The organism is Duganella levis (assembly GCF_009857605.1).
Lineage (GTDB): Bacteria > Pseudomonadota > Gammaproteobacteria > Burkholderiales > Burkholderiaceae_D > Rugamonas > Rugamonas levis.
On the sequence record NZ_WWCT01000007.1, the window covers coordinates 1 to 56,434 of the forward strand.

General features: G+C 60.9%; 58 protein-coding genes, 1 tRNA gene and 1 pseudogene. 34 read left to right on the forward strand and 26 right to left on the reverse strand.

Going from position 1 to position 56,434, the window contains the following annotated elements; genetic code table 11:
• From GTP69_RS10765 to hslU, 3 genes and pseudogenes are all read left to right on the forward strand, one after another.
• Positions 1–677: pseudogene (locus GTP69_RS10765) on the forward strand (STAS domain-containing protein); the annotation flags it as partial.
• Between the two features lie 69 nt (positions 678–746).
• Positions 747–1,289, forward strand: coding sequence for an ATP-dependent protease subunit HslV (gene hslV / locus GTP69_RS10770; protein ID WP_161054905.1), 543 nt, complete (start codon positions 747–749; stop codon positions 1,287–1,289).
• On the forward strand, positions 1,286–2,626 hold the full coding sequence (hslU, locus tag GTP69_RS10775; RefSeq protein ID WP_161054906.1) for an ATP-dependent protease ATPase subunit HslU: 1,341 nt from the start codon (positions 1,286–1,288) through the stop codon (positions 2,624–2,626). Before hslV ends, hslU begins: the two co-directional genes overlap by 4 nt.
• 46 nt (positions 2,627–2,672) lie before the next feature.
• Here the strand turns inward: hslU and GTP69_RS10780 are convergent, their stop codons facing one another.
• The gene (locus GTP69_RS10780; RefSeq protein WP_161054907.1) at positions 2,673–3,239 is read right to left on the reverse strand and encodes an outer membrane beta-barrel protein; all 567 of its coding nucleotides are present in this window, start codon (positions 3,237–3,239) and stop codon (positions 2,673–2,675) included.
• 168 nt (positions 3,240–3,407) lie between these two features.
• Between GTP69_RS10780 and GTP69_RS10785 the strand changes: the two genes are divergently transcribed.
• Positions 3,408–4,154 carry a helix-turn-helix domain-containing protein gene (locus tag GTP69_RS10785; RefSeq protein WP_161054908.1) on the forward strand — a complete coding sequence of 249 codons (747 nt, stop codon included), beginning with the start codon at positions 3,408–3,410 and terminating at the stop codon, positions 4,152–4,154.
• 5 nt (positions 4,155–4,159) lie between these two features.
• Positions 4,160–4,390 (forward strand): hypothetical protein, encoded by a 231-nt coding sequence (locus GTP69_RS10790; protein ID WP_161054909.1) that lies wholly within the window; start codon positions 4,160–4,162, stop codon positions 4,388–4,390.
• A 3-nt stretch (positions 4,391–4,393) separates the two neighbouring features.
• Here GTP69_RS10790 and GTP69_RS10795 read toward each other — a convergent pair whose 3' ends face one another.
• The 17 genes from GTP69_RS10795 to gpmA form a co-directional block, all read right to left on the reverse strand.
• A complete protein-coding gene (locus GTP69_RS10795) occupies positions 4,394–6,637 on the reverse strand; it encodes a patatin-like phospholipase family protein (RefSeq protein ID WP_161054910.1) in 2,244 nt (747 codons plus the stop codon).
• 9 nt (positions 6,638–6,646) lie between these two features.
• On the reverse strand, positions 6,647–7,255 hold the full coding sequence (locus GTP69_RS10800; RefSeq protein ID WP_161054911.1) for a type II secretion system protein N: 609 nt from the start codon (positions 7,253–7,255) through the stop codon (positions 6,647–6,649).
• 25 nt (positions 7,256–7,280) lie between these two features.
• Positions 7,281–8,501, reverse strand: coding sequence for a type II secretion system inner membrane protein GspF (gspF, locus tag GTP69_RS10805; protein WP_161054912.1), 1,221 nt, complete (start codon positions 8,499–8,501; stop codon positions 7,281–7,283).
• Positions 8,502–8,511: 10 nt separating this feature from the next.
• A complete protein-coding gene (gspE, locus tag GTP69_RS10810; protein WP_161054913.1) occupies positions 8,512–9,933 on the reverse strand; it encodes a type II secretion system ATPase GspE in 1,422 nt (473 codons plus the stop codon).
• A 1-nt stretch (position 9,934) separates the two neighbouring features.
• A complete protein-coding gene (gspD, locus tag GTP69_RS10815; RefSeq protein WP_161054914.1) occupies positions 9,935–12,166 on the reverse strand; it encodes a type II secretion system secretin GspD in 2,232 nt (743 codons plus the stop codon).
• 14 nt (positions 12,167–12,180) lie between these two features.
• Positions 12,181–12,954 (reverse strand): type II secretion system protein N, encoded by a 774-nt coding sequence (locus tag GTP69_RS10820; RefSeq protein ID WP_161054915.1) that lies wholly within the window; start codon positions 12,952–12,954, stop codon positions 12,181–12,183.
• Complete coding sequence (locus GTP69_RS10825) at positions 12,951–13,460, reverse strand: type II secretion system protein M (RefSeq protein ID WP_161054916.1); 510 nt, start codon at positions 13,458–13,460, stop codon at positions 12,951–12,953. Before GTP69_RS10825 ends, GTP69_RS10820 begins: the two co-directional genes overlap by 4 nt.
• On the reverse strand, positions 13,457–14,692 hold the full coding sequence (gene gspL, locus GTP69_RS10830) for a type II secretion system protein GspL (protein ID WP_161054917.1): 1,236 nt from the start codon (positions 14,690–14,692) through the stop codon (positions 13,457–13,459). Before gspL ends, GTP69_RS10825 begins: the two co-directional genes overlap by 4 nt.
• Positions 14,693–14,719: 27 nt before the next feature.
• Positions 14,720–15,652, reverse strand: coding sequence for a type II secretion system minor pseudopilin GspK (gene gspK / locus GTP69_RS10835; protein ID WP_161054918.1), 933 nt, complete (start codon positions 15,650–15,652; stop codon positions 14,720–14,722).
• Positions 15,649–16,290, reverse strand: coding sequence for a PulJ/GspJ family protein (locus GTP69_RS10840; RefSeq protein ID WP_161054919.1), 642 nt, complete (start codon positions 16,288–16,290; stop codon positions 15,649–15,651). Before GTP69_RS10840 ends, gspK begins: the two co-directional genes overlap by 4 nt.
• Positions 16,287–16,670, reverse strand: coding sequence for a type II secretion system minor pseudopilin GspI (gene gspI / locus GTP69_RS10845; protein ID WP_169112443.1), 384 nt, complete (start codon positions 16,668–16,670; stop codon positions 16,287–16,289). Before gspI ends, GTP69_RS10840 begins: the two co-directional genes overlap by 4 nt.
• A gap of 1 nt (position 16,671) precedes the next feature.
• Complete coding sequence (gene gspH, locus GTP69_RS10850; RefSeq protein ID WP_161054920.1) at positions 16,672–17,142, reverse strand: type II secretion system minor pseudopilin GspH; 471 nt, start codon at positions 17,140–17,142, stop codon at positions 16,672–16,674.
• Between the two features lie 21 nt (positions 17,143–17,163).
• Positions 17,164–17,619 (reverse strand): type II secretion system major pseudopilin GspG, encoded by a 456-nt coding sequence (gene gspG / locus GTP69_RS10855; RefSeq protein WP_110846254.1) that lies wholly within the window; start codon positions 17,617–17,619, stop codon positions 17,164–17,166.
• Between the two features lie 125 nt (positions 17,620–17,744).
• A complete protein-coding gene (locus GTP69_RS10860) occupies positions 17,745–18,494 on the reverse strand; it encodes a HesA/MoeB/ThiF family protein (protein ID WP_161054921.1) in 750 nt (249 codons plus the stop codon).
• A 30-nt stretch (positions 18,495–18,524) separates the two neighbouring features.
• On the reverse strand, positions 18,525–19,997 hold the full coding sequence (locus GTP69_RS10865; RefSeq protein WP_161054922.1) for a S41 family peptidase: 1,473 nt from the start codon (positions 19,995–19,997) through the stop codon (positions 18,525–18,527).
• A gap of 15 nt (positions 19,998–20,012) precedes the next feature.
• The gene (locus tag GTP69_RS10870) at positions 20,013–21,443 is read right to left on the reverse strand and encodes a murein hydrolase activator EnvC family protein (RefSeq protein WP_161055084.1); all 1,431 of its coding nucleotides are present in this window, start codon (positions 21,441–21,443) and stop codon (positions 20,013–20,015) included.
• A gap of 40 nt (positions 21,444–21,483) precedes the next feature.
• Entirely contained in the window at positions 21,484–22,230 is a 747-nt protein-coding gene (gene gpmA / locus GTP69_RS10875) for a 2,3-diphosphoglycerate-dependent phosphoglycerate mutase (protein WP_161054923.1), read from the reverse strand.
• 100 nt (positions 22,231–22,330) lie between these two features.
• On the opposite strand from gpmA, the gene GTP69_RS10880 reads away from it, so the two are divergent.
• The 5 genes from GTP69_RS10880 to GTP69_RS10900 all read left to right on the forward strand — a co-directional run bounded on the left by GTP69_RS10880 (position 22,331) and on the right by GTP69_RS10900 (position 25,209).
• A complete protein-coding gene (locus tag GTP69_RS10880) occupies positions 22,331–22,732 on the forward strand; it encodes a rhodanese-like domain-containing protein (protein ID WP_161054924.1) in 402 nt (133 codons plus the stop codon).
• A 14-nt stretch (positions 22,733–22,746) separates the two neighbouring features.
• On the forward strand, positions 22,747–23,007 hold the full coding sequence (gene grxC, locus GTP69_RS10885) for a glutaredoxin 3 (protein ID WP_161054925.1): 261 nt from the start codon (positions 22,747–22,749) through the stop codon (positions 23,005–23,007).
• Positions 23,008–23,144: 137 nt separating this feature from the next.
• Complete coding sequence (gene secB / locus GTP69_RS10890; RefSeq protein WP_110846248.1) at positions 23,145–23,618, forward strand: protein-export chaperone SecB; 474 nt, start codon at positions 23,145–23,147, stop codon at positions 23,616–23,618.
• An 81-nt stretch (positions 23,619–23,699) separates the two neighbouring features.
• Entirely contained in the window at positions 23,700–24,143 is a 444-nt protein-coding gene (locus GTP69_RS10895; RefSeq protein ID WP_161054926.1) for an SH3 domain-containing protein, read from the forward strand.
• A 40-nt stretch (positions 24,144–24,183) separates the two neighbouring features.
• On the forward strand, positions 24,184–25,209 hold the full coding sequence (locus tag GTP69_RS10900; RefSeq protein WP_161054927.1) for an NAD(P)H-dependent glycerol-3-phosphate dehydrogenase: 1,026 nt from the start codon (positions 24,184–24,186) through the stop codon (positions 25,207–25,209).
• 64 nt (positions 25,210–25,273) lie between these two features.
• Here the strand turns inward: GTP69_RS10900 and GTP69_RS10905 are convergent, their stop codons facing one another.
• Genes GTP69_RS10905 through mscL form a run of 3 tightly spaced genes read right to left on the reverse strand, consistent with a single transcriptional unit; the run spans position 25,274 to position 27,609 of the window.
• The gene (locus GTP69_RS10905; RefSeq protein WP_161054928.1) at positions 25,274–25,963 is read right to left on the reverse strand and encodes a DUF2461 domain-containing protein; all 690 of its coding nucleotides are present in this window, start codon (positions 25,961–25,963) and stop codon (positions 25,274–25,276) included.
• A gap of 8 nt (positions 25,964–25,971) precedes the next feature.
• Positions 25,972–27,135, reverse strand: coding sequence for a Do family serine endopeptidase (locus tag GTP69_RS10910; protein WP_161054929.1), 1,164 nt, complete (start codon positions 27,133–27,135; stop codon positions 25,972–25,974).
• A 36-nt stretch (positions 27,136–27,171) separates the two neighbouring features.
• On the reverse strand, positions 27,172–27,609 hold the full coding sequence (gene mscL / locus GTP69_RS10915; RefSeq protein ID WP_161054930.1) for a large conductance mechanosensitive channel protein MscL: 438 nt from the start codon (positions 27,607–27,609) through the stop codon (positions 27,172–27,174).
• A 344-nt stretch (positions 27,610–27,953) separates the two neighbouring features.
• On the opposite strand from mscL, the gene petA reads away from it, so the two are divergent.
• The 22 genes from petA to GTP69_RS11025 all read left to right on the forward strand — a co-directional run bounded on the left by petA (position 27,954) and on the right by GTP69_RS11025 (position 46,770).
• Positions 27,954–28,562: a ubiquinol-cytochrome c reductase iron-sulfur subunit gene (petA, locus tag GTP69_RS10920; protein ID WP_161043384.1), complete on the forward strand. Its 609-nt coding sequence runs from the start codon at positions 27,954–27,956 to the stop codon at positions 28,560–28,562.
• A gap of 1 nt (position 28,563) precedes the next feature.
• Positions 28,564–29,973 (forward strand): cytochrome b, encoded by a 1,410-nt coding sequence (locus GTP69_RS10925; RefSeq protein ID WP_161054931.1) that lies wholly within the window; start codon positions 28,564–28,566, stop codon positions 29,971–29,973.
• Between the two features lie 27 nt (positions 29,974–30,000).
• On the forward strand, positions 30,001–30,765 hold the full coding sequence (locus GTP69_RS10930; RefSeq protein ID WP_161054932.1) for a cytochrome c1: 765 nt from the start codon (positions 30,001–30,003) through the stop codon (positions 30,763–30,765).
• 113 nt (positions 30,766–30,878) lie between these two features.
• Positions 30,879–31,490 carry a glutathione S-transferase N-terminal domain-containing protein gene (locus GTP69_RS10935; RefSeq protein WP_072788101.1) on the forward strand — a complete coding sequence of 204 codons (612 nt, stop codon included), beginning with the start codon at positions 30,879–30,881 and terminating at the stop codon, positions 31,488–31,490.
• An 85-nt stretch (positions 31,491–31,575) separates the two neighbouring features.
• Positions 31,576–32,070, forward strand: a complete 495-nt coding sequence (locus GTP69_RS10940; protein ID WP_161054933.1) for a ClpXP protease specificity-enhancing factor — start codon at positions 31,576–31,578, stop codon at positions 32,068–32,070.
• A gap of 26 nt (positions 32,071–32,096) precedes the next feature.
• A tRNA-Thr gene (locus GTP69_RS10945) sits at positions 32,097–32,172 on the forward strand.
• A gap of 180 nt (positions 32,173–32,352) precedes the next feature.
• A complete protein-coding gene (locus tag GTP69_RS10950; protein WP_161054934.1) occupies positions 32,353–32,865 on the forward strand; it encodes a hypothetical protein in 513 nt (170 codons plus the stop codon).
• Between the two features lie 141 nt (positions 32,866–33,006).
• Positions 33,007–34,788, forward strand: a complete 1,782-nt coding sequence (locus GTP69_RS10955; RefSeq protein WP_161054935.1) for a CHASE2 domain-containing protein — start codon at positions 33,007–33,009, stop codon at positions 34,786–34,788.
• Positions 34,781–35,557, forward strand: a complete 777-nt coding sequence (locus GTP69_RS10960; protein ID WP_161054936.1) for a hypothetical protein — start codon at positions 34,781–34,783, stop codon at positions 35,555–35,557. The genes GTP69_RS10955 and GTP69_RS10960 overlap by 8 nt, the downstream gene beginning before the upstream one ends.
• A gap of 67 nt (positions 35,558–35,624) precedes the next feature.
• The gene (locus GTP69_RS10965) at positions 35,625–38,186 is read left to right on the forward strand and encodes a CHAT domain-containing protein (protein WP_161054937.1); all 2,562 of its coding nucleotides are present in this window, start codon (positions 35,625–35,627) and stop codon (positions 38,184–38,186) included.
• A 27-nt stretch (positions 38,187–38,213) separates the two neighbouring features.
• Positions 38,214–38,834, forward strand: coding sequence for a Crp/Fnr family transcriptional regulator (locus GTP69_RS10970; RefSeq protein ID WP_161054938.1), 621 nt, complete (start codon positions 38,214–38,216; stop codon positions 38,832–38,834).
• Positions 38,835–38,923: 89 nt separating this feature from the next.
• Positions 38,924–39,466 carry a hypothetical protein gene (locus GTP69_RS10975; RefSeq protein WP_161054939.1) on the forward strand — a complete coding sequence of 181 codons (543 nt, stop codon included), beginning with the start codon at positions 38,924–38,926 and terminating at the stop codon, positions 39,464–39,466.
• Positions 39,463–40,008: a hypothetical protein gene (locus GTP69_RS10980; protein WP_161054940.1), complete on the forward strand. Its 546-nt coding sequence runs from the start codon at positions 39,463–39,465 to the stop codon at positions 40,006–40,008. Before GTP69_RS10975 ends, GTP69_RS10980 begins: the two co-directional genes overlap by 4 nt.
• Before the next feature lie 100 nt (positions 40,009–40,108).
• Complete coding sequence (locus tag GTP69_RS10985; protein WP_161054941.1) at positions 40,109–41,065, forward strand: M48 family metalloprotease; 957 nt, start codon at positions 40,109–40,111, stop codon at positions 41,063–41,065.
• A 36-nt stretch (positions 41,066–41,101) separates the two neighbouring features.
• Positions 41,102–41,911, forward strand: coding sequence for a hypothetical protein (locus GTP69_RS10990; protein ID WP_161054942.1), 810 nt, complete (start codon positions 41,102–41,104; stop codon positions 41,909–41,911).
• A 62-nt stretch (positions 41,912–41,973) separates the two neighbouring features.
• Positions 41,974–42,537 carry an HAD domain-containing protein gene (locus GTP69_RS10995; RefSeq protein WP_161054943.1) on the forward strand — a complete coding sequence of 188 codons (564 nt, stop codon included), beginning with the start codon at positions 41,974–41,976 and terminating at the stop codon, positions 42,535–42,537.
• Positions 42,538–42,896: 359 nt separating this feature from the next.
• Positions 42,897–43,718: a hypothetical protein gene (locus tag GTP69_RS11000; protein WP_161054944.1), complete on the forward strand. Its 822-nt coding sequence runs from the start codon at positions 42,897–42,899 to the stop codon at positions 43,716–43,718.
• Between the two features lie 12 nt (positions 43,719–43,730).
• Positions 43,731–44,369 carry a hypothetical protein gene (locus GTP69_RS11005; protein ID WP_161054945.1) on the forward strand — a complete coding sequence of 213 codons (639 nt, stop codon included), beginning with the start codon at positions 43,731–43,733 and terminating at the stop codon, positions 44,367–44,369.
• A 23-nt stretch (positions 44,370–44,392) separates the two neighbouring features.
• Complete coding sequence (locus tag GTP69_RS11010; protein WP_161054946.1) at positions 44,393–44,749, forward strand: hypothetical protein; 357 nt, start codon at positions 44,393–44,395, stop codon at positions 44,747–44,749.
• 52 nt (positions 44,750–44,801) lie between these two features.
• Positions 44,802–45,398 carry a tetratricopeptide repeat protein gene (locus tag GTP69_RS11015; protein WP_161054947.1) on the forward strand — a complete coding sequence of 199 codons (597 nt, stop codon included), beginning with the start codon at positions 44,802–44,804 and terminating at the stop codon, positions 45,396–45,398.
• 205 nt (positions 45,399–45,603) lie between these two features.
• On the forward strand, positions 45,604–45,807 hold the full coding sequence (locus GTP69_RS11020; protein WP_161054948.1) for a hypothetical protein: 204 nt from the start codon (positions 45,604–45,606) through the stop codon (positions 45,805–45,807).
• Between the two features lie 78 nt (positions 45,808–45,885).
• A complete protein-coding gene (locus GTP69_RS11025; RefSeq protein WP_161054949.1) occupies positions 45,886–46,770 on the forward strand; it encodes a dienelactone hydrolase family protein in 885 nt (294 codons plus the stop codon).
• A gap of 38 nt (positions 46,771–46,808) precedes the next feature.
• Here the strand turns inward: GTP69_RS11025 and GTP69_RS11030 are convergent, their stop codons facing one another.
• Entirely contained in the window at positions 46,809–47,804 is a 996-nt protein-coding gene (locus GTP69_RS11030; protein ID WP_161054950.1) for an alpha/beta fold hydrolase, read from the reverse strand.
• 254 nt (positions 47,805–48,058) lie between these two features.
• Here GTP69_RS11030 and GTP69_RS11035 point away from each other — a divergent pair, with 254 nt between their 5' ends.
• A complete protein-coding gene (locus tag GTP69_RS11035) occupies positions 48,059–49,018 on the forward strand; it encodes a TniQ family protein (protein ID WP_229260907.1) in 960 nt (319 codons plus the stop codon).
• A 9-nt stretch (positions 49,019–49,027) separates the two neighbouring features.
• Here GTP69_RS11035 and GTP69_RS11040 read toward each other — a convergent pair whose 3' ends face one another.
• The 4 genes from GTP69_RS11040 to GTP69_RS11055 all read right to left on the reverse strand — a co-directional run bounded on the left by GTP69_RS11040 (position 49,028) and on the right by GTP69_RS11055 (position 54,559).
• The gene (locus tag GTP69_RS11040; protein ID WP_161054952.1) at positions 49,028–50,113 is read right to left on the reverse strand and encodes a TniQ family protein; all 1,086 of its coding nucleotides are present in this window, start codon (positions 50,111–50,113) and stop codon (positions 49,028–49,030) included.
• A gap of 107 nt (positions 50,114–50,220) precedes the next feature.
• Positions 50,221–51,465, reverse strand: coding sequence for an ATP-binding protein (locus GTP69_RS11045; protein ID WP_161054953.1), 1,245 nt, complete (start codon positions 51,463–51,465; stop codon positions 50,221–50,223).
• Positions 51,462–53,675, reverse strand: coding sequence for a TnsB C-terminal domain-containing protein (locus tag GTP69_RS11050; RefSeq protein ID WP_161054954.1), 2,214 nt, complete (start codon positions 53,673–53,675; stop codon positions 51,462–51,464). Before GTP69_RS11050 ends, GTP69_RS11045 begins: the two co-directional genes overlap by 4 nt.
• On the reverse strand, positions 53,663–54,559 hold the full coding sequence (locus tag GTP69_RS11055) for a TnsA endonuclease N-terminal domain-containing protein (RefSeq protein ID WP_161054955.1): 897 nt from the start codon (positions 54,557–54,559) through the stop codon (positions 53,663–53,665). Before GTP69_RS11055 ends, GTP69_RS11050 begins: the two co-directional genes overlap by 13 nt.
• A gap of 886 nt (positions 54,560–55,445) precedes the next feature.
• Here GTP69_RS11055 and GTP69_RS11060 point away from each other — a divergent pair.
• Positions 55,446–56,270, forward strand: a complete 825-nt coding sequence (locus tag GTP69_RS11060) for a hypothetical protein (protein WP_161054956.1) — start codon at positions 55,446–55,448, stop codon at positions 56,268–56,270.
• The last annotated feature ends 164 nt before the right edge of the window (positions 56,271–56,434 follow it).

Here is a 56,434-nt window from a genome sequence, read left to right on the forward strand (position 1 = left end):
GCCACAGCGCGCCGCAACTCGAACGCCTGCGCCAGCAGGCCGACGCCAGCCCGGTGCTGCGGCTGGAATTCAGCCGCGTGACGGCGGTGGACGCCGAAGGCTGCACCCTGCTGCTGGCCGCGCTGCGGCAGTTGCAGGCCGGCCAGCGCGAGCTGATCCTGGTGGGGGCGCCGGCACTGGCCGCACTGCTGCGCGGCGGCATCGCGGTCGGCCGCCGCGACGACGGCGAAGCGCCGTGGCTGCTGCTGCTGGAACTGCTGCAACTGCAAAACAGCGAAAAGGAATTTGAGCACACCGCCATGGACTATTGCGTGACGTTCGAGGTGTCGCCGCCCTCCTTCGTGGCGCCGCACAAGGTGGCGATGGCGCCGACGCAACACCTGAGCGCCTCGCCCGACCGTTTTATGTTGCCGCCCGTCATAGAACATCAACTTGGCGCTTTACTGCCGGGTATCAGGCAGTATGCTGAACAGTATCCGGCGCTGGTGTTCGACTGCTCGCGCCTGACGCGCATCGACTACCCCAGCGCCATCCAGCTGCACGGCGTGCTGCAGGCGCTGGCCGACGCCGAGCCGGGCCGCAAGATCGCCTTCCGCGACGTCAATCACCTGGCCACTGCGCTGTTGCGCTTGCTGGGTTATGCATCCCTGGCAAGAATCTATCCCCACAAGTATTAACTTGCATTTCGCGTTCCCGGCCCCACTTTTTGGTCTTGAAGCAGTCTGCATCATTACTTTGAGGTAACTATGGAACAATTTCACGGCACCACCATCCTGTGCGTGCGCCGCGGCAAGGAAGTCGCGCTGGGCGGCGACGGCCAGGTTACGCTGGGCAATATCGTCATGAAGGGCACGGCCCGCAAAGTGCGCAAGATCTACCAGGGCAAAGTCCTGGTCGGCTTCGCCGGCGGCACCGCCGACGCCTTCACCCTGCTCGACCGTTTTGAAGGCAAGCTGGAAAAACACCAGGGCAACCTGCTGCGCGCCTCGGTCGAACTGGCCAAGGACTGGCGCACCGACCGCGTCCTGCGCCGCCTGGAAGCCATGCTGCTGGTGGCCGACAGCGAATCGACGCTGGTGATCACCGGTAACGGCGACGTGCTGGAACCGGAAGACGGCGTCGGCGCCATCGGCTCCGGCGGCACCTACGCCCAATCGGCCGCCAAGGCGCTGGTGGAGAACACGGAACTGTCGCCGGCGGAAGTCGTCAAAAAGTCACTGACCATCGCCGGTGAGCTGTGCATCTACACCAATCTGAACCACATCATCGAAACACTGGATCCAGCATGAACATGACTCCACAGGAAATCGTCGGCGAACTCGACAAGCACGTGGTTGGCCAGGGCAAGGCCAAGAAGGCAGTCGCCATCGCCTTGCGCAACCGCTGGCGCCGTCAGCAGGTGGAAGAACCGCTGCGCCATGAGATCACGCCGAAAAACATCCTGATGATCGGCCCGACCGGCGTCGGCAAGACCGAGATCGCGCGCCGCCTGGCCAAGCTGGCCGATGCGCCGTTCATCAAGATCGAAGCCACCAAGTTCACCGAAGTGGGCTACGTCGGCCGCGACGTCGACACCATCATCCGCGACCTGATCGACATCGGCGTCAAGCAGACCCGCCAGGCCGAGATGGCCAAGGTGCGCGCGCGCGCCGAAGACGCCGCCGAAGACCGCGTGCTGGACATCCTGCTGCCGCCGGCGCGCGATTTCGGCTTTACGCCGCCGAACGCCACCGCCGAAACGCCGAAGGACGACAGCACCCGCCAGACTTTCCGCAAACGTCTGCGCGAAGGCGAACTGGACGACAAAGAAATCGAGATCGAACTGGCCGAGGCCGGCCCGCAGATGGAAATCATGGCGCCGCCGGGCATGGAAGAAATGACCGAGCAGATCAAGTCGATGTTCTCCGGCATCGGCGCGCAGCGCAAGAAAGCGCGCAAGGTCAAGATCAAGGAAGCGATGAAGTTCCTGGTCGACGAGGAAGCCGCCAAGCTGATCAACGAAGACGAGATGAAGCAGAAGGCCATCCAGAACGTCGAGCAGAACGGCATCGTGTTCCTCGATGAGATCGACAAGATCGCCTCGCGCTCGGAAGTGGGCGGCGCCGACGTCTCGCGCGCCGGCGTGCAGCGCGACCTGCTGCCGCTGGTGGAAGGCACCACCGTCAACACCAAGTACGGCATGATCAAGACAGATCACATCCTGTTTATTGCCTCGGGCGCCTTCCATCTGGCCAAGCCGTCGGATCTGATTCCCGAGCTGCAAGGCCGCTTCCCGATCCGGGTAGAACTGGAGTCGCTGTCGATCGCCGACTTCGAACGCATCCTGACCAGCACCGACGCCTGCCTGACCAAGCAGTACGAAGCGCTGCTGGCGACCGAAGACGTCAAGCTGGAGTTTGCACAGGAAGGCATCACCCGCCTGGCGGAGATTGCCTACTCGGTCAACGAGCGCACCGAAAACATCGGCGCCCGCCGCCTGTACACGGTGATGGAAAAACTGCTGGAAGAACTGTCCTTCACGGCCAGCGGCGACAGCGGCAAAACCATCGTGGTCGATGCCGCTTATGTGAACGAGCGTCTGGATGCGCTGGCGGTCAACGAAGACCTGTCGCGCTACGTGTTGTAACAACCCTTAGCGGGCGCCGGTCGTGGCGCCCGCTCTCAGGTTATCCTCAGAAGCCGACCGAGACGCCGGTCGACAGCATCGCGTGATCGGTGGTCTCCTTGTAGCCGATCTTGACCTGTGTGTATCCCACATCCGCCCGCAGCCTGATGTTGTCGCTCAGCGCATAGGACGCGCCGAGGCTGGCCAGCGGCGCTACCTTGGTATAAGTGCTCGCATACGCGCTACCCGGCACGCGCACATTGGCATGGTTGTACGCTACGCCCAGCCGTCCCGCGATCGCGACCTGGTCGCTCACGTTCAGCGTCGGCGCCCAAGCCAGGGCGCTGCCATCCACCCGCACTTCGCGCGGGGTGACGTAGCCGGACCAGCTCGTGTCTGCACGGAAGTGCAGCTTGTAGAGCTGGGCCTCGGCCGCGTTGACCAGCTCCATGCCGAACACCTGCGCGCTCCCCAGCTGATAGCCGAGATAGACGCGGCCATTGCCGCCGTCCTGCTTGTAATTGCCGCCCAGGCCGGCATCGGCGCCGATGTAATACGGCGAAGCTTCCTGGGCGCCGGCGCTGAAGGCGGCCAGCAACATCAAGCCACATGAGAGTTTCAATGTAGAAGACATGTTTTCCCTTACTTTGAGGTGAGTCCTGAGGTCGCCCCTTCTACGAGGGGCGACGCATTGCAGTGTGCTTCACGATGGTGCAATGTACTAATGGATTATTCCAAGCGCTGGTTTTCACACCGGCGAGTATCGTGTTACGATACCTTGTTATCTTTGCAAGGCGAAAATATGAGTTCACCTGAATTGCTGTTGCAAGTGCTGCGCACGCAGATGCGGGCGGCGGGCGTCACCTACAAAGTGCTGGCGGAACGGATCTCGATGAGCGAGTCCAGCGTCAAGCGCATGTTCGGCCAGCAGGACATGTCGCTGTCGCGGCTGGCGCAGATCTGCAAGGCCGCCAGCATCCCGATGGAAGACGTGTTGCGTGGCGCCGCCGACGCCACGCCGCAATCGGACAGCCTGACGCTGCCGCAGGAAAAGTCGATGCTGGCCAATCCCCATCTGTTGCTGATGGCGATCTGCTGCCTCGGTCACTGGACGCTGGAACAGGTGCTGGAAACCTACGATCTGACCGAACCCGAATGCATCATGCTGCTGGCCGAGCTGGACCGCCTGGGCCTGATCGAACTCAAGCCGCTGAACCGCTACCGCCTGCGCGTGTCGAACGCCTTCCGCTGGCTGCCGGACGGCCCGGTGCAGCAGTTCTTCCGCGAGCACGCGGTGGACGACTACTTCAGCGGCAGCTTCAACGGCGCCGGCGAAACGCTGCTGTGCCTGCCGGCGCGGCTGTCGCAGCCGAGCGCGCTGGAACTGGTCGGCCGCATCCAGCAACTGGCCGGTGAACTGGCGCGCCTGCATCAGGGCGACCGCCGCCTGGCGCCAACCGAACGCGATGGTTTTACATTGCTGGTAGGATTCCGTTCCTGGGAATTCGCAGCGTTCACCGCGCTGCGCCGTACAGCACCATCCAAATAGACCGCATGAAAATCGCAACCATCATCAGCCTGGCCGGCACCGTCACCTGTTCCGGCGTCTTCACCGCACAAAAACAATGGATGATGGCGGCCGCCTTCATCTGCATGACCATCTACACCTTGCTGGACCGCGTGATCCACCTCGGCTTCATTCCGCCGCTGGTGGTCACCGCCTTTCCGGTGGTGGCGCTGGTGCTGGTGCTGTACGAAGTGCTGCGCAAGGTCGTGGCCAAATAACCGCTACCAGATAGGGCCGAGGAACAGATAGGCGCTGCTGTTGCCGCCCTTGGTGGTGCCGGCGCCAAAGTACAGCGGCCCGAAACGCGTGTCGACGGCGATAAAGCCGCTGGCAGCATTCTTCAGCTTACCCCAGTGCAGCGGGTCGGTCGGGCTATACGCGCCGCCGGCTTCCAGCGAGAAGCCGAGCCGCACATCACCACCCAGCGCGGCCGGCATGGCGCCGATGCTGCGCGCCATCACCACCCGTCCCAGCACCGTGCGGCTGCCCACCACCGACTCCGGCGTGGTGCCGGACAAGCGCAGGAAACCACCCAGATTATTCTCCGCCGCGCCGCCCTGGCTGCGCGCCCATTCGGCATACACATGGCCCGCCCAGCGGCCGACGTGGAAGGCTTCCAGGCCTTTCACCTGCTGTTGCGCCGGCACCGCCGCCGCCGCGTCGTTGGCATGCAAGGCGCGCTGCCAATCCAGGCTGAACAAGGTGCCGCGCGTGGGGAAGGCGATCGTATCCAGCGTATCGACGTTGAAGCTCAGCGTCTGCACTGTCTGCGACACATACTGCTTGGTCAAATCCTCGGGGATCGTGTAGTGGGCATTGCTGTTGGTGCGCGCCACCGTGTAACGCAGGTCGCCCCAGCGGCCCAGCTGCCGTCCCAGCGCGATCTGGCCCGAGGTGTAGTCATAGGCGTAGCGCGCCTGCCGCAAGCCGTTGTTGTTGAAGATGTCGGTGGCGCCGGACGCAAACTCCAGCGTCGGCGCCGCATACCACTGCGATCCCGCGCCCAGCGGTTGCCAGAACTGGGTGCTCAGCACACGCGCCGTGCCCACGCGCGCCGTGGTGCGCAGCTCCGCGCCCCAGTCGTTCAGCGACGACAGCACATGCAGCGCCTTGATCTCGAAGGCGTTGTTCTCGCTGAAGTCACTATTCAGCTCCAGGCCCACGCGCAGGCGGCTGTGCGCCCATTCGGCTTCGGTGGGCTTGATGAGCACACTGCGGCCGCTCTCGTCGTCGCGCACCTCGGTTTCCACGCGCGCCAGGTCGCCGCGTCCAAACAGCTGGTTGCCGGCGGCCGTCGCCTGCTCGCCGGTGACCATCTGACCGATCTTCAGGCCCGATTGCACCTCCAGCTCCTTTGGATTGATGCGGCCACTCGGTGCCACTTCCAGCTTGGTCAGCAGCACCGGCTGGTCGATCGCCACCGGCGCCGACAGGCGCTTCACCTCATACGCCGCATACTGCGCTTCCGGCAAGGCCAGCTTGACCAGCTTCTCGCTCATCGCCCGTACCGCCGCCTCGCCCTCTTTCATGGCGCGGTCGTAGCGGCCAAAATCGAGGAAGCCGATGCCGCCCAGGTTCGGCTGCACCAGGATATCGTTGGGGCGCAGCTCCTTCAGCGAACGCTGAACGTTTTGCTCGGTGAGGATTTGCAGCATCTGCTGCGCCACGCTGACCGCGCTGACCAGTTCCTTCTCCGGCGCCAGCGGCGTGCCGACGTTGACGGCGATGATGATGTCCGCGCCCATTTCGCGCGCCACGTCCACCGGCAGGTTGCGCACCAGGCCACCGTCCACCAGCAGGCGCTGATTGACGCGCACCGGCGCAAACACGCCCGGCACCGCCAGCGAGGCGCGCATCGCCAGGAACAGCGGCGCGTCGCTCAGTTCCACCAGTTCGCCCGTCACCAGGTCGGAGGCGACCGAGCGGAAAGGCAGTTGCAGCAGGTTGGCCGGCTTGTCGCGCGTGCCGGATGGCAGGATGCTGGTCAGCGCCAGTTCCAGCGCCTCGTTGCCGGCGGCGGCCGGCGGCAGCGAGACGCCGTCTTCATGCACGCCGAATTCAATCCGCGATGGCAGCAGCAGGTCTTCCTCGCGGCGGCGATAAATCAGTTCATCGCGCGGCGGACGGTCGGCCACCACCGCGTTCCAGTCGGTGCGGCGCACCAGCAGCTCCAGCTGCTCGACCGAGCTGCCGGCCGCATAGGCGCCACCGACCACGCTGCCCATGCTGGTGCCGACCACGAAGTCCACCGGAATGCGCAGCTCCTGCAAGGCGCGCAGCACGCCGATATGCGCAAAGCCGCGCGCGCCACCGCCGGAAAGCACCAGTGCGATTTTCGGGCGCGGCTTGATGCTGGCGTCCGGCGCGATGGAGGTCGCGTTGGGTTGCTGCGGCGCCGGTGCAGCTGCGGCAGACAAGAAAAAGCCGCAGCATAAAGCTGCGGCCAGAGTACGGATAAAAGCCATGGGCTTGTCCTACTGACGATCGTTGGATGGAATGGGTGGAATCCCCATCGGCGCGATGGGCCGCTGTGCGCCGTTCTGCGGTTGCGCCGGCACCTGGGGCTGCGCCTGCACTGCCGGTTGCGGCATCTGCGGGATTTGCGTCGATGTCGGCTGGATCGGCTGCACGCCCGGCTGGGCGATCTGGCCCGGCATGCCCGGCATGACTGCCGGTCCGCTGGACACGCCGATATCGCTCGGCAGGTCGACCCGTTTATTCACGCCGCCCTCGGACAGGATCACATGCTTGGCGTGTACTTCCTTGACCGTCACGCCCGGCACCACTTCCTTGCCGATGGCGACCGACATCGCCGGCTTGCCGTCCACCGCGATGATGGCCGCGCTGTCTTCACCGCGCGCCGCCACCACGCCTTTCAGCTGGTAGTTGCTGACCGCAGCCACCATCACCTGGCCGCCAAACAGCCCCTTGGCCGCATCGACGTTGACGCCCATCGGTGGCGGTGGCGGCGGCGCGGCGATCGCGCGCTGCTGCGGTTTGAACAACTGCAGTCCCCAATAGGCCAGCGATGCGGACAGCAGCACCACGGCGAGAACAGTAACGATTAAGGGCAAACGCTTCATGGTGTCCTTGTTGTATTCCTGACGATCAGCGTACCAGCTGATTGATTTCGATAATAGGCATCAGCACCGCCAGCACGATCAGCAGCACCACCACGCCCATGGCGAGGATCAGCACCGGTTCCAGCAGGCCCGCAATCGTCAGGGTGCGGCGTTCCAGATCGGCTTCCTGCGCGGCGGCGGCGCGGTCCAGCATGGCCGGCAGCTCGCCCGTGATTTCGCCGGCGCGGATCATGTGGATCAGCATCGGCGGGAAGTGCTTCTGCGCCGACAGCGCGCGCGCCAGGCTCACGCCTTCGCGCACGCCGTCGCTGGCCTCTTCCACCAGTTCCTGCATGGCGAGGTTGTTGAGCGTATCGCGGCTGGTTTCCAGCGCGCGCAGGATCGGCACGCCGGAGCCGGTGGTAATCGCCAGCGTGCTGGCGAAGCGCGCGGTATTCAGGCTGCGTTCAAATTTGCCGTACAGCGGCGCGGTCAGCAACCAGGTATGCCAGCGCCGCTTCAGCACCGGATTCTGCAAGGCGCGCCGCCAGCCGAACCAGGCGCCGATCAGCGCGATGGCGACGATGATGCCGTAGTGCCGCACGAAGTCCGACACCGCCAGCATGACGATGGTCAGGAACGGCAGCTTCTGCTTGGTATTGGCGAACACCGAGACGATCTGCGGCACCACATAGGTCAGCAGGAAGATCACGATGGAAAACGCCACCACCGTGACGATGGCCGGATAGGTGAACGCCAGCTTCACCTTCGACATCAGCGCATTGCGGCGCTCGATGTAGTCGGCAAGGCGCGACAGCACGCGCGACAGCTGGCCGATCTGCTCACCCGACGCCACCAGTGCGCGGTAGATTTCGGCGAAGTCGCGCGGATGGCGTCCCAGCACGGCGGACAGCGAATCGCCGCCGATCACTTCCGAGCGCACCGAGGCGATCAGATCGCGCAGGTACGGGCGCTCGGCCTGTTCCAGCAAAGCGGTAAATGCCTGCTCCAGCGGCAGGCCGGCTTCCAGCAAACTGGCCAGCTGGCGCGTGAACAGCGCCAGCTCGTTCGAGGTCAGGCGCTCACCGAAGCCGCGGCTTTTGGCGGCGCCGGAAGAATCGACCTGCGCGGCGATGGCGTCGACCTTGAGCGGCACCAGTCCCTGCACGCGCAACTCGGCGCGCGCCGACCGGGCACTGTCCGAGTTGAGCACACCTTTTTTGGTGGCGCCGCCGGCATCGACGGCTTCATAACGAAATGCTGGCATGGTTGTTCGCCTAGTCCTTGGTCACGCGCATCAACTCGGCCTGCGTGGTGACGCCTGCGGCCAGCCAACGTTCGCCATCATCGCGCATGGTCTGCATGCCGTCGCCGACAGCGACCGCCTTGATGTCGGCTTCCGATGCGCGGTTGTGGATTTGCGCGCGGATCTGCTCCGTGGTCTCCAAAAATTCGTACACGCCCACCCGGCCTTGATAGCCGGTATGGCCGCAATGTTCGCAGCCGACAGCGTGCCACAGCGTGCCGTCGAAGGTTTTGCAGCTCGGGCACAGCTTGCGCACCAGGCGCTGCGCCAGCACGCCGAGCAGCGTGGACGACAGCAGGAACGGCTCGATGCCCATGTCCAGCAGCCGGGTGACGGCGGCGGCGGCGTCGTTGGTGTGCAGGGTGGCCAATACCAGGTGGCCGGTCAGCGAAGCCTGCACCGCGATCTGCGCGGTTTCCAGGTCGCGGATCTCGCCGATCATGATCACGTCCGGGTCCTGGCGCAGGATCGCGCGCAGAGCCTTGGCGAAGGTCATGTCGATACGCGTGTTGACCTGCGTCTGGCCGACGCCGGCGAGGTCGTACTCGATCGGGTCTTCCACCGTCATGATGTTGGTGGTGGAGGCATTCAGCAGCGCCAGCGCGGCGTACAGCGTGGTGGTTTTACCGGAGCCGGTCGGACCGGTCACCAGCACAATGCCGTGCGGCTGGTTGATGATGGCGTCGAACTTCGGCAGCATGGTGTCGCTCATGCCGAGGTGGTTCAGGTCGAGGCGATTGGCTTCCTTGTCCAGCAGACGCAATACCGCGCGTTCGCCGTGGCCGGTCGGCAGCGTCGAGACGCGCACGTCCACTGGCTTGCCGCCGATGCGCAGCGTGATGCGGCCATCCTGCGGCAGGCGTTTTTCTGCGATGTCCAGCTGCGCCATGATCTTGATACGCGAGATCAGCGAACCATGGATCGCCTTGCGCGGACGGACGATGTCGCGCAGCGTGCCGTCGACACGGAAGCGCACCACCGAGGTCTGCTCGAACGGCTCGATGTGGATATCGGATGCGCCATCGCGCAGCGCCTGCGTCAGCAGCGCGTTGATCATGCGGATCACCGGCGCGTCGTCGGACGATTCAAGCAGGTCTTCAATCGCTGGCACATCTTGCAGCAGCTTGGTCAGATCGAGGTCGGCGTCGAATTCCTCGGCCACCATCGAGGCGTTGCCGCCGGAGCTGGCGTAGGCTGCGGCGATGGCGGTTTCCAGGTCGGCGCGCGTCATGTTCTTCAGCTGGATGCGGCCGAAACGGCGCGACACCTCGGCGATGGCGGCCGGCGCGGTGGCGCCGCATACCAGCACATCGACGGTGCTTTCGGCATCCTCGCTGTGCTGGGCCAGCACCACGAAATCGCGGGCGAAGGCGTAAGGAAGAAGATTGCTCATATTACTGCTGCACTGGCTGAGGTACTGGCTGGATCGCCGCGCCGCCCGGCAAACGGGCAGGCAGTGGCGCTGGCGGCACCGGCGCCGCAATCCCGCCGCCGCCGGCTGGTGCGCCGTTCTTCAGCTCCGGCAGCACCGGCTGGCCCAGGTCCTTGACCAGCACACCCTCTGGCGGGGCGATGTTCTGCTGCTGGTCGCGCATGTAATCGTAACGGTCGGTGGCCAGGCTGATGCTCTGCTCTTTGCTGCGGATCACCACGGGACGCAGGAACACCATCAAATTGGTCTTGGTGCGGCTGCGGCTCTGGTACTTGAACAGATTGCCGATAATCGGCAGGCTGCCCAGGCCCGGCACCTTGTCGTTGCCGTCGCCAACGGTATCGGAAATCAGGCCGCCCAGCACGATGATCTGGCCATCGTCGGCGATCACGTTATTCTCGATCACGCGGTTGTTCAGCGTGATGCCGGAAGCGGCGGTCAGCGTCGACTTATCCACGCTGGACGTCTCGTGGTAGATCGCCAGCTTGATGGTGCCGCCTTCGGAAATCTGCGGACGCACTTTCAGCGTCAGGCCCACGTCCTTGCGGTCGATGGTCTGGAACGGATTGCTGTTGGTGCCCGAGGTGGTGGTGAACTGGCCGGTCAGGATCGGCACGTTCTGGCCGACGCGGATGGTGGCCAGTTCGTTATCCAGCGTAATCATGTTCGGCGTCGACAGGATGTTGGCGTTGGCGTCCGACTCCAGCGCGTGCGCCAGGAAGCCCAGGCCGGTCTTGTTGAACAGGCCAAACGAGAAGCCGTTGCTCGGCAGGACAGTGCCCTTGCCGGCGTAGATCGAGGTCAGGTTGTTGGTGGTGCCGCCGGTGGTGAACGATTGCAGCACGCCGACCCGCGTCCCGCTGTCGGAGTTGCCGCTGGCGCCGGCCCACTGCACGCCGAATTCGGCTGCCTTGTCGGATGTGACTTCGACGATCAGCGATTCGATGTAGACCTGCGCGCGGCGCACGTCCAGCTGGTCGATCACGGCGCGCAGGTTGCGGTACACCGATTCCGGCGCAGTGATGATCAGCGTGTTGGTGGTGGCGTCGGCCTGGATGTAGCCGGCGCTGCCGCCACTGCCACCTTGCTGCTGCTGGTTGTTGTTACCGGTCAGCAGCGGGTTGCTCGGACCGGAGCTACCGGTGCCGGAACCGCTGGTGCTGGAGCTGCTGCTCGAACTGTTATTGTTGAAGCTATTGCTGCCGCTGCTGTTCTGCGAATTGGTGCCACTGCCGCTGTTGTTGGTCTGCGCGGTATCGCCGGAGACCACGGAGCGCAGCGTCTGCGCCAGCTTGGTGGCTTCCGCGTTCTTCAGGTAGACCACGTGCACATTGCCCAGTTCCTGGGTCGGCTGATCCAGCTTGGCGATCAGCGACTTGGCCAGGTTGGCACGCGCCTGCGATGGCGCGCGCAGGATCAGCGAATTGGTGCGCGGATCGGCCAGCACGCTGACCTTGCCGGAATCGCCGCCACTGGCGCCGCCGCCGCTGCTGCCGTCCAGCAGTTTGTTCATCATCACCGCCAGGTCGGTGGCGATGGCGTAGCGCACCGGGATCACATCCAGGTCGGTGACCGCCGGCGCATCCAGCGCGGCGACGATCTTCGCCAGGCGCTTGACGTTGTCGGCGTAGTCGGTGACCACCACGCTGTTGTTGCCCGGGTTGGCGTTGACGGTGTTGTTCGGCGAGATCAGGGGACGCAGCACCGTCACCACATTGGCTGCAGACTCATAATTCAGGTGGAAGATCTGGCTGATAATCTGGTCGCCCTTGGCGGCAGGCTGCATGCCGATCTGGGTGGGACTGGCTTGCAGCTTGGCTTCCGCTTCCGGCACCACCTTGGCGAAGCCGTCGCCGCTGACCACTGCAAAGCCGTTCAGGCGCAGCGCGGACGTCAGCAGCGCAAACGCCTGCGACTTGGTCACCGGTTTTTCCGAGACCACCGTCAGCGTACCTTTGACGCGCGGATCGATGACGAAGGTGATGTTGGTGTAGTGGCCCACCGCCTTGATGACCGACTCGATATCGGCGCCGACAAAATTCAGTGCCGCGTCATCTGCGGCGGCTTGCGCCTGCAATGGCAACAGCAGCATGGCGACGGTAGGCGCGGCGCTGATCGCACAGCACAGCATCGCACCTACGCTCAGGCGGCGCAGCGCAGGAAGACGGGATTTGCTCATGGACTGATTTTTCATAGTCGGACTTTAATTTAGTGGAACTCTAATGCGATGACGTTACGATCACTACCTGGCTTGCGCTGGCCCAGCAAATTCAATAGATTGGCCAGCGTCTCTTCGTATCCCTGTGCTGCCTCGGCCTGCCCGGAAAACTGCAGGCGGCCGTTGTTCAAATTGCCCCGGCCACTGAGCAGCAGCGGTCCTTTGACGGAATCCAGCAGCAACTGCGCCTGCTGGCCGTGCCAGTCCAGCGCCAGCGTGTAGCTGCCCAGCGGCCGGATCGACGACAGGCGCGAGGCCATGTCGGTCATCTCCAGCGTGGTGCGGCCGTTGATGCTGGCCTGTCGGTTCTCCAGGGCCAGCTCCAGCCCACTCCACGACAGCCGCATGGCGCCGCTCGGCGCCAGCGTATTCAATGGCGCGCCCAGGCCGGACAAGCCTTCCGCCGGCAGCAGCAACGCCGACGGGCTCAATTGCCAGTGCGACCAGCTGCCGCGGAACGTCACCGGCTGCGCCAGCGCTTCCGGATTCTCCAGCTGCAGCTCGACCATGCCGATCAGCGACAGCGGCGAAATCTTCCAGCTGAAGCGCCCCGGCAGCAGCGGCGTGACCGGGCTGTTATTGCCCGCCGCGCCGCCGATGAAGGCCGAACCGCGCCACAGCGTACCTTGCGCATCCCCCAGCGTCAAACGGCCGCCGGTGCGCGATTCGACGATGGAACCCAGCCACGCAGCCGGAAAGAATACCAGCAGCGTGATGGCCATCGTCAGCGCAATGGTCAGCAACCATAGCATGGCGCGCTTCATCGGGCTCCCTGGCGCAGCGTCAGCGTGCCGTTCACCACGCCCGCCGTGTCCTGCGCGGCAAAGCTGGCGTCCACCACGCTGATGCGGCTCTCGGTGCGGATCGCGTCCAGCCACGCCACAATACCGGCATACTGCGCGCCGTTGAATTGCAGCTTGGCGTATTCACCGGTGACGTTGAGCGACTGCGGCGTGAGGCCGCGCGCGGTCAGGCCGGCGGTCAGCGTCTCGCGCGTCATCGGCGTCGGCGCAATGGTGTTCTGGCCTTGCAGCGCCTGCGCTTCACGCGCCATCCCCTGCATCTCGGCGGCTTGCTGGTGCAGCTGCGGCAGTTGCTTGTGCAGCTGGTCAGTGCCGCTGACGGCCGGATCGACGGCGATGCTGTAGAACAGCGCCAGGCCGATGACGATGCCGCCGATGCGCAGCAGCTTGCGTTCCTGCTCGGTGCGCACCTGCCAGAAGGCGTCGGCGCGCGCGCGCAGCGTGTTCAATGGATTCGGCTTGCTCATGATTTTCCTCCAGCGGTGAGCGGCTGGATCTTCCAAGCACCCGGCACCGGCTCCTGCATATCCAGCTTGCGGCCGGCCAGGGCGGCGCGCAGCTGCTGCACGGCCGTCCCGTCCACGGTATTCGGTTTGACCTTGATCAGCAATGCATGGTCCTTGTATTCCAGCGAGGCGATGATGTCCTTGCGCGGCAGGACGTTCATGGCTTCGCCAAAAGCCGCGCTCAGGGTGACGAATTCGTCGCCGCCCGCTTCGCCGCTGCTGGCTTTCGCCAGGCGGATATTGCGCTGCATCTGTTCCAGCGGCGCCGCCACCAGCGGTTCTTTCGGATAGACCGACTTGAAGGTCTGCGTCATCGACTGGCTGACAGCCTTGGCTTCGCCCTTGAGGCGCATCCATTCGATATTGACGCCGACCACATTGATCAGCACCGCCAGCACGGCGATGCGCACCGGCCAGCGCCAGCGCTGCCACGCGCGCGCCGAGGCGCCGTTGTTGCCCAGCGCCGGCGCCAGGTCCAGCCCCGCGCTGCGCGCGCCGGCCACCCAGTGCGCCCAATGGTCCTCTTCCAGCGTCAGATGCGGAATCTCGGCAGCCAGCGGCGCCAGTTGCGCTCTCTGCGCGGCCGACACGTACAGCGTAACCGGCTGCTCGCCAGCCAATACGCGCAGCGTTTGCAGCGCGGCTTGCGGCTGCGCCGGCAGCGTCATGCCCAGGCCTTCAAACTGCGACTGGCGCATCACCAGGTCGAAACCGGCGTCGCCCGGCACCAGCGCGGCCGACACAGCGCCCGGCTGGAACGGCAGGCACAATTGCGACGGCATCACCGACACCGCCTGCGCGCCCTGCGCCAGCAGCGCCTTGACCAGCACTTCCAGCCACGCGCGCTGCACCACGGCGATGGTGCGCATGCCTTCATCGTCGGCGGCGGTGGCAGCCAACACGCAATCGGCCGGATCGCCCAGCACCTGTTCTTCCACCAGCGCCGGCAAGGCCGCCTTCAGCTTGGCGCCCGACAGCGGCGGTGTTTTCATGCGCAGCAGCGCGGTGTCCGATGCCGCCAGCAGCAGCGTCACGCGGCGTGCCGCCGCCACCATGTCGCCCAGGTTGCCCAGCGGCGCGGCGCCTTGCTGCAGCAGGTTGCCACCGTCGCCCACCAGCGCGAACGCGCAGGTCTGGGCCGCGCCGCTGTCGACGCTGGCCTTGGCCGGATAGCGGATGATTAGTGTAGTCAAAGGATCTCGCTTTCGTTCATCGCTGTTCTAGTATTCCCGTATCCATTCCACCCTGGTGGTCGGCGTTTTATTCGGCCGCACCAGCAGCGACTGCGTTTCCAGCGTCGCCCGGTCCAGTTTCACCCGGCTGTAGGCCAGGAAGTAATCGCTGCGCACATCCCAAAATACCAGGCTCGCCTTGCCGGACATCTGCGCCGTGCCCGTGAAATCCGCTTTCTGGCGGTAGTACACGGTCTTGCGCGTATTGACCATGGCCGCCGCATCCGACAACGACAAACCCGGCACCAGCGCCGCCACCACTTCGGCCGGCGCGGTGTTGACATTGACCGCCGTGCCGCTGGCCGGTAGCACGATCACATAATCGCGCAGCTGATCGATGGCGGTTGGCGTGAAGCCGCTCACCGCCAGCAAATCTTCCGCCCGCACCAGCTCCATCGGTTCAGTGCTGCTGCTCTGCTGCGCGCCGCCCAGCGTCTGCGACTGCGCCACCAGGTCGGCCACGCCCTGCGCCAGGCCGGGATCGAGCCGCAAATTGCTCAGCAGCCGCTGGAACACCGCCAACTGCTCCTTGCTCACCACTTTGCTCACTGCCAGATTGCCAAGATTGTAGCGCGACAGCGCGTCCGTCATGCGGCCGGACAGCGTGGCGTCAAAATTTTCCCCTTGCAGGCGCTCCCGCTCGACGTAATCGTCGAGCCGCGTTTCTTCCAGCGGCGTGGCCCACACGCCGTTCTGCTGCGTGATATTGGGCGAATCCATCAAGTCCTGGTTGAGGATCAAACGGCTCAGGTCCAGCGCGCCGCGCAAAATCCAGCGCGTCTGCAACTGCAAGCGCTGGTTTTCCATCGAGCGCACCTGCACCTGCTGCTGCCAAAACAGACTGGTGACGATGGTGATCGCCAGGGTCGTCAGCAGCAGCGCCGTGATGATGGCGACCCCGCGTTGCCGTTTCAGCTTCACAGTGCCCCCAGCAGGAAGGACTTCACCATCGGGATCTGCTGCCCGCGCAGCATCAGCGACACTTCCAGCCCATTCGGCAGGCTGGTGACGCCGGCGCTGGTGACGCCGGCCGCCGCCACCCAGCCGCCGGCATTGGCGGCGGTGGGCACCAGGCTCGGACCGGGCACCCACAAGCGCATGCTCATGCCCTGCACATTCGATTGCAGCGACACCGCGCCACCCGGATCGGTATCGCTGAGCGCCGCCTGCCACAGGTTGTCCAGCTGCGCCAGGTCGCGGGTGGAGGTCGACTCGCGCCGCGTCAGCACGCCGTCGGCGTTGACGCGGTAGGACACCACCTGCAAGCGCGTGGCCTGGTTATCTGCCATCACCATGCGCACCAGCGTGATGCGGCTGTCCTCGGCCTGGATGAAGGCGCGGCGGTGCAGCAGCGCGCTGGTGGCCAGGTTTTCGCAATCGCTCTGCATCTGCGCGAACGCCAGTTGCAGGCCACGGGTCTGCTCCATGTCGGCGGTCAGCATCACGCGCGAACGGATGATGCTGTCCAGCCCACGCCAGCCCAGCACCGCGATCACGGCCAGGATGGAGATGGCCAGCAGCAGTTCGACCAGCGTAAAGCCGCGCGCCCGAGGCTTCATGAATTCAGCACCAATTGAACCAGCTTGATGATGCGGCGCTCCGGATGGCTGGCCTCATACACGCTGACCTCGACCCGGCGGAAGCGCGGATTGGGGCTGGCGATGACGTCTTCCTCGCACATCAGCTGCAAATCGCCCTGCGGGCATTCGTAGGTGGTCTTGCCGATCGGCGGGAACACGCGCGACAGGCGCATTTGCACCAGCCGGTTCTCGGCCGACCAGGTGGCCATCATATTGGCGCGCAGGCCGTCGCTGTTGCCGGTCAGGCTGCCGACCGCGCGCAGCGACGCGATCAGCGCGGTGGCGACGATCATCAGCGCGACCAGCACTTCCAGCATGGTGAATCCGTGGGAGGAGAAGAAGGAACGGGAGCGGCGCATGTCAGTCCACCGTGAAATGGCCGATGCCGTCGGCGCGGATGACGACACTGCTGCCGTCGTTGGCGGCCATGGTCAGCACAAAAGGTTTATCCACCGGCTCGCGGCCGAAGACAATGCGCAGCGTGGCTTCCGGCAGCGCCGGCGCCGGGTCCAGCATCAGCGTGACCGGGCTATTCTTGAATTCGCGCTCGCGCAGCAGGTCGTCCTGCACTACCTGCTCCCATTGCTTGTTATCGTTGCGGATCATGAAGCGGTAGCTGTCGCTGCCCGCCTCGAAGGCGATCTGGCGGTTGCGCACGATGGCCTCATCGCGCGCCAATTGCAGCAGCAGCGCGATGCGCTTGGCGTCCTGCTGCATGGACTGCTTCTGGCCCGGCATCGCGCTGAGCGTCACCAGTCCCAGCGTGATGCCCAGGATGACCATCACCACCAGCAGTTCGATCAGCGTGAAGCCACGCTGGCCGGTGCGCATGATACTGTGTCCCGTCAGTGATCAGTTGTCCCAGGAGCCGATGTCGGCATCGTTGCCGGTGCCGCCCGGCTGGCCGTCGGCGCCGTAGGAGAACACGTCGACTTCGCCCTTGATGCCAGGCGACAGGTACTGGTACGGATTGCCCCACGGGTCTTTCGGCATCTTCTCGACATAGCCGCCGGACTTCCAGCCGTTGGCGGCCGGGCCGCTGGCCGGCTTCTCGATCAGCGCCTGCAGGCCTTGTTCGGTGGTCGGGTAGCGCTGGTTATCCAGCTTGTACAGTTTGAGTGCTTGCATCAGGGTCGCGATGTCGACCTTGGCGGCGGACACCTTGGAGTCGCCGGCGCGGTTCAACAGCTTCGGCACCACCATGGCCGCCAGCACGCCCATGATCACCACGACAACCATGATTTCAATCAGCGTAAAGCCACGCTGGATGCGTCGTGCGGCAGAGCTGCGAAGTGAGAGCTTTTTCATAATCTGATAACAAATTTAAAGAGTGCAGAGTATAAGGCGGAATTAAGGCCATGGCGATATCCGGCCCCAATTTATCCGCTTTAGTGCTTAAATCGATCTTAATATGACAGTTTCTTTACAAGGTCTTACTTTGCCGCGCACACCGGACACGCGCCGTTGCGGGCGACGCCGATGCTGGTCCACTCCATGTGCAGCCCATCCAGCATCAGCAGGCGGCCGGCCAGCGAGGCGCCGACGCCCATCAGCAGCTTGAGCGCCTCGGCCGCCTGCATGGCGCCGACCACACCCACCAGCGGCGCAAACACGCCCATGGTGGAACAGGCCACGTCTTCAAACTTCTGGTCCTGCGGAAACAGGCAGGAATAGCACGGCTGCGCGCCGCTGCGCGGATCGAATACGCTGATCTGGCCATCGAAGCGGATCACGGCGCCCGACACCAGCGGCTTGCCGGCCGCCACGCAGGCACGGTTGACGGCGTGGCGGGTGGCGAAGTTGTCGGTGCAGTCCAGTACCACGTCGGCCTGCGCCACCAGCTGCGCCAGGCGGGCGTCGTCCACCCGCTCGTTCAGCGCGGTGACGGTGATGCCGGGATTGATCTGCTGCAGCGTCAGCCGCGCCGATTCCGCCTTGGGCTGGCCGACGCGCTGCGTGGTGTGGGCAATCTGGCGTTGCAGGTTGGTCAGGTCGACGGTGTCGTTATCGACCAGCGTGATGTGGCCGACGCCAGCCGAAGCCAGGTACATGGCGGCCGGCGAACCGAGGCCGCCGGCGCCGATGACCAGCGCATGCGCATCAAGCAGCGCCTGCTGGCCTTCGATGCCGATTTCGTCCAGCAGGATGTGGCGCGAGTAGCGCAGCAGTTGTGAGTCGTCCATCGTCTCTATGCGGCGTTGGCGCGCATGCGGTTATTTGGCTTTGGTGTCGGGCTTGAGTGGCGTCGGCGTGGTTGGCGTATCCGGCTTGGTCTCGCCGACATCATTGGCCGGTTTGGCGTCCGCCTTCGACACCTGGACCGGCAAGCCCTTGAAATGGTTCAGCGCCTGCGCCAGCTGGAAGTCGTCCTTGGAGCCGAATTCCACCGGTTTCCATTTCTTCGACAGCGCCGACAGGCGTTGTTCGTCTTCCACCACATCGCGCTTGTTGGCCTGTTCCGGTTCCTTGTCGTTGCCGAGGTGTTTTTGCAGGTCGGCTTCGCGCACGCGCAGGCCGTTGAGGCCATCGCCTTCCGCCGTTTCGTCCACCAGCAGATCGGGCGTGATGCCGCGCGCCTGGATGGCGCGGTTCTTCGGCGTGTAGTAGCGGGCGGTGGTCAGCTTGACGGCGGTATCGGCGGTCAGCTGGCGCAGCGTCTGCACCGAGCCTTTGCCGAAGGTCTGCTGGCCGATCACGGTGGCGCGCTTGTAGTCCTGCAGCGCGCCGGCGACGATTTCCGACGCCGAAGCGGACCCGGCGTTCACCAGCACCACCATCGGCACGTCTTTCAGGCCGGCCGGCAGCTTGGACAGCGGGTCGTTCTTGGCGCGCGGCGCGTAGAACTCCTGGCGGCCGTAGAAGGTCTCCTTGGAGGTCGCCAGCTGGCCGTTGGTCGAAACGATGACCGAATCTTTCGGCAGGAAGGCAGCCGAGACGCCGATTGCGCCCGGCACCACGCCGCCCGGATCGTTGCGCAGGTCCAGCACCAGGCCCTTGAGGTGCGGGTCTTGCTGGTACAGGGCGGTGATCTTCTTCGCCATGTCGTCCACGGTCGGTTCCTGGAACTGCGAAATGCGCACCCACGCATAACCGGGCTCGATGATCTTTGCCTTGACGCTCTGCACGCGGATTTCCTCGCGCGTGATGTTGAACACCAGCGGCTTGTCCTCGTCCTTGCGGCTGATGGTGACGCTGACCTTGGAATGCACCTCGCCGCGCATCTTCTTGACCGACTCGTCCAGCGACATGCCCTTGATCAGGGTGCCGTCGATGCGGGTAATCAGGTCGCCGGCCTTGATGCCGGCCTTGAACGCGGGCGTGTCTTCAATCGGCGAGACCACCTTGATGTAGCCATCTTCCAGGCCGACTTCGACGCCGATGCCGACGAATTTGCCGGCCACCGTCTCGCGCATTTCGCGGAAGGCTTTTTTGTCGAGGTAGACCGAATGCGGGTCGAGCGAGGCCACCATGCCGGAAATCGCTTCGGTCAGCAGCTTCTTGTCGTCGACGGTTTCGACGTAATCGGTCTTGATCAGGCCAAACACATCCGACAGCTGGCGCAGTTCTTCCAGCGGCAGCGGGGTGCCGGTGACTTTTTGCGCGATGGCGGAAAACTGGAACGAGGCGGCAACACCAGCCACCATACCGAGGCCGATCAGGCCGATGTTCTTGACTTTGTTGCCCATATTTTTCCGCAAACCTTAAAACTTGACCCAGCCAGCCGGATCGAATGCCGCGCCCTGATGGCGAAGCTCAAAGTATAGCCCCGATTCCTCGTTGCTGCCGGTATTGCCGGCGTTGGCAATCTCGTCGCCGGCCTTGACGACGTCGCCCACCCGCTTCAGCAAGGTCTCGTTATTGCCGTAGACACTCCAGTAGGTGCCGCCGTGGTCGACGATGATCATGTTGCCGTAACCACGCCAATATTCGGCAAACACCACGCGGCCGGCCGCCACCGCATGCACGTCGGCGCCCTCGGCGGCGCGGATGAACACGCCTTTCCAGGTCGGCCCGTCGCCGCGCCGCAAACCGAACTTGGCGGTGACCTTGCCGTTCACCGGCGCGCGCAGCTGGCCTTTCAGGCTGGCAAAGGCGCCGGCCGGCATCACTGGCGCCAGCGCGATATCGGCCGGCTTGGCGGCCGGCGCCTCCTTCACGGCAGGCTGCGGCTTGACCTCCGCCACCTTCGGCGGCTCGTCGGCATCGATGGCGTCGGCCGGATTCGGCTTGGCCGGCTTAATGGTGCCGGACTTGGTGTTATTGGCCTTGGCCAGACGCTGGCGTTCCGCTTCGGCGGCCCTGGCTTTGGCCAGCGCGCGCGCATCGGCCTCGGCTTTTGCCTTGGCGGCGGCGCGCGCGGCGGCCACTTGTTCCTGACGTTTCTTCTCGGCGGCAGCAGCAGCGGCCTGTTCGGCGATCAGCTTGCTCAGCTTGTCGACCAGGCTGCTCATGCGCTGCTCGTCGCGCTCCAGGTTGCCCGCTTCCTTGCGCTGGGCCACCAGCTTGCTCGACAAACTGGACAGCAAGGCCGCGCGGCGGCCCTTTTCCTGCTCCAGCTTGGCTTTCTGTTGCAACTGCTCCTGGGCGATTTCTTCCAGCTCGTCCTTGGCGTTCTGCGCCTGCTCCTGGTTGACCTCGACGGCCTTGAGGTTGCCGCGCAGCGACTCCAGCAGCCGCGCCTGCGCCTGCGACACATACGACAGCATTTGCAGGTCGCGGTTGATGCGGTTGGGATTGTCGCCGGACAGCAGCAGCTTGATGCGGTCTTCGTTGCCCGCCACGTACTGGTCGCGCAGCAGCTTGGCCAGCTGCTGCTTTTGCTGGGCGACCGTGGCCGCCAGCCGCTCGTGCTCGGACGACAGCTGCTGCAGCTTGACGTTGGTGTCGCCCTGCTCCTGCTGCAGGTCGCGCAGCGCGCGGTTGGCGTCGGAAATCGCCTGTTCCGACGCGGCCAGCGTATCGGCCGCGTCGTCCTTGGCGCTCTCGGTCTTGCTGATGTCCTTTTTCAGGCTCGACAGCTTTTGCTGCACGCCGGCGCGCTCGGCCTCGGCCACCGCTTTCTGCTTGCTGCGTTCGGTCGGTCTGGCGAACGGCGCGGCGGCGGTGAGTCCGGCCGCGCCGAGCGACAACATCAGCAGCAAGGCTGCGGTGTGGCGGTACGAAGAAGACAAATTACTTGGCCTTACCCTGGTTGGCCACGGCGGCCTGGGCCGCAGCGATGGCGTCGGCGTCACCCAGGTAGTAGTGACGGATCGGTTTCAGGTTCTCGTCCAGCTCGTACACCAGCGGGGTGCCGTTCGGGATGTTGAGGCCGACGATATCGTTGTCGCTGATGCCGTCCAGCATCTTGATCAGCGCGCGCAGGCTGTTGCCGTGGGCCGAGATGATGATCTTTTTGCCGGCGCGGATGGCCGGGGCCAGTTCCTCATCCCACACCGGCACCACACGGGCGACCGTGTCCTTCAGGCACTCGGTCAGCGGAATTTGCTCTTTCGACAAGCCGGCATAGCGCGGATCGTTGAACGAAGCGCGGTCGTCGCTGGCTTCCAGCGCCGGCGGCGGCGTGTCGTAGCTGCGGCGCCAGACCAGCACCTGCTCGTCGCCGTACTTGGCGGCGGTCTCGCCCTTGTCCAGGCCTTGCAGGGCGCCGTAGTGACGCTCGTTGAGGCGCCAGTCGTTCTTGATCGGCAGATACATCATGTCCATCTCGTCCAGCGCCAGCCACAGCGTGCGCACGGCGCGCTTCAGCACCGAGGTGTAGGCCAGGTCGAAGGTATAGCCGCCCTCTTTCAGCAGCTTGCCGGCGTTTTTGGCTTCGTTGATGCCTTTTTCGGTCAGGTCAACGTCGGTCCAGCCGGTAAAGCGGTTCGACAGGTTCCAGGTGGATTCGCCATGGCGCATGAAAACGATTTTGTACATGTGGACTATCTTTTCAAGAAAAGGTGGAAAACCGGTGCTTTGAGAACTTCAACAGCTTCTATTTTATAATGCGCAGATTAAGTTCAACCATTGGATTCCTGTGAAATTCTTCATTGACAATATTTTCTTCATCGCCATCGTACTGATTTCCGGCGGTGCGCTGCTGTGGCCCGCGTTAACCGTGCGCGGCAAGCGCGGCACGCCGCAAGACATTACCATGTTGATTAATCGCGGCAAGACCACCATCTTGGACGTGCGCGATGCCAAGGACTATGCCGATGGCCACTTGCCGGACGCCAAGAATATCCCGCTGGCGGACCTGGACAAGCGCCTGTCGGAGCTGGACAAGTTCAAGAGCCGCAGCCTGATCGTGGTCGGCAAGAGCGACGCGCGCGCTTCGACCGCCGCCGCCAAACTGAGCAAAGCCGGCTTTGCCGATGTCGTTAATCTGGAAGGTGGCGTTGCTGCATGGCAAAAAGCCGGCCTGCCACTGGCCAAATAACAGGAGAAACTCTCATGACTGCCGAAGTGATCATGTACACCACCGCCGTGTGCCCGTACTGTGTGCGCGCCGAACGCCTGCTGGAATCCAAGGGTGTGACCGGCCTGAAAAAGATCCGGGTCGACCTCGATCCCGAGCAACGCATGACGATGATGCAAAAGACCGGCCGCCGCACCGTGCCGCAAATTTACATCGGCGACACCCATGTCGGCGGTTTCGACGACTTGTATGCGCTGGATCAAGCGGGCGGATTGTCCCCCTTGTTAAATGGCTAATGCACCTCATAATACAACGCGGGGCGCGAAACCCTTTAAAACCATAATGGTTTTGATACAATTGCCCTCGCGTTTGATTTGAGCTGTCTTCTTGCCATGCCAAGCAAACATCATTGAAACTACAACGAAAGCGTTCCATGTCTGAAGAAAATCTGCAACCAGTATTCCAAATCCAACGCGTCTACCTGAAAGACCTGTCGCTGGAACAACCGAACTCGCCAGGCATCTTCCTGGAACAAGAAGCGCCGACCATCGAAGTCGCGCTGGACGTGGGCGCCGAGCCACTGGCTGACGGCATCTTCGAATCGACCGTGACCATCACCGTCACCGCCAAAGTCAAAGACAAAGTCGCTTTCCTGGTAGAAGGCAAGCAAGCCGGTATCTTTGAAGCCCGCAACATTCCAGCCGAACAGCTGGATCCACTGCTGGGCATCGGTTGCCCGAACATCGTGTACCCGTACCTGCGCGCCAACATCGCCGATACCATCACCCGCGCCGGCTTCCCACCAGTGCACCTGGCTGAGATCAACTTCGAAGTGTTCTACCAGCAGCGTCAACAAGCCATCGCTGAAGCTGCCGCCCAGGCGCCAGCCGCTGACGCGACCCACTAAGCTGTTCGCAACACTCCGCAGCATCTGCATCACCGCCGCCGGACACGCGTCCGGCGGTCGTTTCATCTCTCAAGGTAAGCCATGACATTTCCCCGTTGGATCGCTGCTCTGTCCATGACGCTGGCCGCAGCCAGCAGCCAGGCATACGACTTCAAGACGGTGGGCGCCAATCCCGTTATCCTGTACGACGCCCCCTCGACCAAGGGCGGCAAGCTGTTCGTGGTGCCGCGCGGCGCCCCGCTGGAAGTGGTGCTGGCCTATGGCGAATGGCTCAAAGTGCGCGACGTCAATGGCGAACTGGCCTGGACCGAAGCCAAGGGCCTGAGCGCCAAGCGCAACGTCATCGTGCGCACCGCCAACCTGAAAATACGCGCCACGCCGGATGATGCCGCCGCAGCGGTGTTCACCGCCGACAAGGGCGTGCTGCTGGAACTGTCGGAAACGGCGGCCGGCGGCTGGATCAAGGTGCGTCATCGTGACGGCCTGATCGGATACGTCAAACAATCGGAAGTCTGGGGCATATAATTGCCGTAGCGGCGCTGTCCCATGCGCCGAATGAGATCCCATGCAAGAAAAGACTAGCAAACATGCGGGTGCCGCCCGCAAGGTGAGCGTGCTCGGCGCAGGCGCCTGGGGCACGGCCGTAGCCATGGCGCTGGCCCAGCGTCACGACGTATTGCTGTGGGGCCGCAATGCGGCCGCGCTGCAAACGATGGCGGCCGCGCGCGAAAACAGCTACCTGCCCGGCTACGCCTTCCCGGAACGGCTGCACGTAGCGGCCGATTTCGACGCCGCGCTGGCCCATGTGGCCGAGCCCGGCAGCTTGCTGATCGCCGCCTGCCCGGTGGCCGGCCTGCGGCCGCTGTTGCAGTCGCTCAAGGGGCGCGCCATCCCCAACGTGGTGTGGCTGTGCAAGGGCTTTGAATACGACACCGGCCTGCTGCCGCACCAGATCGTCCGCGAAGTGCTGGGCGATGCGGTGGCGGGCGGCGCGTTGTCCGGCCCATCGTTTGCGCAGGAAGTGGCCAAGGGCCTGCCGTGTGCGCTCACGATCGCGTCCGAATCGGCCGAACTGCGCGCCTGCGTGGTGGATACCGCGCACGGCGGCAATATGCGGGTCTACTCCAGCGACGACCTGGTCGGCGTGGAAGTAGGCGGCGCAGTCAAGAACGTACTGGCGATCGCCACCGGCGCCGCCGATGGCCTGGGCCTGGGCCTGAATGCGCGCGCGGCGCTGATCACGCGCGGGCTGGCGGAAATTACCCGCTTGGGCGTCGCGCTAGGCGGCAAGAATGAGACCTTCATGGGCCTGACCGGCATGGGCGACTTGATCCTGACCTGCACCGGCGACCTGTCGCGCAACCGCCGCGTCGGCCTGGGGCTGGCGCAAGGCAAGGCGCTGGATGTGATCGTACAGGAACTGGGCCATGTGGCCGAAGGCGTGCCATGCGCCAAGGCGGTACGCGAACTGGCGGCCAAGCTGGGCGTCGAAATGCCGATCACCAACGCGGTGGCCGGCGTGCTGTTCGACGGCGACCAGCCGCAAGCCATGGTGGCCCGCCTGCTGTCGCGCGACCCGCGCGGCGAGTAAATTCCGGGGTCAGGTCCGGCACTTGGACATGAGTTCGTGTCCAAGTGCCGGACCTGACCCCGGATTATTCTTCGACCGGCTCTTCCTTCGCCTCCCGCATCCACTGCACCAGCGGGTAGGCGTCTTTCAGGCCGGCGGCCAGGATGGGGACCAGCTTTTCCGGCTGGTTCAGCGGCAACTCGATCTCGGTCCAGATGAAGAAACTCTTCAGCTTGATGTACTCGATGTGTTCATGCTCCGGATCGAAACCCTTCGGCGGGCGCATCAGCTTGCCCTCGTTCTGGATGTCGCCAAACGTCGCCACCAGCTTCTTGTTCTTCAGCACCTTGCGGAAGCCGGCCGCGTCCTCCACCATGTGCTGGCGCAGCGCCTTCAGCCGGTGCGGCGGCGGCATGTATTCGCCGGCGCCGAACAACATCTTGCCGTCACCTTCGATATGCATGTAGTAGGTCGGCCCGCCCGCCTTGCTCGGACGGCGCATGTCGTTCGGCGCCACTGCCGCCGAAAAGCGCGTCTTGTACGGCCGCTTGTCATGCGCAAAGCGGACGTCGCGGTTGATGCGGAACATCGCCTTCTTCGGATTGCTGAACTTGACCTGCGGATCAAACTTGCCCAGTTCGGCAATCATCTGCGTCACCACTTCCAGGAATTCTTCGCGCAGGATGTCGTAGCGCGGCTTGTTCATGATGAACCACGGACGGTTGTTGTTGTCTGCCAGCTCGCGCAGGTATTGGGTCAGGTCACGCAGATGCATTACAGTCCTTATTTCGTATTGGGCGGCCGCTTGCCGACCGTGATGTCGAGCGTGGTTTCTTTACTCTTCCGCAGGACCGTCATTTTAGCTTTTCCGCCCGGCGCCAGCTGAGCGATGAGATTCAGCATGCTGTTGGTGTCGGCCACCGGCTTGCCGTCCACCGACAGCAGGATGTCGCCGGGGCGGATGCCGCCCTTGTCGGCCGGGCCGTTGCGCACCACGCCGGCGATGATGGCGCCGCTCTGGCGCTGCAGGCCGAAGCTGGCGGCCAGCTCGGGCGTGATCTCCTGGCTTTCCACGCCGATCCAGCCGCGCACCACGTGGCCGGTCTTGATGATGGCTTCCATCACGTTCTTGGCGGTCGACACCGGTATCGCGAAGCCGATCCCCACCGAGCCGCCGGTCTGCGAATAAATCGCCGAATTGATGCCCAGCAGATTGCCGCCGGCATCCACCAGCGCACCACCGGAGTTGCCGAAGTTAATCGCCGCATCGGTCTGGATGAAGTTCTCGAAATGGTTGATGTGCAGGTTGTTGCGGCCCAGCGCAGAAATAATCCCCATGGTCACCGTCTGGCCGACGCCGAACGGGTTGCCGATGGCCAGCACTACATCGCCGACCTGGGCCTGCTCGGCCTGCCCCAGCACGATCACCGGCAGCTTGTCGAGGCTGATCTTGATGACGGCCAGGTCGGTCTCCGGATCGGTGCCGACCAACTTGGCGGCGGCCTTGCGGCCGTCCGCCAGCACCACTTCGATTTCGTCGGCGCCCTCGACCACGTGGTTGTTGGTGAGGATGTAGCCCTGCGCCGACACGATCACGCCCGAGCCCAGGCTGGACTCCTCGTCGTCGTCATCACGGTCGCGGTTGTCGAAGAATTTCTTGAAGAAGGGATCGCGCAGTAGCGGATGCTTGCCGCGCTTGGGCGCCTTGCTGGTGATGATGTTGACCACCGCCGGCATGGCGCGCGCCGCCGCCGCCCGGTACGAACCGCCGGCCGACACCGGCGGCTTGGACGGCCCGGCCTCCAGCATCGCCGCCGGATGGTCGGTATTGCCCATTTGCTGCACGCGCACCGGCGCCGTGCGCTCGCGGCCCACCGCCGTGTAAACGAAATACAGTGCCAATACGACGGTCACCGTTTGCGCAAACAATAACCAGAGTCGTCGCATCGTAGTCCAGCCTGCCGCTCGGGAGGCGGCTTTCAATTATTTTTTCAGGGAATCGCGAATTTCGCGCAGCAGCACGATATCTTCCGACGGTGGCGGTGGCGGCACGGCCGCCGCAGCCGCCTCGTCACGCTTGATGCCCAGGTTGCGCGCCTTGTTCATGATGCGCACCATCTGGAAGATCACAAACGCCAGGATGATAAAGTTCAACAGGATAGTAGCAAAATTCCCGTAGGCGAACACGGCGCCCAGTTTCTTCGCTTCCGCCAGGCTCAGAGTGGCGGCCTGGCCGTTCAGCGGAATATAGTAGTTGGCGAAGTCCAGCCCGCCGAACAGTTTGCCGATCGGCGGCATGATGATGTCGGCCACCAGCGAGTCGACGATCTTGCCGAACGCGCCGCCGATGATCACACCGACCGCCAGATCCACCACATTGCCCTTCATCGCGAATTCTTTGAATTCCTGCATCATTGCCATTTTTTTATCCTCGCTGTGTGGTCATTTGTGAACAAAACTGCGCTTGGATCATACTATTTTTTCAATTGGATTCCAAACACGCTTGTCGTTTACGCATTTGCAAGCCGAATTACGCTATAAATTGACCTACATCAATTTCGGCTCACACCCCCAGCCTCTATCATCGCATCGGGAACGGCGTTTAATCTGGCTAAACTTGGGATTCGAGCAACGTTGGTGTAAAGAGTTGCATCACGCATACCTTCTCAGGTAAGGTTGCGGGATTTCGTGCTATCCAGTTTTCAGCTTCAGGTTTGTACACAGTTCTCGAGATTTTGTTCGCACTTTGACTGATTGGGGTTTGTATGAGTAACGAAAAGCAGGTCGATTCAGGCCGTCGCGGATTGCTGGTTGCGACCGGCGCGGCAGGCGGTGTCGTAGGTCTGGCCACCGCCGGAGCATTGGTAAGCACCTTCCAGCCGTCGGAGCGCGCGAAAGCCGCCGGCGCACCGGTCGAAGTGGATATTTCCACCCTCAACGCCGGCGAAATGAAAACCGTCGAATGGCGCGGCAAGCCGGTCTGGATCATCAAGCGCACGCCGGAAATGATCGCGTCGCTGAAGAAGACCGACGGCAAGGTCGCCGACGCCGACTCCAAGCGCAACCCCGACGAATTCACCCCCGAATACGCCCGCAACGAATGGCGCTCGCGCAAGCCCGAGCTCATGGTGGCGGTCGGCATCTGTACCCATCTGGGCTGTTCGCCCTCGTCCAAGTTCACGCCCGGCCCGCAGCCCTCGCTGCCGGACGACTGGGAAGGCGGCTTCCTCTGCCCTTGCCATGGCTCGACTTTCGACATGGCTGGCCGTGTATTTAAGAACAAACCGGCGCCGGACAATCTGCAAGTTCCGCGCTATATGTTTTTGAGCGACACCAAGCTGGTCATCGGTAAAGACGAGAAAGGCGAGGCATAAGATGGCATTCAAGGAGACAAAATTCCCGGCCGACGCGCCGGCAGCGCAAAAAGCGCTGGGCTGGGTCGATGACCGCTTTCCGCTGACCAAGCTGTGGAATGATCAATGGGGCAAATACTACGCGCCGAAAAACTTCAATTTCTGGTACATCTTCGGCTCGCTGGCGATGCTGGTGCTGGTGCTGCAAATCGTCACCGGCATCTTCCTGACCATGCACTACAAGCCGGACGCCAACCTGGCCTTCGGCTCGGTCGAATACATCATGCGCGAAGTGCCGTGGGGCTGGCTGGTGCGCTATATGCACTCGACCGGCGCCTCGTCGTTCTTCATCATCATCTACCTGCACATGACGCGCGGCCTGCTGTACGGCTCGTACCGCAAGCCCCGTGAGCTGATCTGGCTGTTCGGCTTCGCCATCTTCCTGTGCCTGATGGCCGAAGCGTTCTTCGGCTACCTGCTGCCATGGGGCCAGATGTCGTACTGGGGCGCGCAGGTGATCGTCAACCTGTTCGGCGCGATTCCGTTCATCGGCCCGGACTTGTCGCTGTGGATCCGCGGCGACTACGTGGTGTCCGACGCCACCCTGAACCGCTTCTTCGCCTTCCATGTGATCGCCATCCCGCTGGTGCTGCTGGGCCTGGTGGCGGCGCACTTGATCGCGCTGCACGAAATCGGTTCCAGCAACCCGGACGGCATCGAAGTCAAAGAGAACCTGGGCCCGGACGGCCACCCGGTCGACTCGATCCCGTCGCACCCGTACTACACGGTGCACGACCTGTTCGGCGTCTCGGTGTTCCTGCTGATCTTCAGCGCAGTGGTGTTCTTCGCGCCGGAAATGGGCGGCTACTTCCTGGAATACAACAACTTCCTGCCGGGTGACTCGCTGAAGACCCCGCTGCACATCGCGCCGACCTGGTACTTCACCGCGTTCTACTCGGTGCTGCGCGCCACCACCGCCGACTTCATGTGGGTGCTGATGTTCTTCGTGGCCGCCTACGTGGTGTTCGTCTGGCTCAAGTCGCGCCTGGCCAGCCTCACCAAGATCGTCATCGCCGTGATCGCGCTGCTGGCCATCATCGGCATGCTGCCGCAGGTACTGGACGCGAAGTTCTGGGGCGTGGTGTTCTTCGGCGGCTCGGTGGTGATCCTGGCCTTCCTGCCGTGGCTGGACAAATCGCCGGTCAAGTCGATCCGCTACCGCCCGAGCTGGCACAAGTATGTGTACGCCGTGTTCTTCCTGTCGTTCCTGACCCTGGGCTACCTCGGCACGCTGCCGCCGACCGACGCCCGCACCATCGTTTCGCAAGTGTGCACCCTGCTGTACTTTAGCTTCTTCCTGTTCATGCCATGGTGGAGCGCCATGGGCACGTTCAAGAAGGTTCCGGACCGCGTGGTCTTCCACGCCCACTGACCGCCAAAGTACTCAAAAGGACAACACATGAACTTCCCGAAACGATTGCTTGCCATTTTGGCACTCTTGCCCGGCCTGGCGCTGGCCAATGAAGGCGGCGTGGCGCTCGACAAGGCGCCGGACCGCTCAAATAACATGGCGGCGCTGCAGAACGGCGCCAAACTGTTCGTCAATTACTGCTTAAACTGTCATAATGCGTCCTCGATGCGCTACAACCGCCTGAAAGACCTGGGCTTGAGCGACGAGCAAATCAAGGCCAATCTGCTGTTTACCGGCGACAAGGTGGGGGAAATGATGACCACCACCATGAAGCCGGCCGACGCCAAAGCCTGGTTTGGCGTGGTGCCGCCGGATTTATCGGTGATCCAGCGCGCCAAGGCATCGGGCGCCGGCAGTGGCAGCGACTATCTGTACACCTATTTGCGCACCTTCTACCAGGACGACACCCGCCCGACCGGCTGGAACAACCTGGTGGTCAACAATGTGGCGATGCCGCATGTGTTATGGGAATTGCAAGGCGTGCAGAAAGTGGTCATGAAAGAAGTACCCGATCCGCACGAACACGGCAAAATGATTCATCAGTTTGCTGGATTTGAGCAGGTCACTCCGGGTAAACTGCAAAAGCTGGAATTTGACACCGCCGTGGCCGACCTGGTCGGCTACATGGAGTGGATGGCGGAGCCTGCTGCGCAGACCCGCAAAAAATTAGGTGCCGTGGTGGTATTGTTTATGGCCCTGTTCGCCTTCCTGGCATGGCGCTTGAATGCGTCGTTCTGGAAAGAGGTGAAATAGACGAGAGCGCCGGCTGGCCGGCGCTTGTTTTGCGAAGCCCGCATATTGACGGGCCGATATGGGGTGATCCGTTCGCGGCCCACCCCCTTTTGTTCTTCTAAGGAACGATAAACATGATGGTTCTCTACTCGGGCACGACCTGCCCATTCTCGCAACGCTGCCGCCTGGTCCTGTTTGAAAAAGGCATGGACTTTGAAGTGCGCGATGTCGACCTGTTCAACAAACCAGAAGACATCTCGACCATGAACCCGTATGGTCAGGTGCCGATTCTGGTCGAGCGCGAACTGATCCTGTACGAATCGAACATCATCAACGAGTACATCGACGAGCGCTTCCCGCACCCGCAGCTGATGCCGGCCGATCCGCTGATGCGCGCGCGTGCCCGCCTGATGCTGTTCAACTTCGAAAAAGAACTGTTCGTCCACGTGCACACGCTGGAAAGCGAACGCGCCAAGGGCAACGACAAGAGCCACGACAAGGCGCGCGCCGAAATCCGCGACCGCCTGACCACGCTGGCGCCGCTGTTCCTGAAGAACAAGTACATGCTGGGCGATGAGTTCTCGATGCTGGACGTGGCCGTAGCGCCACTGCTGTGGCGTCTGGATCACTACGGCATCGAACTGTCGAAGACCGCCGCGCCGCTGATGAAATACGCCGAGCGCATCTTCTCGCGTCCGGCCTACATCGAAGCGCTGACGCCGTCGGAAAAGGTCATGCGCCGCTAAGCGGCCGACCGCTTTTGTCTGAAGTACTGCGGCGCGCCGGCCGGTTCTGGCTGGCGCGCCGTGTCTTACCGCAGTCTGGAATCCCATGTCTGAAATCTCAACCAAGCCCTACCTGCTGCGCGCCATCTATGAATGGTGCACGGACAGCGGCTACACCCCCTACCTCGCGGTCAAAGTCGACGCCGGCACCACGGTGCCGATGGAATACGTGAAGAAGGGCGAAATCGTACTCAACATCAGCTTCGGCGCCACCTCGGGCCTGAAGATGGACAATGACAGCATCCGCTTCCACGCCCGCTTCGGCGGCGTCTCGCGCGAAATCTATGTCCCGGTCAACAACGTGATGGCGATTTACGCCAACGAAAACGGCCAGGGCATGGCGTTCGAACCGCAGCTGGGCCAGTCTTCGGCGCCGGACACGGACGCGGTGGAAGAGGCGCCGGCAGCGCCGGTCGCGCCGGTGTTATCGGCCGTGCCAAGCGCCTCGGCCGACGTCAAAACCGAGCCGCCAGCCCCGCCCGGCGACGATACCGATCCGCCCAAAAAGGGCGGCCGCCCCACCCTTACGCGTATTAAATAGCGTATAATTCGCACCGTAAAAGTCACGCCGACTTAGCTCATTTGGTAGAGCAGTTGATTTGTAATCATCAGGTGGCCAGTTCGAAACCGGCAGTCGGCACCAGCACTATCAGCATTTAGCCCAGCCCTCACCGGCTGGGCTTTTTGTTATCCGCTATGCAGAGCTGGCGGAGAATATGCTCGATTGGGTTGTCGATTTTTCGACAGTATTGGAAATGCGCCTGCGGCATCATGGAGCCATTGCAGAAAGCGCTCCCCTACCTGTTGAAAGGACATCCATACCATGCCAATTCCGACCACCCTCTACCGCGCCGTAAAACTCCTGGCCGTTCCATTCATCCTGCTGTGCGTGCTGTTTCCCCTGGTCGACCGCAACGATCATGACTTGCTCTACGGCGGCATCGCGCTGATCTCCATGTTCCGCTTCAAAATGCGCGAATACCATACCGACCAGACCTGGCTGGAGATCGAGCTGAGCTACCTGCGATTCGCCTGGACCATGACCTGGGGAACGCTCATCCTGATTCCCATTTTCCTGCTCATCAGCTACGAAAATCATGGTTGGCACGGTGTGCTTCAACATCTGGGGCAACCAAGTTTCTATCTGCTGTCCTGCTTCCCTGGCTACTTCGTGACGCTGATGCTCGGCCAGTCCGGTAACAGCAACGCCGCCTACGACGACAGCGACACCGACCAGCATGCGTCTGCTCCCACCATCAATCCCGCGAACGGCCTGCCCATGCTCGGCGATGTCTACGATATCCATGGCAACGTGTACGGCCAAAACGATCATTGACCGACTGGCCGCACCACTGGCGCGGCCATAGTTATTCCTCTAGGCAACTTTATTGCTATTCAGATACAATGCCTGAATGGCTATTTTCTTTACCGTAAAAATCGACCGAACGGCGCGCTGGTAATGGTCTGGCGGCCGGGCGTGAAACATTGCTTGCAGGCGTTGGCGATCGCGCTGGCCTGTCATGCGCTGAGCCTGAGCGCGCCGGCGATCAAGGCCGAGCAAGCATGCACCGATCTGGCTTTTCGCTGGCTGCGCGTACTCGCCCCGGCACCGGCCACCGATCCGCAAACCGTGGCCATCGTCGGACTGGACGAGGCTTCGATCCATGCCAGCGGCAAACCGCTGGCGTTGATGCTGGACGAATTTGCAGACTTGCTGGATGGCCTCGGCAGCGGCCAGGCGCGGGCAGTCGGCATCGACTTGGTGTTCCCGCAGCAATCCTATGAGCTGTTGCAGCCCGGGGCCAGCCGGCGCCTGGCGCTGGCCATCGCGCGCCTGCACAGCCAGATGCCTTTGGCGCTAGGTGTGGCCGGCATGCAAACGGCCGTGGCCGGCGATGCTGCCAGCCTGTACGCCGCAGTCGCTGGCGACGACGGCCTGGCCTCGCTTCAGGTGCCGCTCGACAGCGATGGCCGTCTGCGCCGCATCGCCGCCCCCCCCGCCATGACGGCCGCCGGGCTCGCGCCGCTCTCGCTTCATCTGGCGCGGCAACTAGGGCTGCCGCCGCGCCCCGGCATAGTCGACTACTCCATCGGCAAGCCCTACACCTATGTGCCGCTGCACCGGGTCACGGCCCTTGCCCGGGCCAATGCCAGCGCCGAACTACAACGCCTGTTCGCCGGCAAAGTCGTACTGGTGGGCGCGGTGCTGCCGGATGTCGACCGCCAATACCTGCCGCTCAATCTGGCGCAATGGGAATACGGCGGCAGCAGCGCCGGCGTGGTGTTCCAGGCACAGGCCGTGCGCAGCCTGCTGGCGCGGCGCATGATCACGCCGCTGCCCTGGCTGGCCGCTGCAGCGGCGCTGGCGGCGTCGCTGCTATGCTGGTCCCTGCGTCGGCAACCGATACTGCTGACGGCAACCGCCGCCGCCGTTGCCCTGATGGCCGGCGTCGCCAGCATCGTCTTGCTGGCGCAGGGATGGCAGGTGGCGCCGCTTTCGGTGTGGCTGGTGGCGGCAATATGCACGACCGCCGCGTGGTGGCGCGCGTTTCGCCATCACCGCAACGAGCAACAGCGCGTCAAATCCATCTTTGCCGGCTACGTCAGCCCGGCCATTCTCGACACCATCCTCAGCGGCGCGCTGAGCAACGGACCGCAAAGCCAGCGCGCGCCGCTGGCGTTCCTGTTCGCCGACATCCGCGGCTTTACCGCTTTCTGCGCTGAGCGCACGCCGGAACAGGTGATTGCCTTCCTCAACCGTTACTACGCGGCGGTCACCGTACCGCTACACCAACATGGCGGCACTATCGACAAGTTTAGCGGCGACGGCGTCATGGTGTTCTTCGGCGCGCCGCTGCCAAGCGCCAATCCGTGTCGCGATGCGCTGCGGGCCGCCATCGGCATGCTGGACGCGCTGGCGCAGCTGAACCGCGAACTGGCGGCGGAAGGCATGGCGCCGGTCCGCGTCGGCATCGGCATCGCCCACGGCGATGCCGTGCTGGGCAATGTCGGCTCGGCGCAGCGCCACGACTACACCGCCACCGGCGCCGCCACCACGCTGGCCGCGCATATCCAGCAGCACAGCAAGGAGGTCGCGCAGGACTTGCTGGTCGAGCGCGGCAGCTTTGAACAGGCCGGCCTGGCGCCGCAGCTGGCAACCCGATTTTCCTTCATCCCCGTCACCCTGAAAAAACATGGACACCTTGAATTGGCGGCATACTCTTCGCCGGCTGGGCTGGTTATGCCTGAGCATGCATAGCGCACACGCATTGGCTGCGGCGGATGTACTGGTGACGTCGCTGCGCGGCGACGCCCGCGTCGGCAACGCCGCTGTCAAACAGCTCGATCAGCTGCCGTATCAACAGCGTATCGAGCTGGCCGATGGCGCGCAGCTGGTGCTGGTCGACCTGCGCAGCGCGCAGCAGTATGTGGTGCGCGGGCCGGGCCAGTATGTGCTTGAACCCGACGGTGTGCAGCCGCGCGCCGGCGCCGCCGTGCAACGCAAGCAGTTGCCGGCCGCCTATCGCGGCATCGGTCTGGATGAGGGCAAGACCACCCATGCCGGTGCGACCTTGCGCGCCGCCGACCCGGCCGACAGCAGCGACTGGCCGGCCTTCGCCGCCGACCAGCAGGAAGAACGCATCGCCACCCGCAACGCCAGGCTGCGCTGGCCGGCACAGCCGCACAAAGGCGGGTGGCAGTTGCGCATCAACGAACTGGATGGCACGCCGGTGTACCAGACGACCGTCACGCCAAATCAGGCGCTATTGCCGGACACGGTCGCGCTGGCGCCCGAACACGACTATCGGCGCGTGCTGGAGTGGCGCGCTCCTGGCGGCATGGTGCAATCGAGTTCGGTGGTGCTGCGGACCTTGTCCGACGCGCAGACCCGGCAACTCGACGCGCTGGCGCCGGTCGCCGACACGTCGCCGCCAGAGCGCCTGCTGTATGCATTGTGGCTACGCTCGCTGGGCGTGCGCAGTCTGGCGCAAGACCATGCCTGCCTGCTCCATGAAGAAAACTGCTGACCCCGATATGACACGAATTCACCGCCCCCTCCCGCATGTCGCGGCCTGCGCCATGCTAACGCTAGGCATGCTGGCATCTGCACCGGCTCACGCCCAGCTCGAATGGATGCAAAAAGCCGCCGGCAAGGCTGCCGGCGCTTTTAATCCCCGCGTTACTAAGCTTGAAGAGTACGCGAAACTGATGTCGATGCACGATTATCCCGGCGCGGCAGCGATCGCCGAAGCGCTGGTGAAAGACGACCTGACGGCGCGCGACTCGCTGCTGAATGTCCTGAACCGCAACAACAGCAATCTGCAGCAATCGGCCGGGATGGCGGCACAGGCGCAGGCTGGCGCCAAAAACTATGCGCGCGCGATCGAGCTACTGCAGATCCAGTTGGACGCCGTGCCGGAACTCGCCCGACGCGTTGCGCCGGCCGGCCTGCTGCAGCCCAAACTGGAGCTGGCGCGCCTGTATGGCCTGATCCAGCAACCGGAACCCGCCAGCGCCATTTACCGGGAGCTACTGGCTTCGCCGTCGATGATCGCCGGCATCGAGAATGACATCCACAGCCGCTATGGCCAACTCGCGCTGGAGCAGCGCGACTGGGCCACCGCCGAACAGCAGCTGTTGCTGGCGATCGACGGCGGAACGGCGGCTGGCACGGGACCGCAGGGAATGCTGGCGGGGCTGGCGGGCGTGTTCGGAGCGACGCGGGAGATGGCGGTTGCGCTGAACGATACGCTCAGCATCAGCGACGCCAGCGGCCAGGTGGTGATGGACACCAGCGAGCCGGTGATCGCCAAAGAGATGCTGGAGCAGCACGATCCATTGCTCGGCCTGGCCGAACTCTATTGGCGTACCGGCCGCAGCAAGGATGTGGCCGACCTCTATCAGCGCCGCTTCCGCAAGCATGTGGAAGCGGCGCTGACGCGCATACCCGCTGCGCTGCGCCAGGCCGGCAGTGCCAACCGCAAGCTGGAACTGGAATATGCGCGGATGGCAACCTTGCTGGCGGCCAGCGGACGCGATGACCTGGCGACCGAGGCACTCAATCAAGCCCTGCAACTGAATGCCGATCGGTTGCAAGCCATGCAGAAAAACACGATGCCGGAAGCGCTGGGCGCCAGCATGCGCGTCCGCCGCGAATTGCTCGCTCTTGCGCTGTCGCTGCAGCTGAGGCAGCCGCTCCCTGCCGGCAAAGACATGGCCGAGGTGATCGGCTTGCTCCTGCAAAGCAAATCCCTGCACAGCGAACTACTGGCTGAACGCGTGCAGGCGGTCGCGCTGTCGCCAGACGCCGACGTACACCGTTTGTGGGAGCGCTTGAATGAGCTGCAGGACCACCAGCCCGGAGCGGTCAAGGAGCGTGGCGAACTCAGTGTAAAGCTGCTGGCACGGATCGGGCCACAGCTGCGCATCGCCGAGCTGGGACAGGGCGCCGATTTCATCACGGCACTGAGGCGGCAGTTGCAAACAGCCGGCCTATGGTCGGTGTCGGCCTATACGCCATTCGACTTTACCCGCCAGGAATTTTCCTCGCCCCGCTACCTCGGGGTGCTAATCGGCGCCAAAGACCTCAAGTTCGCCGACCTGGGCGAGGTGACCGAGATCGACCGCCAGGTCACCGTGCTGCGCGCCGACCTGAGCGCCCCGCCGACGCCCGGCGCGCGTCCACCCATCCCGGCCGCCGCGCGCCAGCTGTACCAGCAACTGCTGCAACCGCTGTTCGGCAAGCAGCTGCCGGCGGGCGCGTATCTGGCCGTCCTCGATGGCGCGCTGGGCCTGCTGCCGGTGGAAGCCCTGGCGGACGCCAATGGACACTACCTGATCGACAGCACCGAATGGCGCTACCTGAGCTCGGCCCGCGTGCTGCTGCGCGAGCGTGCCGCTGGCAGCCACGATGGCCGCGCGTTGGTCATGGCCAGTCCCGGCTTCGACACCGCGCTGCCAGCGGCCGGCGCCGCGCGCACCGCGCTGGCGCCGGCCCTGCGCTCGATGCGTTTTGCCGCCTTGCCGGAAACGCTGGACGAGGGCCGCGCGGTAGCCACTGCGCTGAGCCGCAACGGTACTGTGGTCGAACTGCTCAGCGGCGAACAGGCCACCGCCGAGCGGCTGCAGGCCAGCCACGGCCCGCGCTATCTGCATATCGCCAGCCACGGCTTTTTCCTGGAAGAGGCCGGGACAGAACTGGTCAATGGCAAGGGGCGCGATGGCCAGGCCTATACCCAGGCCACCTTCAACAGCGGCACCAGCAGCGGTATTGCGCTGGCGGGCGCCAATCGGGGCGTCGGCGGCGACGGCCACGGCGAAGGATTGCTGCTGACCGCGCAGCTGCGCCAACTGGATCTGCACGGCACCGAGCTGGCGGTGTTGTCGGCCTGCGAAACCGGCGTCGGCTCGCCGCGCATCGGCGAGAGCATCGAAAGCCTGCGCCAGGCGCTGGAAGTGGCCGGCGCACAGAGCACCGTCACCTCGTTGTGGCGTGTGGCCAGCGTCGAGACGCGCGATACCATGGCCGCCTTTTACGACAATCTGGGCAAGGGGCGCGGCAAGGCGGCAGCGTTGCGCCAGGCCAAGCTGAGCATCAAGAACAAACAGGCGCATCCCTTTTACTGGGCGCCCTTTATTATCACCGGCGCGGACTGAGGCCCGCCATTTTTTAGGGACAGAACCATGACGGACACCATCTCGGACGCGCTGCGTGCCTTGGCTGACGGCGGCGTGCGGCGCCACTACGCGCGGCGCACGCGCTTCATCAGCGAGGGCGACGACGGCAACGCCATCTACATCATCCTATCGGGCCAGGTAAAGGTATTCACGTCGGACCTGGATGGCAAGGAATTCCTGTTCGGCAGCTACGGCCCCGGCACCATTCTCGGTGAGATGGCACTGGACGGCCAGCCTCGCAGCGCTTCGGTCACGGCGCTGACCGCAGTGCAATGCGCGGTGGTGCCGGTCGAGGTGCTGCGCCAGCGCGTGACCGAGGATCCGGCCTTCGCGCTGGAGCTGATCCGCACGCTGATCCAGCGCAGCCGCAATACCACCACCTACACGCGCCGACTGGCGCTGGACAGCGCCTACCAGCGCCTGGTGGCGTTGTTAAACGAACTGGCGGTACCGCATGACGGCGTGCGGGTGATTCCCGAGCCGCTGAGCCAGCAGGCCATCGGCGAGCGCATCGGCACCTCCCGCGACATGGTGTCCAAGCTGTTCAAGGAACTCGTCAAAGGTGAATACCTGCGCCATGAGAACAAGCAGATTACCTTGCTGAGGACGCTACCGGCCAAGTGGTGACCATGCACGGTTTTCCTGTCGAGTTTTCGACCACATGATGGCGCGCCATGCGGCACCATAACGAAACTCAGCAACCACCAAGGAACGCCGTGATACTCCCCAACTACTTCCCCGCCCAACGGGCCGCAGCCCTGAGCAAGGTTGCCGCCGTTGACGCCATGACGCAAGCCGTCACCCACTTCCGCGAGGCGGCCTTCGAGGCCGTCTGCGGCGACATCCTGGCCGCGTTTGCCGGCTTGCCGGCACTCACGGAAGTCAGGGTGCGCTATGGCGCCGTCACCCTCGAAGCGTTTGGACTGAACGAGGAGCCGGCGGGCGAGCCCGAGGAGCGTGGCGACATCTCGCTGAAGATCACGCTGGCGCCCAGTCTCGCCATGACCGGCGCCAGCGTGGCGGAATGGGACGCCAGCCCGGCGGCCTTCTTCGCGCGCTATTTCCCGCTGCGCAAAATGGGACTCGGGACATGGCACATCCGCCGCGACGACGCCGAGGTGCGTGACTTCCTGGCATGGTGCGAACGCGACGATACTGACTACCCGGCCTACCGTCACTGCCTGCTGCCGCTGATGCTGAAGGCGCAACTGAGCTTTGGCTACTTCTTCCTGCATCACGACTGCCAGGTACAGGGATGATGCCCTACCCGCTGCTGTGGGACGTCCGGGTGAACACCTATCGGCAATTCATGCAGGAGCTCGAAGGCAAGCCTGAGGCCGCCCGACTGCAGCTGCGGGAAACCGCGTTTGAACTGCCATGCCGATTGATGCTGGACGGCTTTTGCCAGCAAGCGCATCTTCAGCGCATCCGGCTGTCGCTGGCCGTCACCGGCATCGACCTGGATGCCGGCGAACACGGCTCAGGACGCGACCTGGTCGTCCAACTGCGCCATCGCGTCAGTGTGGCCATCAGCGGCATGGCCGAGCCAGACTGGCTCAACGACCTGCGCACGCTGCTGCAGCGCCATCTGCCGCTGCCGCTGCTGGGCGCGGGCAGTTATACGCTGGATCGCGACCATCCGGCCATCCGCCAGGTACTGGCGGAGCGCAGGACCGAGACCCTCGACGCGGCGGTGTACGAAAGGACTATCGGCCGTCTCGCGCAAGAAGCCAATGACCGTTTTGGGGTACTGCACAAGCACATCGGCACCAGCGCCGACCTGGCCCCTGTCGAAAATTAGACAAGGGCGGCGTCGAAAGCTCGCGTGTCTCCAGCGGCGGATTTTTTCACAATAGAGCCCATGAGTTGACGCACTCCGCGTCATCGAAAAGGAGCCCGAAATGATGATCCGCCGCCTCGCCATCGCCCTGCTGACCCTTGCCATTCTGAGCGGCTGCGCCAGCTCCGGCGGCCTGAACCGCCAAGCCGTCGTTTCCGAAGTCAAACTGAACCAGGCGCGCGCCATGGTCAACAGTCAGCGCCAATACAACCAGCTGGTGTACCAGCTGTCGGCCGGCGCCTGCGCCGACGGCGATCCGCAATACCGCGCGCCGTTCTCGCTGCTGTTCAATAACAAGGCGATCAAGGACCAGGAACTGCGCGGGGCACTGTACGCAGTGCTGGGGGCGGAAGACCAGCCGGTGCTGCAGGCGCACACCGCCGCCATGCGCCCGTACGACGGCGCGCAAGTGGTCTCCATCAACGGCAAGCAGATCACCGAGCAGTTCCAGGCCCTGCGCGCCGAAGTGGCGGCGGTCAACGACAACACGCCCATCCATCTGGTGCTGGCCGACGGCCGCGCGGTCGACACCCTGCCGCTCAACGCCTGCCGCAGCATCATCTTGAGCGACAGCACCAGCACTATCAAAGAGGCCATGTTCACCAGCAGCCCGATCGAGCTGACGCCGATCTCGTGGAGCCAGCTGGCCGCCAACCAAGACGAACAAGCCTTCATCCTGGCGCGCTCGGTGTACTTCACCAGCGGCGAAGGCAGCGGCAAACTGCATACCGCGCTCTTCGCCGGCGCCGCCGTCAACGGCGTCCTGAAAGGCCTGACGTTCGGCCTGAGCGGCATTATCGGCGACGCCAAGGTGGGCGCCGTGCGTGCCCGCCGCAACGCCAACCAGAGCGAGGCCGACATCTTCGCCGTGCGCCTGATGAAAGACGCCGGCTACAACCCGCATGCCGCCATCGACTTCGCCCGCCGTTCGCAAAGTGAAGGCGACGCCTGGCCGGCCGACTGCAACGAACTCAAATTCGACGCCGCCCGCATCAGCAAGCTGCAACAAGTGCTGTAACACATCACCGCCTACCGACACTGAAAGGAATCCCCCATGCCATCGACCCGCACCCGCCTGATCCACATCACCCTGCTGCCCCTGTCCATCGCCACGCTCTCGCTGAGCGGCTGCGGCGGCGCGCTCGACAAGCTCGCCGGCGAGCCATCGCTGCCGGCCTCCGCCGACGCCACCCAATACAAACCACTCATGGAATACTGCGGCATCGATGCGCCGACGCCGGGCATCGACTGGAGCTGGAGCCATCCATACCACAGCACCAACGGCAATCTCAGCTACAACAGCAACGCCCTCATCTCCGCCGATGGCAACACCAACGTCGCCAACGGCAGCATCGACCTGAGCGTCACGCTCACCGACTATCGCGGCGCCAGCGGTCAGTATGTCAACAGCGGCAGCGCCGATCCCGCCATGAACATGGGCGTGCGGCTGCTGCCGCTGTTCGGCCGCCAGTCGGTGGCCTGCGTCTCACCGGTATCCCGCTTCCAGGCCAAGCCGCCGGTCTACACCGGCGTGCCGGTCGACCCACGCACCCAGCTCCCCGACCTGGTGTGGAGCAGCTACTGGAACCACAACAGCGTGCCGGTGGCGCAAGCCGGCGGTTACGCAGTGGATGCCTTTGAGCTGACCGCCAACTTCACGCCCAATAGCGCCAGCGTGTTCTTCACCCTGCCGAAAAGCCGGTTTAGCAGCGTGCAGAACATGCCGGTCTGCTACCTGGCGCCGCGCGGCACGCAGTGGAATTGCAACCCGCCGACCATCACCGATAGCGGCGCGTACTGGACGCTGTCGCTCAACGATGCGCGGCCGGGCGTCTACATGCTGCAATCGTTCATCAACAACTGATGGCCCGGCATCGATGGCGGACTGAAACACCACGTCACGCTACGCACAACAAGGAGAACAATGTGTCGAACCAACGCAACCATATGGCAGTCCCGCTGGTATTCCTCGAACTGGAGCAGGTACTGGTCACGGAACAGATCAATTTCCTGCACTGGATACCGTCGCTGTACCGGCTGCGCATCGGCGTGCATGGCGGTCCGATGCGCGAACTGTGGGCCACGCTGGCGCCGGCGGCCATGCGCAACAGCTTGCGCCGGCTGCACGATGAGGTGGAGCCGCGCTACGTCATCACCAGCCGCCTCGCAAGCCGCCTGACCAAGGACCAGATGATGGACCTTCTGCACCGCGCCGGACTGCCTTTTGTCGCCAACAACCTGCACACCATGTGGCGCACGGACGGCGGACGCCTGACTCATCGGGGACGGGAAATCGCCGACTGGTTCGGCAAGCCACGCAGTACCGCTGCAGCGTTTGTGATACTCGACAACACTGCCGCAGCGGAGGCGCTGGGCGAGTCACGGTTTGCCCTGCACACCGTCCTCTGCGGTGATGGCCAGGGACTCACTGCAGCCGCCACGGCGCGGGCGCTGGAGATCCTGCGCTGGCAGCAGCGCGCGGCAGCCTGAGTAGCACAACCAACTGCCGCCGCCAGGCGGCCATCGCGACGCTCACACTATCGCGCCATCGGGTGCGATGCAAGATAGGTTCGCGTAGGCAGAAAGCAAATTAAATTTCTCAAATGCAATCATTTATTGTAATATTGAAAAATAGCAACTTGGTAGCTTTCCTGACACTGAATGATTTTCAGCCTGCCGTACCCGCTCGACTTTGCCGGCGCATTCCGCGACGACCTCCGCTGGCACCCTCCAGCGTTGTCGAATATTCGACATCCCGCTGTCTCGCTTTCCGCTGCCAGCGCCCGCGCTGATTCTTTACCATACGTCTTGTTCCATCTCTGATTCTTTCCTACGAAAGCATAATAACCATGCATCCATACCCACGTCGCCGCATCCTGCGGCAAATCTCTTCATTGTTGTTGTGCCTGGCGGCAGGTGCCGCCGGTGGCGCCCACGCCTCGATACTCAGTACCGATGTCGAGAAAACGCCGGTCGACGCCGCGCCGCTGACGATTATCGTGCCCGGCGATCCGGGCATCGTAAGGAGCACTGCTCACGGCTTGATCCGTGACCTCGGTGTGCAGGATCGTTGGACACGCGCGACGCGCAATGGCTTCGAGATGTCCTATTCGATCTTGAACGAACAAAACAACGGGCGTGACTTCGTGGTCCATGCTCGCGTCAGCAATGGCACTACCGGTTCTGGCGTGAAATATACGGTGCGTTACCAGCTGACCGACAGCAAGGACGGCGGCTATTCGGTGCAATTAACGCCACTGGACCGCGGCACGTATCAGCAAGGCCTGATCGGCAAATACGCGGTGCCAGATTTCACCGACGCCGATCTGCGCAATCACCTGCTCGACAATGGTTTGGCTTACAAGTTCGAAGTCAACTCCAGCTACCCGACCGAGTCGGTCAACGGTAACTTTATGCGTTTGGCCAGTCCAGTCAATATGCGCGCCGGTGAAGCCGATGAGGTGTCGGGCAAGATCTTCAAGAATCGTTTTGCCATTCCATTCGGCGATAAAAAGATCTATTTCACCATTGAGATTTTCCCTTACCGCAATGGTTCAAAAATCGTGGCCTATGCCCGGGTACCGGCGCTGGAGACATCGCCAGGCGTCGCTGATTACACCATCCTGCTGGCAAACGCCAAACGTCAATTGGAAGCCATCGCACAAGACTGACGGAACATAAAAATGAAAAAGATTCTAGAAAATGTTAATACTCCGCTTTACGCAGGCATTCTCGCTCCAGTTCTACTGGCTTTGGGAACGTGGGAGCCCCTTGTAAAATCGTCTCTTGGGGAAGCGTATGGCGTAGCCGGTGGCTCTAGTACCGCCATTTATATTTACGCCATCACCATAGCACTTTTAGTTGCCAACATATTCTCCGATAAAATACGGAAGGATATCGCAAACCGCTTGCAGATTGTTGCAATGATCGTTGTAACGGGATGTCTTATATTTGGCCTTCAGGTAACAATCGAAGGTATGCAATGGTTCAATGTACAGACTGCTTTCAATGTTCCTGGAATAGAGGGGGCAAATTTGGACGCATTTTGGGCTACGCTTTCCAACTTCGGCGTGGGAGAAACGTCCATGGGCAGTTTGCGCAGTCTCTATGAAACCTGGGGGCCTATGGTGGCGCAAAATGATATTCCGGTTTACCAAAATACAATCAATAGCCTGAATCCAGCGCAGTTAAAAAGCCTGCTCGCCGCCGGCGAAATCAGCTATTTTGTTATTCCGGCAGGAATTTTATTTTATCTAGCCAGTTTCATTTCGCAAATTTTTGTATTACTCTCCATATCAAAAAATAAAAATAAATTTTCTTAACTATATCAATCAAAGTTTAAAATATGAAAAAATTATACGCTGCCATTTTATGTTTCATCGTGCTGGCTGGATGCAACAAACAGGAAGCCTCCAAATCAGTCAATCCACCGTTGACAGAAATCATGCTGACGACGCTTCCGGAAGTAGCGGGCTATCACACGGAGAAGACGTTTGGAATTGTCTGTGCCTGGAATGATTATGACGGTAATGGTGCGTTCTCAATCGAAGGAATGTTTCAATTACTTAGAGACAGTGCAAAAAAATCAGGAGCCAATGCCGTAGTGAATATTCATATTACGGGCAACAGCTATGATGCTCAAGGAAGTAAATGGGTAATCGCCCACACGATGACTTGTGGTGATTCAGTTGTTGTGAAATAGTTATTTCATCAGTACCTAAAAATTTTCTAACCCGACGCTGCGTGGAATAGCAATGAAACGAATACTAGGTATCGCAATGGCTGCATGGTTGAGCACTGGCACCGTTTGGGCCGATCCAGTTGAGGAAGGTAATGCTGCCTTTCTTCGCGGCGACTACGATAAGGGCATAGCCTTGGTTTTACCACTTGCCACTAAGGGTGATGCCAGCGCGCAATCCTATTTGGGCTGGATGTATCGAAGCCTGCCGGGTAACCGGCGGGACGAAATGCAAGCATACAAGTGGCTCCGTCTGGCCGCCGCGCAGGGAGATGCTCCAGCCCAATTCAACCTCGGGGTGATGTACTACTTCGGGTATGGCGTGACGCAGGATTATGCGCAGGCAGTCAGGTTGTTTACTTTGTCGGCGGAACAGGGCTATGCAGACCCCCAATTCAATCTAGGCATGGCTTACTTGAATGGCCAAGGGGTGAAGCAGGATGATGTAACCGCCCATATGTGGTTCAATCTTGCTGCTGCAATGGGTATCGAACGGGCAAGAAATAATCGCGATCTCTTAAGCAAACGAATGACCGCAGATCAGATTGCGGAAGCACAAAAGATGGCGCATGAGTGTCAAGAGAGGCATTTTAAAGAATGTCGGCGTTCTTAAGCGCAGCATCAGCTCCGGCCAAGCCAGTGTGGCTGGAGCAGCTTAGCTATCACAGGTGCGTTTCCAATTGACAGTATCCATCAGCGCCTGTCATAAAATTGATATACTTACATCTCTTCATTGGTCACTGCGCCTCAATATCGCGCAGCTGGCCTGCCGTCAAGTTCTCACCTAACCCCGTGAGCAATTCCTCAAGGTGAGAACTATGCAATCTCGTACCAATCAACGGTTTTCCGAGGCTGTCGAGCAGGCGGTCGTCATCGATGCGCTGAGTGGCGCGGCTACGGCCTGGGCGTTTCTGGAGGCGCATGATATGCCGAGGGAGACCATCCTGCGCGTGCTGTCTACCGCCTCCGTCCGCCGCCGCGGCGATACACCCACCGCCACCACCATCGAAAAATGCCGCTAGCCGGCTGCTGCACCGCGCGGCCGGAAACGAGTCTGTAAGCTACACTGGTCTCACTTTATTATTAAATGGAGCCGAGACATGACCCGCAAGACCGCCGCCGATTTTGATCCGGAAGTCCTCAAGCTGTTCGACCAGTACGTACACGGCGGCATCAGCCGCCGTGGTTTCCTGTCGTCCGCCACCCGTTATGCGGTGGGCGGCACGACGGCGGCCGGTCTGCTGGCCACGCTGAGCCCGAGCTTTGCGGCGCCGCTGGTCACGCCGGACGACAAGCGCATCACCGCCCGCTATGTCGAGCTGCCTTCGCCGCAGGGCAATGGCAAGGTGCGTGGTTATCTGGTGTCGCCTGCCGGCGCCAAGGGCAAGCTGCCGACAGTGCTGGTGGTGCACGAGAACCGCGGCCTGAATCCGCACATCGAAGACATCGCGCGCCGCCTGGCGCTGGACGGGTTTATCGCCTTTGCGCCGGACGCGCTGTCCCCGCTGGGCGGCTATCCGGGCGACGAGGACAAGGCGCGCGATTTGTTCGGCAAGCTGGACCAGCCGAAGACGCGTGCCGATTTCGTCGCCGCCGCGCGTTGGCTGCAACAGCAGCCGGAGGGCAACGGCAAGCTGGGCGTGGTGGGCTTCTGCTACGGCGGCGGCATCGCCAACTATCTGGCGACACAGCTGCCGGATCTGCTGGCGGCCGTGCCGTTCTACGGCGCCCAGCCGAAGGCGGAAGATGCGGCGCGCATCAAGGCCCATCTGCTGATCCACGATGCCGGCAAGGACGAACGCATCCGCGCCGGCTGGCCAGCCTACGAAAAAGCCTTGAAGGAAGCCGGCGTGCACTACGAGTACCACGTCTATCCCGGCGTTGAGCACGGCTTCAACAACGACACCACGCCACGCTACGACGAGGCCGCCGCCAAGCTGGCCTGGCAGCGCACGGTCGACTTCTTGCGCGCCCGCCTGGCATAAAAACTCCCCGCGTTGTTCGCGGGGGTTTTTACTTACGATTACGATTTGGCGAAGGCCAGGAAGTCGTTGTTGAACTTCTCTTTGTGCGTGTCGGTCAAACCGTGTGGCGCGCCTGGGTAGGTGATCAGCTTGGCGTGTTTCACGATCTTGGCCGAAGCGATGCCGGCGGCTTTGATCGGCACGATCTGGTCGTCTTCACCGTGGATGATCAGCGTCGGCTTGTCGAACTTTTTCAGGTCTTCGCGGAAGTCGGTTTCCGAGAAGGCTTTGATCGAATCGTAGGTGTTCTTGAAGCCGCCTTGCATACCCTGTGCATACCAGGCCTGGATGATGCCTTGCGACGGTTTGGCGCCAGGACGGTTGTAGTTGTAGAACGGGCCGGACGCCAGGTCCAGGTACAGCTGGCCGCGATCCTTGATCGAGGCGGCGCGGATGCCGTCAAACACTTCCAGCGGCGTGCCGTCCGGATTGTCGGCGGTTTTCAGCATCAGCGGCGGCACCGCCGAGATCAGGCCCAGCTTGGCGATGCGTTTGGTGCCGTGACGGCCGACATACCGCGCCACTTCGCCGCCGCCGGTCGAAAAGCCGGCCAGGATGATGTTGTTCAGGTTCAGCGCTTCGATCACTTGCGCCAGGTCGTCGGCGTAGTGGTCCATGTCGTTGCCGTCCCAAGGCTGGCTGGAACGGCCGTGGCCGCGGCGGTCATGGGTAATCACGCGGAAACCGTTATTGGCCAGGAAGAACGCTGCCGACTCCCAGCTGTCCGCATTCAGCGGCCAGCCGTGGCTCAGCACGACTGGCTGGCCGTTGCGTGGGCCCCAGTCTTTGTAATAGATCTCGACGCCGTCGCGGGTGGTGATGGTGCTGGCGGTTTTGCTCACAGGACCTTTGCCCGCTGCGACTGGAGCGGCTTCTGCACTACCGCCGGCCATCGCGGCCAGCGGCACGGCAACAGCGGCTACTGCGGCGCCTGCGCCACTGAACATTGCGGAACGACGGGACAGGCTAACTTGGTCTTGGGTATTGTTGCTCATGATAGGCTCCATTTATTTAGGTAACTATTAAGTAGTGAACTATTATTTTCAGTCTTGCCGGGCTGTACTGCGCTGCCCATGTGCTTAATATATATCGCGAACTATTCAATAGCAAGCTATTTTTAAAAATAAAAAAAGCCGGGGATGGTCCCCGGCTTTTCTATTCCTTTGAAAAATAGTTAAGAACTCCGAAAAATAGTTGAGAACTGCGAAAAATAGTTGAGAACCGTTGTTACGGGAAAGTGAATGTGAAAATGGCAACCAAATTACCTCCTATGCCTGGCCTCCTCTTAGATTGGTTTCCAGGGGAAAGCCTTTACAGCCTTATCGCTCGTGAGCATTCGATTAGCGGCCGTAAGAAGGCTGTGGCAACCATCAACCATTTTTTTGGCATGGCGAAGGAACGAGGACTGAAGGACGGAAGAACAGAGATGGACTGTTTGATGGAACGAACAGAAGGCGCGTTGGGCCCCATAGATAAAATACTCAAAGAGCGTACGATTTTGCGCTATTACCGCCCATTTCTAAGGCAGCGTGAGAGGCGTCTCGTACATCCTGGAAAATTCGGTGGCGTGGATATGTTGAAGTTTCCTTTGGGGCTGCATACCGGTAGATACTTGATGCTGTATCCGCTTAAGGGATGCCGTGCTTGTGTAGAGGAAGACCGGACGACGACTGGAATGCCATATTGGCGGTTGGAACATCAGTACCCAGGCGTATGGGTCTGCCTTAAACATGATCAACCGCTTTTTCGCACGACCGCTTTGCCGGCGGCATCCGACAGATTTCATCTAGTGACACCTAACGTGGCAGATCTTTCGGAAATGCCGGGACACTTGCGAGACCCCGGAAGATTCCAGAAGTTTCGTTGCCTAGCTGAGTTCGTCGTATCCATCACAACTCAGTTTGAGGCTGGCTTGGACCCGATGGAAGATATTCGTAAGCGCTTTTATACGTTCGCAGACAGCTCTGGTTTGGTAACAGGTACGAGTAAGCTGCGCGGATATCATCACTCCAAGGTGGGAGCAATATCCAGGCGCTTCGAGCATTTCATGCCGACGTTCAACGATGCGCCGGAATTCGGAGCGATGTTCCCGACCCTACACATTGCACATAACTACGTGTCGCGCTATCTCAACGCAGAGAGTCGGCTCTACCCTAATGAGCACCTGTTCCTCGCTGCTTGGGTGGAATTTGAGCGTATCGGCGCATAAGTAAATAGCCTACTTCAGCTGACTACTTTTGAACGGATTCGCTTGGCGACGAACCAGAGTTGACGGCCAAACGAAAGGATTTGGGAATAGCTGCCTTCGATCGCCGATGGCTGTGACCAGATCCATAAGCTTTTCCAATGCCCCAGGTAGGATACACGCTGCTAACATGTAAGCGGATGCAGGCACATTTCGCGGCGAGCGACGCAGCGTTTCATCAATAAGTTGCAGCAGTTTTTTTCCTCCTTTCGAGTATGGACCTGGAACTATGGTATTCAACCATGTTGCCGGGAAGGCTCGGACAACCTCCTCGCCAATTTTGTGTCGCAGTCCGATGTCGTCGTACATGTTGTATCCGTGTTCATCCGCTATCGGTCGAAATGTCTTCCATATCAAGTTTTTTGAGGTACTTCTTGACGTTCCCAAAAGAACTGCGGATAAAGCCAAAAAATTTTGTACATTAGGGTTGGCTGCAGCTTTGAGTAAGCTAGGCGTGTAGCACAAACTGCGTGACGCAAGTGCTGCGGGCGAGTGGATTAAAGACCCCATCGTACTCACATAACGTAGAGCTAAATTGTGCTTGGGGCACATGTACATTCCCGGAAGCTGGTGCAAGCGTCGCCAGTAGGCCATCCCGTACTTTGCTAAGTCGGTTTCGATGCAAAATGTGCAGAAACGGGATTCGATGCCCGTGGTCTTGAGATTGAAAAGTAAGGTTATCTCGTGCCGTGAAATTAATTCGCCGTGGACCAATCCAAGCTCATTGCTTACGATGCCCTGTCGGTATGGAAGAAAGGTGTGTTCTCTAACGAATTCGATAATTGGCTTCTCTGTGTACATCGCCAACGCTGTCAACGAGCTTGCCGACGCCGAAGGAATTGGCAGCGAATCGTGGAATGCTTTTGAACTCAAAAAATCTTTAATTTCGTTTGCGCTGAGACCATTGCAGCGGGCGATTCTACCGAGGTAGGAGGTGTAAATTTCGTCGGGAAAAGCGGTTGGAAAAAGCAAGATATGGTCCAAAGGATAGGTTTCGACTGGCGCGCACAACGGCTGAGAGAACGTCTTGGAGCCAGCCACTGCCGTTGCAAAGCACATTGCAGGATCCGGCGAAGTTGTTGAGGGAGATGGTGAGGCGGGAAGAGGCGGACGCAAATCCGATTGAAAGTTATCCGCCTCTGCTCACTTTAGTAAGCTCACATGCTTTAGTTCGGTGTCCAGAAGAAGTTCTCCGTCGCCCTCAGATCGGAGAAATTACGCATCCTCGCTGGATCATTTGAGCGTGCAGCGTCGAGGCCGGACTTTAAGGGCGCTATATATATATCAGCCGCATACTTAAAATCTTCTACCCTGAGCTCATCGCCGCTTCCTCGATCGAAGGCCACTCGGTGTGCCAAGAACCAAAGAGCAATGATCATTCGAACTATTCCTCCAGTTAGTTCCAGAATGAGCGTCGCGAGCGCTTCGCTATACTCAAGTCGTCTCGAAACGTACTGGTAATTAAGCAGGGTCTCCAGCAATGTTTGGTAGAACTCATCCTGGATGGTCCGGTAGGGATTGAGCTGATGCCTCCCAGCGAACATGATTCGTTGAGATGTGGAAAGCCGCGAATTCAAAGCAGAAAAACCGTCTAATGTTCCCGATATCAGTAGCGGGATACCGCCGTTCATGAATCCAAGCAGTGCTCGAAGAGTTTCGTCCTCGACAATAGCAAGATTCGGAATCTCATCGTCACTGGCTTTTTTTGAGCGACGGGTCGCCAGTGTTGGTATCTTGAACAAATTTTGGATCTCATCAAGATGAAGTAAGCCGAGAAAGCTGCTCTTCGCTGCGCGCCTCCAGCGTTCCAACAACTGCCTGCCTGTGGATGTACCAGCCTCTCGTGATAGCACAGAGCTGAACCGGTCTTCACCGCACACTCGATCCATTTCGTACATCAGTCTCGCCGCAAGATCTTTCGCTTTTCCCGACGCAGGTACTTCAACAGAGAGATAGACTAACTGCTTGAAGGGTCTTGAGGATCCCGGAAATTTCTCATGCATTATCGTCTGCTCAAATGAACACAATTTGTGCTGTATGCTCGTGGTTTTACCGGTGCCCGCTGGGCCAGTCATTGAGGCGCTCATTGCTGGTGGCCGCGGGCGCCGGACTGAGTCAGTTTCCTCAGAAATGTGTGCCCATGTTTCCGGAAGACGAGGGTCCAGGGTTCGGTAGTTACCGCGAATAATAAGGTCGATGGCATCACTCAATTGAAGCTCAGTATCAGACGCAATGTGGAGTTCCTGAAGTACCAACATGTGATGTAGTCGTTCGTGACGTGGTATAGCTTCAACGTTCTTCGGCATCGGCGGCAAATACGTTAAGCGGTCCATTGTCTGCTCACGATTTAGCAGTTGTGGCATGCGATCGATCAAAATGTTTTGGTCATACAGTTTGAGTTGAGTGTTCATGATGCCCTCCGTTCGTTTTGTTTGGCGGCCAAAACAGCCTTACGTATCTGCACGTGGTTCGATTGATGCGTTTGAGATTCAGCGAGTGGAGGACTCACCGTTGCTTCGTCCTTTGCCATCTCGGTCTCCATGCTGCGAGCTTCCGATTGCGAAGGCTTATCGCGCATTTGATCCTTGCAGGCAGCGGCGGTTGCGGCGCGGGCTTTGGCCACGAGCGCTTCATTTTCGTCATTTACCTCCATGCGCGTTTGCATAGCATTATGCTTTTCGTCTCGCCGTTTTAGCGACTGATACATCCTCGCATCCTCGACTTCTTCGAAGGTCTGATCTGCCGATGCGGTAGTCTGCTGGCTGAGAGTCAGCTCTAGGCGGCCGGCGCCTTTGATTGTGTCGGGTATCCAGATACGCGACACAGAGCCTGGGTAATGGTGGCAATCGACAGACCATCTCCCGACATTGCGTGCTTCGCCAAGCCATTTTGATGTACTGACCAGTTCAGACTCATATGCGAGATTGTTGAAAAAGATGCCGTTTCTCCGGACTGTAGCCTGACCGGGAACGAGAAGTTTTTCGATAAGCTTTTCTCGGTCAAACTTCCGCTCAGTCCCTATCCCTATTTCGTGCCCCCACCTCCACAGACCTGCTGGTGTCGCAGGAATGTCTTCGGCAATCATATGGGTATCCAAGCGGTGTCTTCGGTCTGCAGTCAGGTTGTATTTTCTGAAGACGTTGTATAAGTAGTGCGTGTACTCGGCAATGGTGAAAATCGCCTTTCGGGGGTCAAACTTTCGCAGTTCGTACTCCTTCCTTCTTGCGTCAATTGCACCTGGCACCCAAAACTGGTGATCCTTTTCAATGCGATGAATTACCTCAACGCAGCCTTTCCAGTCCGGACGATACGGCGCGGCTATACTCAAGTTGTCAATTAGGTCAAACGCTGTTTCCTTCGCTGCGTAACTGAGATATTCGCCTCGGTCGCTGAGTATGATTGCTGGCATGGCCGGACGTGGGTATAGGCTTTCAACCGGCGCAAACTTCCAAAGATCTCCAAACAACCTAGAATCCGCTGTAGCGTTGAAGATTGCTACTTTAGCCATCTCCCAACTTGGCCCTCGTAGGCACACGTAGAAGCCGACAACCGCAGTCGACCATACGTCGACCATGACATACACGATAGGTCTCCCGATATGCCATGCTCTGTTGATGCTGGATCTAAGGTACATGTCCGCAATAGTGGAGTCTATTGCCCATGTGTGGCCGGGGCCGGACACCCCTTTCCAGTTAGTGTTCTTCAAAGGTCGGTGGTGCAGAGCATAATGTCCTGCCGTTGTCTTTTGGCGAATCCGTTCGAGTACTGGAATGTCGACGGTTAATACCCGGCGAACCTGATCTTGATTCGGATACTCACCCATCTCAAGAGGTCGCGGCGTGAGCGTGTTGCCATCATCACGAAAATACCTGCGGAAGCCTTTCATTATGTCGTCGAAGCGTTTGATGAACTGCGGCTTCGGTGAAGGAATCTTGCTATCTTCGATCAAAATTAATTGGCGCCACTCTTCGGTCATCCCCGGCTGCGGTCGTGGTATCGGCTCGCCAGTTCGGATCGCAACTCTCTCAGCGTTTGTCTTTCGTCCGTTCTTTTGCCGTCCCCCAACGCTACAGTGGCGATGGACACCAGGTGCGCCGCAACGATCCATCCGTGAGCGAAGACTGTCGGCGGAAAATCCAAATCGGCAAAGTAAAGCCCAGAGCTTATAGACATTACTTTTGCTCCCCCCATGTTCTCGCAATGTATCTGAAACGAGCGGTGCGATAGAGCCAGTTTCACGGATTGTCCGCATTAATGTGTCGAAATGGAGAAACCTCGCCATCATATTTTTCCGACGCTCCAATATGGCGTCATCCGTTGGCGAGTCTTCGAAATTTTCCCGGGCGAGTTCAATAGTGGACAACAGACCAAGTCTCTTCAGCTCGGCCAACTCAGAATGTTCAAACCACTGTAATTTCCCAGTGAGCGTGAGTCCTCGCCGGCGCATTGTTGGGCCTGCGCTCTCCGATGTTTCCAGATCGTTGTCGCTTGAACCGATGTGGGCATCAAGACGCACAACGCCGGCAAGACGCCCAGCTATATCATTGACGACGACGCGGTATATCCCAGCCAGGTCTCCGTCCTCTATCTGGAACGTCTGGTTATGGCTCAAACCTTCCATGCTGACCTCCCAGACACGATTGGGTTGTGAGCTAAAAATTCTTCACTGGTGACGCGGATGAATGGATCCGATGGACGCCAGCCGCGCCGCAAATCGAACAATAATTTCCCCTTCCATATGCCATGCCACAATGCTGTTCTTATGCCTTCGCGATCATTTCCTTCTGAAGCGGCATACCGCAGAATCTTAGTGAGATTAGCGCCATCAAATTCCAATTCATGTTCAGTTAGCCAATTCAGTAGGGCTTGGTCGCAAGTCTCGCTCCAGGCCCAGCTGAAGGTACCTTTAAGAGCGTCAGCAACGAGTGCATCGTACTGGTCTGGCGTGATTAGGAGCCAGCAAACTCTGCGGCGTTGCCAGTACTCACGCTCAATATTCAATAGCTGCCATGACCGTGAACCTTCCGTAGGCAAACTCGGTTTAACTGACACCGCCAACAAACTCCATTTGCCGTGCGCGTCCTTTAGCGTCAAGAGTAGGTCTGTTGTCATAACCCACTCCGCACTTACCCCAGGGGAGCCATAAACAACGGGATGTTTTACATCAAGCTGTTTGCAAATTTCCAAAGTGCCTGGGAAGTCGAGATCAGCGTACCCCACCTGATACTTGTTGAGTTCGTGGCCTCTATATTCGATGCTAAGCGGGAATTGCTCCCGGATATCCGTGACGTCTGGGTGCATTGTGGAGAAGAAAAATGCTACAAGTTCCAAGTCAGAAAGGAGCTCACGATGTCGATCGCCCCATTTCAGGAGATGCGATCGACCTCTGCTGGAAGGATCTGCGCGCGACACGCGGTGCCATGGTGTGTAATCGGTGTAGGTACCTGTGCCGCGCCCTAATCTTGCAAATCGATCTAAAACGCTTAAAGTAAATCTGAGTCCCATGAAGTTCTCCTATCTCGCGTAAGTACGTGACGCCCCGCCTCGAAGTCAGCTCTATGAACTTCGCGACGTAAAGCGAGCCCGCGCCTGGCCGAAGTCAGACGTAGCGTTCGTTGACAATAAAAGGGAGAAGGAAGATACTGGGTGCGTAGTGTTACCCAAGTAGTCTAAAGCCCCGTAGAGTTCCCGCTCTCGGGGTTTTTCTTTTCCCGTCGCTTTTGCGTTTTCCTGACGTCTATGTCATACGTCCTCCATACCTAGAGTTTGCTTTACTCGATGATGTGCTGCTGAACAGCACGTTCCCGTTGTCGTGCGATCCACCGCGCTACATCCTTTGTCAACGCGAACCGCCCCTTCCTTCTCTCAATCGGAAAGATTGGAATTGGCGCGGTCCCTCTCAAGACTGCTTGTCTGAGGGCTGCACTGGAACAGTAACCCAGCGCAGCGCAAAGGCTACAGCCCGTCATTAGCGGGCCGTGCAGGAGCGTGAGCTCGCGTTCGAGTTCCAGTATGAGTAGTTCGCTTGTATCCGGCATGGTCAATATCTTTGAAGACATGGGTGGCCTGATGATTTATCCGATGCCGCGCCATTCGGCTTCAGCATGCTTTTTCCGCAGAAAGCTTGCTTCCACGTTTGCTGTATTCAAGGTAGTCGCATTCAGTCGCGCGTGTATGTTTAGAAGATATACCCAAGTTGGTATATTAATCAAATGGATTGATAAATGTAACCCATACATTACGGCTAAAGTCGTAGGTTTTTTCTATGTTGCGCAGAGAATTTCCATCCTCTGATAAGTGAATTTTCGTTCTCAGCCAGCTTAAATATCATCGAGATTTATAGTTTTAGTGGCGCGAATCAGTTCTGTTAGCATAAACTGACGATTTTTCGATGAATAAACAACGGAAAGCGAAGCGCGATGAAATGGTTGACCCAGTTCGTACAATCTACTGGTTTCAACTCATAGCACGGGCGATCGGATCTGCACGTCCAACCAAAGTTGAGCGTACTGTTTTGAATACGATCAACAACCAAGGTGAAAAAAACGGTAGTCGGTTTGCCACCTACGCCCACGGCTTCCGCGTGCCTCAAAGGGCGTTGATCCAACTTGCAGACAAGCTCAGTCCAGAGTCCACTTACGTCATCGACCACGTGCTATGGGTGGCTCTTCGCCCTAGCAGCGATTTCCAGGATCTAGCTGCGCGGTTGGTCGGAAAGTTAGATACAGAAGTTCAATTCGCAATAAAAAATCCTAATAATCAAACTCAAATACAAGAACGGGAGAGCACACACAGAATGTTGTTACGAAGATTTGGACTCGATAGTCTCGCAGCCCTCGTAATACTATTCATGCTTAATTGCTCTGGAATAAAGTGCCATTCCGATCCAAATATTTCTCTTGATGAAACTGCAGCGAAATTAAAACTATCAATATTCTATATATTGATATTAATGGGGCCAGACATTCCGGAATCCGTTAGGCCGATCATTTTTAACCTTTTTATTGAAAGGGTTTTCAAAATCGACTTAGGCGGTCATTCCCCCAATATTAATTGGGAGGATTTTGATTACTCCATTAGATGCGTCCATATTCGAAACGAATTGGCCAATCTTGGAATAGTCGTGACTGCTTCCCGTCCTTTGAGCAGGGAGGACCTTCGCATACTGTACGATGGATTTCTAGAGTCGTTATGGAAGTGGCCACCGATAGAATGAGCGTCATCATCGGGGGCACTTCTTTCCGCCTACGCGCGAGGTGGTGGTGGCGCCCCGTGGTAGATCGGAGCGCTTGGTTATTGCTGCCAAGACACGTCACCGTCATCTGTGATCGTCAAAAGCGTCCCGTATTTTTAGATTTTTCTGGGGCTGAAACTAGAGCT

Coding starts and splice junctions, on each gene's coding strand:
- hslV (WP_161054905.1), top strand. CDS start 747: ATGGAACAATTTCACGGCACCACCATCCTGTGCGTGCGCCGCGGCAAG.
- hslU (WP_161054906.1), top strand. CDS start 1,286: ATGAACATGACTCCACAGGAAATCGTCGGCGAACTCGACAAGCACGTG.
- GTP69_RS10780 (WP_161054907.1), bottom strand. CDS start 3,239: ATGTCTTCTACATTGAAACTCTCATGTGGCTTGATGTTGCTGGCCGCC.
- GTP69_RS10785 (WP_161054908.1), top strand. CDS start 3,408: ATGAGTTCACCTGAATTGCTGTTGCAAGTGCTGCGCACGCAGATGCGG.
- GTP69_RS10790 (WP_161054909.1), top strand. CDS start 4,160: ATGAAAATCGCAACCATCATCAGCCTGGCCGGCACCGTCACCTGTTCC.
- GTP69_RS10795 (WP_161054910.1), bottom strand. CDS start 6,637: ATGGCTTTTATCCGTACTCTGGCCGCAGCTTTATGCTGCGGCTTTTTC.
- GTP69_RS10800 (WP_161054911.1), bottom strand. CDS start 7,255: ATGAAGCGTTTGCCCTTAATCGTTACTGTTCTCGCCGTGGTGCTGCTG.
- gspF (WP_161054912.1), bottom strand. CDS start 8,501: ATGCCAGCATTTCGTTATGAAGCCGTCGATGCCGGCGGCGCCACCAAA.
- gspE (WP_161054913.1), bottom strand. CDS start 9,933: ATGAGCAATCTTCTTCCTTACGCCTTCGCCCGCGATTTCGTGGTGCTG.
- gspD (WP_161054914.1), bottom strand. CDS start 12,166: ATGAAAAATCAGTCCATGAGCAAATCCCGTCTTCCTGCGCTGCGCCGC.
- GTP69_RS10820 (WP_161054915.1), bottom strand. CDS start 12,954: ATGAAGCGCGCCATGCTATGGTTGCTGACCATTGCGCTGACGATGGCC.
- GTP69_RS10825 (WP_161054916.1), bottom strand. CDS start 13,460: ATGAGCAAGCCGAATCCATTGAACACGCTGCGCGCGCGCGCCGACGCC.
- GTP69_RS10840 (WP_161054919.1), bottom strand. CDS start 16,290: ATGAAGCCTCGGGCGCGCGGCTTTACGCTGGTCGAACTGCTGCTGGCC.
- gspI (WP_169112443.1), bottom strand. CDS start 16,670: ATGCGCCGCTCCCGTTCCTTCTTCTCCTCCCACGGATTCACCATGCTG.
- gspH (WP_161054920.1), bottom strand. CDS start 17,142: ATGCGCACCGGCCAGCGTGGCTTCACGCTGATCGAACTGCTGGTGGTG.
- gspG (WP_110846254.1), bottom strand. CDS start 17,619: ATGAAAAAGCTCTCACTTCGCAGCTCTGCCGCACGACGCATCCAGCGT.
- GTP69_RS10860 (WP_161054921.1), bottom strand. CDS start 18,494: ATGGACGACTCACAACTGCTGCGCTACTCGCGCCACATCCTGCTGGAC.
- GTP69_RS10865 (WP_161054922.1), bottom strand. CDS start 19,997: ATGGGCAACAAAGTCAAGAACATCGGCCTGATCGGCCTCGGTATGGTG.
- GTP69_RS10870 (WP_161055084.1), bottom strand. CDS start 21,443: ATGTTGTCGCTCGGCGCGGCCGGACTCACCGCCGCCGCGCCGTTCGCC.
- gpmA (WP_161054923.1), bottom strand. CDS start 22,230: ATGTACAAAATCGTTTTCATGCGCCATGGCGAATCCACCTGGAACCTG.
- grxC (WP_161054925.1), top strand. CDS start 22,747: ATGACTGCCGAAGTGATCATGTACACCACCGCCGTGTGCCCGTACTGT.
- secB (WP_110846248.1), top strand. CDS start 23,145: ATGTCTGAAGAAAATCTGCAACCAGTATTCCAAATCCAACGCGTCTAC.
- GTP69_RS10895 (WP_161054926.1), top strand. CDS start 23,700: ATGACATTTCCCCGTTGGATCGCTGCTCTGTCCATGACGCTGGCCGCA.
- GTP69_RS10900 (WP_161054927.1), top strand. CDS start 24,184: ATGCAAGAAAAGACTAGCAAACATGCGGGTGCCGCCCGCAAGGTGAGC.
- GTP69_RS10905 (WP_161054928.1), bottom strand. CDS start 25,963: ATGCATCTGCGTGACCTGACCCAATACCTGCGCGAGCTGGCAGACAAC.
- GTP69_RS10910 (WP_161054929.1), bottom strand. CDS start 27,135: ATGCGACGACTCTGGTTATTGTTTGCGCAAACGGTGACCGTCGTATTG.
- mscL (WP_161054930.1), bottom strand. CDS start 27,609: ATGGCAATGATGCAGGAATTCAAAGAATTCGCGATGAAGGGCAATGTG.
- petA (WP_161043384.1), top strand. CDS start 27,954: ATGAGTAACGAAAAGCAGGTCGATTCAGGCCGTCGCGGATTGCTGGTT.
- GTP69_RS10925 (WP_161054931.1), top strand. CDS start 28,564: ATGGCATTCAAGGAGACAAAATTCCCGGCCGACGCGCCGGCAGCGCAA.
- GTP69_RS10930 (WP_161054932.1), top strand. CDS start 30,001: ATGAACTTCCCGAAACGATTGCTTGCCATTTTGGCACTCTTGCCCGGC.
- GTP69_RS10935 (WP_072788101.1), top strand. CDS start 30,879: ATGATGGTTCTCTACTCGGGCACGACCTGCCCATTCTCGCAACGCTGC.
- GTP69_RS10940 (WP_161054933.1), top strand. CDS start 31,576: ATGTCTGAAATCTCAACCAAGCCCTACCTGCTGCGCGCCATCTATGAA.
- GTP69_RS10950 (WP_161054934.1), top strand. CDS start 32,353: ATGCCAATTCCGACCACCCTCTACCGCGCCGTAAAACTCCTGGCCGTT.
- GTP69_RS10960 (WP_161054936.1), top strand. CDS start 34,781: ATGCATAGCGCACACGCATTGGCTGCGGCGGATGTACTGGTGACGTCG.
- GTP69_RS10965 (WP_161054937.1), top strand. CDS start 35,625: ATGCTGGCATCTGCACCGGCTCACGCCCAGCTCGAATGGATGCAAAAA.
- GTP69_RS10970 (WP_161054938.1), top strand. CDS start 38,214: ATGACGGACACCATCTCGGACGCGCTGCGTGCCTTGGCTGACGGCGGC.
- GTP69_RS10980 (WP_161054940.1), top strand. CDS start 39,463: ATGATGCCCTACCCGCTGCTGTGGGACGTCCGGGTGAACACCTATCGG.
- GTP69_RS10985 (WP_161054941.1), top strand. CDS start 40,109: ATGATGATCCGCCGCCTCGCCATCGCCCTGCTGACCCTTGCCATTCTG.
- GTP69_RS10990 (WP_161054942.1), top strand. CDS start 41,102: ATGCCATCGACCCGCACCCGCCTGATCCACATCACCCTGCTGCCCCTG.
- GTP69_RS11000 (WP_161054944.1), top strand. CDS start 42,897: ATGCATCCATACCCACGTCGCCGCATCCTGCGGCAAATCTCTTCATTG.
- GTP69_RS11005 (WP_161054945.1), top strand. CDS start 43,731: ATGAAAAAGATTCTAGAAAATGTTAATACTCCGCTTTACGCAGGCATT.
- GTP69_RS11010 (WP_161054946.1), top strand. CDS start 44,393: ATGAAAAAATTATACGCTGCCATTTTATGTTTCATCGTGCTGGCTGGA.
- GTP69_RS11015 (WP_161054947.1), top strand. CDS start 44,802: ATGAAACGAATACTAGGTATCGCAATGGCTGCATGGTTGAGCACTGGC.
- GTP69_RS11020 (WP_161054948.1), top strand. CDS start 45,604: ATGCAATCTCGTACCAATCAACGGTTTTCCGAGGCTGTCGAGCAGGCG.
- GTP69_RS11025 (WP_161054949.1), top strand. CDS start 45,886: ATGACCCGCAAGACCGCCGCCGATTTTGATCCGGAAGTCCTCAAGCTG.
- GTP69_RS11030 (WP_161054950.1), bottom strand. CDS start 47,804: ATGAGCAACAATACCCAAGACCAAGTTAGCCTGTCCCGTCGTTCCGCA.
- GTP69_RS11035 (WP_229260907.1), top strand. CDS start 48,059: ATGGCAACCAAATTACCTCCTATGCCTGGCCTCCTCTTAGATTGGTTT.
- GTP69_RS11040 (WP_161054952.1), bottom strand. CDS start 50,113: ATGTGCTTTGCAACGGCAGTGGCTGGCTCCAAGACGTTCTCTCAGCCG.
- GTP69_RS11045 (WP_161054953.1), bottom strand. CDS start 51,465: ATGAACACTCAACTCAAACTGTATGACCAAAACATTTTGATCGATCGC.
- GTP69_RS11050 (WP_161054954.1), bottom strand. CDS start 53,675: ATGGAAGGTTTGAGCCATAACCAGACGTTCCAGATAGAGGACGGAGAC.
- GTP69_RS11055 (WP_161054955.1), bottom strand. CDS start 54,559: ATGGGACTCAGATTTACTTTAAGCGTTTTAGATCGATTTGCAAGATTA.
- GTP69_RS11060 (WP_161054956.1), top strand. CDS start 55,446: ATGAATAAACAACGGAAAGCGAAGCGCGATGAAATGGTTGACCCAGTT.